Raw genomic sequence first — 55,506 nt, 5'->3', positions numbered from 1 at the left:
GTTCAGTCGGGCTTATCATGGCTATGACTCATGAGTTTGGCCATGCACTAGATATGGATCATGTCGAGAATTCAGAATCCATCATGTATTACCTTCGTGATAGCGACAACACTTTTTCCAGTCCTATTTTGACGGAGGAAGACAAGGCTGAGCTTAGAAAAGCTTGTAGATTATAATTTTTGTATTTCTTTTAGATCGTGATCAGGAATATAGAGAATAGCCAAGCCGATTATTATTCCGAACACTCCACTTAGTAAGTGGTCGCCTCCAAGGTATAAAATATCTACCGCGTCGAGCACATACCAAATCCCGCGCCAAATAAGTACCAAGCCTATAACTAAAGACAAATTTTTAGCAAAATATCCAAACAGTTTCATTGATGCTAATTATATATTATACTGCTTTTTGGCGCCACAGCCGTTGTAGCTCAGTTGGTAGAGCACGTCATTGGTAATGACGAGGTCATCGGTTCAATCCCGATCAACGGCTCCGGTTTAATTTAGAAATATTATGGGAATGAATGATGCACCACAGCCTTTAGAAAATACTGAACAAATGAAAGTTGCTCTTCTTGAGAGTCTGAAATCTACGGGTATACATAGTCCTGAAACCCAAGTCTTGCTCAATCAGTGGCTAGATAGAAGAGAGAACGAGGTGCAGGCTACATCTGCTCCCGATGCTCGAGCAGTTTTCGATCTAGAAAGAGTCGATCTATTTTTAGCTGCTGGGGATATGGAATTTGCCAAGGATGCTCTTGTTGATGCCTATCTTGTGATTGTAGGTGAAGGTCTAGATGATATGATGCAACAAGCTTGGGACAGAGCAGAAAGTTTAGGAATAGATGATCTCAACACTGAAGCCAATGATAAGATAGAGGGGGCCCGATAAATTCGCCACCTTAGCTCAGTTGGTAGAGCACGTCTTTCGTAAAGACGGGGCCCGCAGTTCGATTCTGCGAGGTGGCTCTATAAAATAAAATGGAAAAAGAAGAAATACAAAAAAAGATAGAGCAATTGGAAGCTGAGATGCAAGCGTCTGATTTTTGGGCTGATAAAGATAAGGCCCAGGGAAAAATAAAAGAATTGCAGGCACTGAAAGATGAACTCTCTGGGGTCGGTAAATATGATAAAGGCGATGCGGTGATGACTATTTTTTCTGGAGCTGGGGGAGACGATGCGGAGGATTTTTCACGCATACTTCTTGAGATGTATTTAAAATTCTTTGAAAGAAAAGGTTTTGTTTTTTCTATCGTTCATCAAAATCATAATGATCATGGGGGGTTTAGGAATGTTACTTTGGAAATAAATGCTCCCCACTCCGCATCTCCCTTCGGTCGAGCTTCGCGGGGCTTCGGTCCCTACGGGACCTTGAAAAACGAATCGGGAGTACATCGGCTCGTGCGCATCTCTCCATTCAATGCTAACGCCAAGAGGCATACCAGTTTCTCGATGGTGGAAGTTATTCCCAAATTCGAAAAAACCAGCGAGATAGAGCTCTCTCCTGATGATTTGAAAGTAGAATTATCACGCTCCTCTGGCCCTGGAGGCCAGAATGTAAACAAAAGGGAAACTGCAGTACGGGTTGTGCATGAGCCGACAGGCCTCGCCGTGCACGTCGATTCAGAGCGTAGTCAGGCGCAAAATAAAGAACAAGCTATAAATATTTTAAAAGGAAAAATTTTCAAGATGTTGGAGGAGAAGCGTATTACTAATGAAAAAGGGATGTATATTTCTAAAACAACCAAAGTAGAGTGGGGCAACCAAATACGTTCCTATGTCCTGCATCCATATAAAATGGTGAAGGATCATCGTACTCTAGTCGAAACCAGTAATGTAGAGAAGGTGCTTGAGGAGGGTGAAATAGATGAATTTATAGAGGCAGAGAAAGGATTGTAAATTTCAGCTCCACTCCTGTATAATTTATGAGTGATGATTTCCTTCAATAATGTATCTAAGAAATACACTGATAATTCGGTAGCCTTGGAAGGCGTTAGTTTTGATGTTTCCCCTAATGAGTTTGTGTCTATCGTCGGTCCTTCTGGCTCAGGTAAAACTACCCTCATCAAACTTATTCTAGCGGAAGAAAAGCCGACAAGCGGCAAGGTTTACCTGCGCGATTCTGATATCCATTCTCTTTCTGGGGAAGATTTGAATCAACTTCGGCGCAAAATCGGCGTCGTTTTTCAAGATTTCCGTTTGTTACCGAATAAAAATGTTTTCGAAAATATTGCTTTTGCTATGGAAGCTGCCGGTCGAGAGGAAGGTGAAATCGAAGCCGATGTACCTCATGTGCTTGAGCTGGTCGACCTACCTCACAAGGCTTGGAATTTTCCGCATGAGCTTTCTGGTGGGGAAAAACAGCGAGTGGCTATTGCTAGAGCTATCGTCAATCAACCTGATATAATTATTGCCGATGAGCCGACAGGCAATTTGGACCCGATGAATACCTACGATATCGTCCAAATTTTGAAAAAGATTAACGATTTAGGTACTACGGTAGTCCTCACGACTCACAACAAAGGAGTGATCGATTCGATCGGCAGGCGTGTTATTACCATGCAGGAGGGAAGGGTAGTGCGCGATGATCCGAGCGGGAAATATATATTGTAATGGAAGCAAAAACAGAATTTAAAACAAAATTAAGGCGAGTGATGAAGGCGGGGTTTGTAAACTTTTTCCGAAGCGGCTATGTTTCCTTGGCTTCAGTTTTGGTCATGATAATTACTTTGTCGACCATCGCTTCAGTTATCTTTATGGGTGCTATATTCAACACCACTCTAGAAGAGCTTCGCAATAAGGTAGATGTCAATGTGTATTTTCTGACGAGTAGCAGTGAGCAGGACATTCTTGATTTACAAAAAAGGCTCGAATCTTTGCCTGAAGTGGCGAATATTGAGTACATTTCTCGTGAACAAGCCTTGGCTAATTTCAAACTTCGACACGAGAACGACCAGATTACTCTGCAGGCTCTCGAGGAGCTAGGCGACAACCCCCTTGGGGCCGCTCTCAATATAAAGGCTAAAGAGCCTTCCCAGTATCAAGGTATCGCCGACTTTTTAGGTCAGGACAATATCCTTTCTCGCGATGGCGAATCTATTATTGATAAAGTAAATTATCTTCAAAACAAAACAGCTATTGATCGCTTGACCAAAATCATCGATTCATCGAAAACTTTGAGCTCAGTCGTGATGCTCCTTCTAGTGGTCATATCAATAGTTATCACTTTGAATACCATTCGCCTCGCTATTTATGTATCGCGTGAAGAAATAGGGGTGATGCAGCTTGTCGGCGCTTCCAAAAATTATATCCGCGGCCCATTCGTCATCACTGGTATCATGTATGGACTAGTCGCTTCTATTCTTACCCTTATTATGTTCCTGCCGATTACTTATTGGCTTGGTGGAGTTACTGAAAATTTTTTCATCGGCCTCAATATTTTTAGCTACTATTTAAGTAATATTTTCCAAATTACTTTCATCATTCTCCTCTCTGGCATTGCGATTGGCGCGGCATCGAGCCTCCTTGCAGTCCGCAGGTATTTGAAATTGTGATTCTTTATGTTCTATTCTAAAAAATATTTCCAAAATTATTTTTTTATCATTCTCGCTTTACTCTTTCTTTTGCCTATACTTTTACCTCTGCAAGCCAGAGCGGAAATTACCTACCCCTATACTTTGGACGAAAAGCCCCAAACTCTTTTTGGCGATAGCGCACAGATAGGTACTTACCTTGGGATGGAAAATTATACCGCAGGTTATTCAGGCGGCTATGCCCATATCACTTTTACCTACACTCACCACCAATGTTGTTTTGCCGGCTACCCTCCGCTTGTTTATATTACCGATGTCGATCCGCAAACTACTTCCACTCCGACAGAAAGGTCTTCCCTTGCCGCTTACAATATTCCTTCATTCAATAATATTGCTACCGATTGGTATTCGTACGATATACAATTTGACGCACTCGGTTATAGGGTCGTAGTAAAACAGCAGGCTGAAGGTAACGAAATATTCAATGAATACAGAAATATAGCAGGCCTCACCGATACCGACTTTGTAGCTATTACAAATCGCTATCCGAGGGATGCTGAAGCGACCGGTGTGTATGCGCTCTCTCTCGCTCCTTTTTCTATTAAAGAAGGGCCAGTTGAGCCGGAAGAAAAAGTTGTAAATCCACTTATTGTCATTCCCGGTATCATGGGCTCAGCTTATAAAAATGCTGAGCTTGTGATCGACCCTATTCTTCATACATATGACGACCTTCTGGCTACCTTTGATCAAAATGGTTATACTCCAGGCCTCGACCTTTTTACTTTTCCATATGAATGGAGGGATTCAAATTTACTGACTGCAAATCTACTGGACGATAAAATAACTGAGGTCAAAAATGCTTGTCTCTCTCAAACTCCCCAAAATATTGATTGTTCCAAAGTCGATATCGTAGCTCACTCCATGGGGGGCCTAGTTGCTCGCGCTTATATCCAATCTCTCGACTACGACTCCGACGTCGACCAGCTCATCTTCCTCGGTACTCCTCACAAAGGTTCACCTACTGATTATCTTCAATGGGAGGCGGGGAAATTTCCACCGGATGTAAACAACATTATGAAAGAATTGTTTTTCGAAGCGGAAGCTCTTAGAAAAGGGTACCCAACAATTTTTGATTATATTCATAACAGGCCGATACTTTCTGTTCAAGAGCTTTTGCCAATATTTGATTATTTGAAGGATGATAATACTGCTACTGTGAGAGCTTATCCAAACAATTATCCTCAAAATGTTTTTCTTGAAAGTTTAAATAATAATATTTCAGCTCTTATAAATTCAGGAGTTGAAGTTACAAACATAGTAGGCGACTCGGGTGAGAATAAAACCATAAATACTATTCGAGTTATCCCTACCGACCATGCCATTTTCTGGCAACATGGAGAGCCGGAAGGATTTGGGGGCGTGATAGGTGACAGTGGTTTAGAAAGAGGAGTGGGGGACAACACAGTTTCTCCGACAAGCTCTGCTTTAACAGGTTTTACCAGTGAAGAAATAGTAGCTTCACATAACAGGATTCCGACAAAATCAGCAAACAGTGTATTCAAAATACTTACTGGTAATGATTCGGTTACAAATATAGACAATGGTTCCGATATTGATCCGAAAGTTTTGATTCTCCAGTTACTCTCTCCGATAGATGTAGTTGTTACTGCCCCTGACGGTAAAAAAATCGGCAAAAACTTCTCCAGTGGCCAAGAATACAATGAAATATCAGGTGCGTTTTATTCTGGATTCCAAACTGATGATGAATACATAACTATCCTTAACCCTATGGATGGTCAGTATAAAGTGGAAGTAAAGGGAACAGGCAGTGGAGGAGAGTATGCAGTGCTCACTAGTTTAGTTTCTGGCAGTGTTTCGGCGACCAAAGAGGTTTCAGGTCTTACCCTACCTAGTCAGGTTACGACCCTGAATGTGCTAGTGAATAATGAAGATATTGGAGAGACAGAGTCGCAAAAAATAATAAATTCAGAAGTTTTGAAGAACGACATTATTAAGGCCTATGATTTGGGTTGGATTACTGATAAAAAATTAAAGGATCAATTGTTGAAGAAAGCCGAAGGTATTATAAAAGTGGAGAAAAGGATAGAAAAAGTTATCGAAAAGTTGCCAAATGGCCAGAGAAAGGAGAAAAGAATTGAGAGACTGGAGCAAAGAGTCGATAATAAAGCGGCTCTGGCCTTGCTGGTTGAACTGAAAGGATATCGTAAGGGTAAAATAAATGAACAGGCGTATAATATTATCAAAGAGGATTTAGAATGGTTATTAAATAATTAACATGAAAAACTTCATTAAAAATATAATTTTATTAGTTGTGGTTCTTGTCTTAAGTTATTTTACTTCAGAGTATTTTGGTAAATTGTATGATTATTTTTCTCCACTCTATGACAGCTCTTTTTTCCCCATTCCTAAGGAAGGCCTGATTACTATAACCGGTGTTCCATTCGCTTATGTATTTTTCCTCATACTTCTTTTCAAACTATTCGCATGGGGAAATAAAAAGAAGTGGATCGGTTGGCTCCTTGTGCCGCCACTTCTATTTTTCGGTTCGGGCGATATCAAACACATCTATTTGCCTATTATCCTCGGCCTCATCGCTTTCTATCTCGGAAAACTCCTTCAACGACTCTTCATCAAAAACTACACCACATAATTTCCAACACCAAGGGGGACCCTTGGTTATGATTTGACTAGAAAATACTTATTGCTAGAATTGTTCTAGAAGCAGTTATCCTGTGTTGAGGAGGCACCATGTTTCAGTTACTTAGAACCGCTCGGGCTAAGAAAACTTCCCGTCGCGGCTTGCAATATCTCGATCGTGAGCATCCTGGCTGGGAAAACAGAATTCCGGCCGATGTGGACATTAGCTCAGGTGAACACTGTGTCGTGGTCCACCTGACTGGCAAACACTACAACGAAGGTATCACAATCCTCGGCATTTCGAACCCGGCTTATCTTGGCTTCTGTGTCTATGGAAGCCCAGGGGATCAGGCCGCCATCGCCGAGTACTCAGTGCTTACCAGCGAATTTCGAGCTGGGCGGGACGATCGTCTCAAACTGAAGAAGCAACAGACTCTTCTGGCAAGTGAGCTCGATCGTCAAGATGTCGAAAACCTCGTCGAAGTCTGAAGGCATATCGTCGCATCAGATTTTGTGCCCGTGGGGAGAGTTCCTCACGGGCACATTTTGTTCTGTAGAAGATGACCATCTACACATATAAAAAGCGAGAGGCGCTGGAGCGCCTCTCTGGAATGGAGTCGGGTGAATGCGAAGAGGGTTTACTTCCGAGTCGTTACTGCAATGTGTTTGACTCGCTCTGTTCCCGTCACTAGAAGATATTCCGGGTCGAGCCACACGTGGTTGATCTCATCCAGGATGTCGGCGATTGAACTGAACTCTCCGAAGAGTGCGTTCCAGGCCGCCCGTTTCTTGGGGCTTTTTCCTCCACGGATCGAGCCTCTGAGATACCTTTTCCGAATTATCGGCTTGACATGCTCTGACCCGAAGATAGCGTAGAAGTATTGGAATCGATCGAGGATACCCAGCACCGGCAAGTTGTCGAACAGCAGATGCCACGCTTCGTGCTTGTAGCGTGCTACCTTGGAGATGTTGCTGTCTGAATTTTCTCCACCCAGGCTTCTCGGTTTCCTATGGTGATGAGTTTCCTCCAGAGGGTTTGGTTTGCGGCGTGGTAACCTTGCTCTAGCTGGTCTTTTTTCGGGAATCTTTTTCAGGATCCCTTTCCTTTTGATTTTCGTACCGCCTCCTTATCGGGACCCGTCAGGATTCCGATTCTGTAACTAGAATACTAATTTTAAATATAAAATCAATACTAAAATAATAAAATGAAATGGCCCCCCACCAGGTTGGTGGGGGGCCAGAATTTGCGGGGCGAAGCGGTAAACGCATTAAAAGAGTTGCTCGATCTCTTCCTTCAGTGTTTCGACACCCGACACGATTGCTCCGGCGATTGCCACGACGTCGAGCTCCTGTATTTTGGGGTTTTCGTCACCAAACCTTCGACAGAGTTGTTCCGGCGAGAAAGTTCTGCTCACGAGCACTCCAGCCAGTTCGTTGTGATTCGTGTCTCTCCAACTTTCTCGGTTCGCTTTTGCGAGGATACAAAACTTTCTCGCGTAAGCGACATACGTGTCTGCAGAGAACATCGACTTCAGTGGATCGATGGCGTTGAAGGCGGTGAGGACAACATCTCCGCCTCGTCCTTGTTCCGTGAGAAAACGGGCCACTACTTCTTCAGAAGTGGCGCCAGTTCTTTTTATGCTTGGGTCAAGCGGCACGGATTGCGTGCTACTACTCATGGGGTATTCTCCTTCCTGACTAGGGTCTAAGGCGGAATTATACACATTTTTTACAAAAAAGAAACACCCCTGGGGTGCTTCGCAGTCTGGACGGCGGTACAACCGGGGAGGTTCTGTACGAGCGTTTGACTTTGAAGCACCCTCTAGAGGTGCGTGTGTTCAGCTACGGGCCGGACACACAGGAGGCACAGTGCAAGGGCCACTGCACCTCTATAATAAACCCATATAAAACATTTGTCAAACCCATTTATAATTCCATTTACAAATAAAAGAGTAGAAAATTACCCCAAAATCTGATAGATTGTCTTGTATTGCTGGCTCGCCCGCCTGCAACGCTATGCAAGCATAAGCGTAGCATTGCGGGCAGGTCTAATGGTAATCTGAATCTATGTTCTTCTATACATATGTTTTGAGAAGCAATAAAGATGGCCATCTGTATATCGGCTGGACAAAAAATCTGTCCAATCGTTTTTCCATGCATTCTAAGGGCGAAGTCTTATCTACAAAAAATCGACGGCCACTAGAATTAGTATATTTTGAAGGGTGTCTATCTGAATCAGCTGCTATAGCTCGAGAAAAGCAACTCAAGACAGGATTTGGTAGACTATATTTAAAGAAAAGAGTTTTTTGATTGCTGGCTCGTCTAACGGTAGGACACATCCCTCTGGAGGATGGTATTGGGGTTCGAGTCCCTGGCCAGCAGCCGCCATTTTTTAACGAACGAGCAAAGCGAGTGACTATAAAAAATGAGCGTCCAATTGTACTCAACTGGGCTGCCAATTTTATTAAGCGTCCCGCAATGTAATATGCGGGGCAAATAGTTTTAGACTAAATATTTTATAAAACGAAACCCGCTACCTTCATGAGGTGCGGGTCGATTTTAAGTTGGGTCCCAGGCGCTCGAGAGCCTAAACAGCGAGGCGTGCAGATCTCCTCGCTAAAAAACATCTCGAGCGCCTTTCGCCCATCGCGCCACCGGGTCGGAGGGGCCGGCAACAACGATCTCGTAAAAAATCAATTAGTGCTGTACTGCTGGCATTATATACCCATCACCAAATTCTGTCAAGGCCGCACAAGTCCTTTCACATATAATCCACCTTTGGTGTTGCAAAATTGACCTGCATTCCTATACTGTTAAAGAAGTACTTAAATCAGCTTAAAGTTCCTTAAGTAAAGAACTTTTTATTAAATTAAAATTTTAACCGAATGAAAAAGACAATAATTTGGATAGTAATCCTAGCCCTCGCTATTTGGGGCATCACAGCCCTCACTGGTGATAAATCTCAAAAAGCCGTCCTCGACGGTCCAGTGAAGATTGGGGTTATATCTCCTCTTACTGGAGATGGCGCTGCCTATGGTGAACCAGGCGTGAATGTATATAAACTGGCCGTAAAAGAAATCAATGATGCTGGTGGTATAGACGGCAACATGATTGAACTTATAATCGAAGATGGTAAGTGTACTGGTGCATCTGCTTCTAGCGCAGCACAGAAACTTGTAAATGTAGATAAAGTGCAAGTGATTATTGGTGGATTTTGTAGTGGTGAATCACTGGCTGCGATTCCAATAGTCGAAACTGCAAAGGTGGCATTATTTTCAGCTGGCTCAAGCAACCCAGGACTTACAGGAAAAAGTCGCTACTTCGCTCGAAACTATCCTGGAGATTCAGCACAAGGTAAGGTTCTAGCAAATATTGCTAACGATCAAGGCGCTAAGACTGTGTATGTTCTAGCTGAACAAACTGATTACGCTAAAGGTATAGCAGATGCTTTGAAGACTTCTTTTGCTGATCTTGGTGGTACTGTGACAATAGAAGAATTTCCAAGTAGTGCTACTGATATGAGACAGTTAGTAACTAAAGCCAAAGCTGCAAATGCTGACTTCTTTATGATGAGTGTGCAAACACCTGCTATGGGTCAAAAGATTCTTAAAGCAATGCAAGATTTACAATGGAAGCCGAAATTATTGGTAAATGATGCAATCCCAGGAGATCCTGCTACCATGTCTACTTATAAAACAACTTTGGATGGAGCTTATACGGCTGAAGTTGGAACTGATGTGGACAATCCGATCTTCAAACATGCTCTTGATCTCTATAAATCTACATATGGAACAGATATGCCTTTCCAAAGTTATGGTCAGATGGAGTGGGATGCGCCATTCATAATTCGTGATGCTATAAAAGCAGTCGGTTATGATGGAGAAAAAATTGCGGATTGGCTTCATAGTGAAGTCAAGAATTGGCAAGGCGCTGCGGGTTCGGTAACTATCGGATCTGATGGTGATCCGCTCGTAGGTCACAGAGCAGAAGTTATAAAGAATGGAAAGACAGAAGTATTGAAGTAGAGTTTAAAGTGAGTTATTTACAAAAACACTTGTCCTGAATAATTGTGAAGGGCGGGTGTTTTTGTTATATTCAGACTAATGGATATTCTGCCGCAACTCATATTCAATAGCATTATTGCTGGAGCCATATATATGATGGTGGCGCTTGGGTTCAATCTTATTTACGGCACAGTAAAATTCTTTGACCTCGGGTATGGAGCGCTCACTGTCGTCGGAGGCTACATGGTTTTTCTTTTTTACAAAAAGCTCGGTTTCGATCTCTCACTTGCTGTTTCCCTTGGCATACTTATAACTGGTACGGTAGGCTACTTGATAAATAAATTTGTTTATAAAAAGTTGCGTGATCGCAAAGCTTCGAGCATGGTCCTCCTCGTGGCCTCTCTCGGTATGCTCACCGTGCTTCAAGCTATTGTGGCCATGATTTTTACCAGCCAGTTCCAAACTCTCTCTATCGGAGGTGGTACTAGTCGTGTATTTGAGCTCTTTGGCGCCATCATTACAGAGGTACAAGCCGTCATCCTCATAAGTGGCCTTATGATCGCAGTTACCCTATCTGTAATTTTGAAGAAAACTCTTTTTGGTAAAGCAGTAAACGCTGTCGCTGATGATGAAGAAGTGGCAAAAATAGTCGGCATCAATACCAATAAAATAATCGCCGCTGTTTTCTTCATCGGCTCATCAATCGCCGGCCTTGCCGGTATCCTTGTTGGCTTCGACACTGGCGTCGAGCCGACTATGGGCCTCTCTCTCCTCCTGAAAGGTATCATCGCTTCCATCATCGGCGGTATCGGAAATATTTATGGAGCGGTTTTAGGAGCTTTTCTTTTGGGCTTCGTCGAAAATTTTGGCATTTGGAAAATTTCGGGGGAGTGGAAGGACGCTATCGCTTTTGGACTTTTAATAATTTTCTTACTATTCCGTCCGCAAGGGATTCTCAGGAAGTAAAAAGTTGGTAAAGTTATAAAGTTTGTAAGGTAAAGATAGAAAAAAGATTATGAAAATAGAAAAATTTGAAGATCTGATTTCTTGGCAGAAAGCACGAGAAGTTTCTTTGCTAGTCTATAAAATCTTTAGAACCAACAAAGATTTTAGTTTTAGGGACCAGCTACAAAGAGCAGTAGTTAGTATTTCAAATAATATAGCCGAAGGGTTTGAGAGAAAGAGTAATAAAGAATTAATGCAGTTTCTATACATAGCCAAAGGCTCATGTGGAGAGTCGAGATCTATGCTTTATCTTGCTAAAGATTTAAGCTATATTTCAAAGGAAGAATTTAATATTTTAATTAATTTATTAGTCGAAATATCCAGATTACTTTCGGGGTTTATCAAAACTTTATAACTTTACACTTTCGACTTTATAACTCACGTATGGAATATTTAATACACTTAGCAATTCTCGCCGGTATTTACGCTATCCTCGGCATGTCGCTCAACCTGGTCGTCGGTTACACCGGGCTAATATCTGTCACTCAAGCCGCTTTTTATGGCATTGGCGCTTATACCACAGCTATCATGATTACTCGCTACGATACCAACTTTTTTCTGGCTCTCCTCCTAGGTATTATTATTTCTGGAATAGCTGGGCTTCTTGTCGGCTATGTTCTCTCTCGTTTCAAAGGCGATTTCTATGCCCTTGGGTCAGTCGGGTTCAACACCATCGTTTATAGCATTTTTCTCAATTATCAAGATTTGACCAGAGGTCCTCTTGGCATCCCAGGTATCGATCGGCCCAGCCTTTTTGGAATATCATTTTCCGATAATCTCCCATTTCTTATTCTTGTCGCACTCACAGCTGTAATATTATTTTACATTTCAAAATTTATTGTCGATTCTTCTTTCGGCCGAGTGCTGAAAGCGATTCGGGAGGACGAAGTGGCCATCCAAATTTTTGGTTATAAAACTCATCAATTCAAATTGGCTATATTTGTGATCGGGGCGGTCATGGCTTCGATCGCTGGCTCTTTCTTTGCCAGCTACATCACTTTTATCGATCCTTCGACCTTTACGATCCTCGAATCCATCTTCATCCTTTCAATTATTATTTTGGGTGGCCTGGCCAATTTGCGCGGTTCTGTCATTGGCGCTATTTTTCTTATCCTCCTGCCCGAAATCTTGCGCTTTGTAGGTTTTCCTTCCGATATTGCCGCCCAAATGCGGGTCTTGGTTTATGGGGCATTACTCGTTATACTCATGTTATATCGTCCGCAGGGACTGGTGGGGGAGTATAAATTATAAATTTCGCAAAATTACATGAAAAAACTAATCCTGTCGTTTGTAGTCGTCGTAGTCCTGGGTCTATTGTGGTGGAATCAGTCTAAGAATAGCGCTGTTCCGGCTACCGGTGAACCGATAAAGATTGGAGGTATTTTCATATTGAGTGGTGAGGGAGCAAGCTGGGGTGAGGCTGCGAAGAATGGTATGGAGCTTGCCATCAAAGAAATAAATGCAGAGGGTGGAATCGAGGGAAAGCCACTGCAGGGAATTTATGAAGATGATGGAAGCGATCCTTCTAAAGCCATAAGTGCTTTCAATAAACTTACTAATTCTGACGGAGTTAAATTTATTATAGGTCCAAATTGGTCTAACACAGGTCTTTCTCTCATTGAGTTAATCAAACAGCATGGTGTTGTGGCGATCTCTCCTTCCTTGGGCTTGCCTGCTTATAATGAATCGAGTGAATATATCTTTAACACTTGGCCCCATGATGAGATTTTGTCAGAAAATCTAGCCCAATATGTCTATGATAAGGGGTATAGGAATGTAGCAGTGTTTGGAGCAAATGATGTTTGGGTTAAAGCCCAAGACCAAGCCTTTATTAAAAAGTTTGTAGAATTAGGAGGAAAGATTGCTTTTTTGTATGAACCATTGGTTACTGAAACTGATGTGATGTCTGAAGTCACAAAAGTAAAGAATGATAAAAGCATTGATGCTATCGTATTAACTGTGGCTGATTACGGTCTTTCCTCTATTGTGCCAAATCGTCTTAAAGAGTTGGGTGTTTCTTTACCAATTTACTCTCTAACCGTTAGTTTTCATGTTATCAATAACTGTGGCAACGCTTGCGAAGGAATGACATTCTTAACTTTCCTTACTCCAACTTCGGATTTTGAGAAAAAGTATAAAGCAGCTTACGATAATCGTGAAGTAGAAATAGGGGCCGATTCTGCTTATGATGCAGTAATGTTGCTTGCTGATGCCTTTAAGAAAACTGGTTCTGTCGATCCTGGTGATGTTCAAGCTTACTTAAATAAAATAGAAAAGTACGAGGGTGCTTCAGGTAGCCTTGTCGCTGACGGCGAAGGTGCTTTTACAAAACCTTACCTAATCAAAAAAGTTCAGAATGGTTTACCGGTAACAATTAAAGAATAATTAATAAAATATGAAAAAAATAATTTGGATTTTAGTGGTAGTAGTTGCGGCAATAGGAATCTGGTTTGGGATTAGTAAAAGACAAGCTCCTGCTGTAGAGGGAGGAACAATTAGGATTGGAGCTGCGCTCGGTTTAAGCGGATTTTGTGCTGATTTCGGTGAAGGAGAAAAGAAAGCAATCGAATTAGCAATCGATGAAGCTAATAAAAATGGAGGAGTAAATGGAAAGACAATACAGTTGATTACGGAAGATACTTTCTGTGATGGTAAAGGTACAGCGAGTGCTGTGCAGAAGCTTATTAGTGTGAACAAAGTTGAAGTAATTCTAGGGCCAACATGGGGCGATAGTTTCCAGTCCGGTTTCCCGATTGCTCAAAAAGCGGGTATCGTTTCTATATCTCCTTCTGCCGCTATGGAGGCTTTAGAATTTACGGGAGCTTCTAATGATCGGGTATATTCCACCTGGTTCCCTCAAAGAAGTGAGATAGAATTTCTACAAAAATATGCTGTGAGGAAAGGTGTAAAAGAATTTGTCGTTCTGTATGAGAATGACCCTTTTACAGAAATGATGGCAAAACTATTTGAGTCCGAAGCAGTTAAAGTTGGTATAAAAATAAGTCATTCTGAGGAAACGACTCTTGGAGCTGATGACTATAGAACTGTTATCGCTAAAGTAAAGGCTTACCCAAATGCAGCTGTATTTATTTCTTTCATTGCTCCGGAGATTAAGGCAAAGTTTTTGAAACAGTTCAAAGAACTTGGATTAAAAAATACAGTATTCAGCTCTGCTGATATTGAAAACCAGGCTTTGCTTGATTCTTTTCCAAAGGTGCTTGAAGGGGTAGTGTTTGGATCAGCAAAAATAACAGGCAACACTGTTGATTTCGTAAATAAACACAAAGCTAAATTTGGTACAGAACCACAGGGTGCTGCGGCCGGGCAAGCATACGATGCGGCTAATATATTGATTGAAGCATTAAAGAAAGGTCCTGTATCAGACTTGAATACAAACATAACTAAAGTTTCTGTGCCCGGTACTACTGTAAAGGAAGTTAAATTCAATGATAAACATCAAGTTGTTGGGGGAGGCTACACTCTAAAAACAATCAAGGACGGTCAGTTTGTCGATCTAAAATAATATTAAAATATGAAAAAAGTAATCCTATCATTCATAGCAGTCGTCGTACTCGGTTTACTTTGGTGGAATCAATCTAGCAACAAAGCTCCAGCTACCGGTGAACCGATAAAGATAGGGCAAATGTCGGGATTATCGGGTGTGGGAGCTGATATCGGGGAAGAAGAGAGAAATGGGGCTTTGCTTGCAGTTGAGCAAATCAATAAGAATGGGGGTGTGGGTGGCAGGCCGATCGAGATGATTTCGGAAGATACACCTCCTTTTGATTTGAAAGTGGGAGTATCTGTAGCTGAAAAACTTATTACTATCGATAATGTTCTTGCTATCGTAGGGCCACAGTGGGATGGTCAAGCCGAAGTCATAGCAGGTATTGCTGTGAGTAAAAAAGTCCCTGTCATAAGTCCAAACGCTTCTACTGACATTGAGTCAAAAATTAATTCTCCCTACTTTTTTACTACTTGGCCTGATAACGAGGTGGGTATTAAAGAATTATTGAAATTTGCGCAAGGTCGAGGTTGGAAAAAAATTGCAGTTATTCAACCTGCGAACTTCAGTTTCTGGCTTTACACTACAACTCTCCTTGAAAACAATGCTCCTGATTATGGGATTGAAATTGTGTCAAAAGAAATGGGGACGGATTTTAGTGTGGTGGATTACAGGACTCTTATCACCAAAACTAAATCCAAAAAACCTGATGCAGTTTTTGGTTCCTACGCCGATTTGGAATGTGTGTTCCTAAAACAGTCGAAAGATTTGGGACTGGAAGTGCCACTGCTTTCCACTGAATCAGCGGGCACGCCTAAAGCTCTCGAAGAATGTCCTGCCCTTATGAACGAAAGGTTGTATTTTGCTACTCCTAGCCAAAGTCATGGGTATGAGGAGTTTTCGAAAGCGTATGAAGAAAGATTTGAACATAAGCCAATTTCTCCTTCCGCTGTTACTGCCCACAATGCTGTTTCTGTATTGGCAGAAGTTATGAGGAAATTAGTTGATTCTGAAGAGGAGCTTACGAGAGAAAATATTAAAAACTATTTAGAAACGGTAAAGTTTGAGGATGCCATATCGATGCCTTTCATTGAATTCGATGGAAAAGGTTTTGTGGTGACTCCTCCTGAAGCATTCGAAATGCAAACAGTAAAGGACGGTAAGTTTGTTAAGATTAATTAAAATATGAAAAAAATAATTTGGATTGTAGTCGTGGTGGTAATAATTCTGGGTTTGGTATGGATGAATAAAAAGAAAGAGCCTGTTTCCGGTGAGCCGATTAAAATAGGGGCTATTATTTCGGAGACGGGTTTTGCGTCGGCTTTTGGTGAAATGTCGAGGTATGGCATCGAAATGGCGATGAAAGAAATAAATGATAAAGGAGGTATGAATGGAAGGATGGTGGAAGTGATTTACGAAGATGATAGGACTGATCCGAAAGCGGCTGTTGGTTCATACCAAAAACTCACAAGTGTTGATAAAGTTGATGCTATTATAGGAAGTAACTTTGATTTTGTTACTCAACCGATATTTGCGATAGCGAAAGATTCGGGCACTGTTGTTATCTCTCCTTCAAATCCTCGCATAGCAGGAGTGTTCGATACCAATAGCCACAGTTTTGTAATGATGAGCGACTTCTCTAAAATTATCTATTCTCTCGAATCGTATCTTTCTAAGAGCGATTACAAAAAACTTGCTGTGGTGCATTTTGATTCTGGGTTCGGAGCGGAGATAGTTAAAAATCTTTCTGAAATAAACAAAAAATTAGGTAAGGGCGAAGTGGTGGACGAAGCTTACAAACAAATAGGCAACAATGATTTCCGTACCATCATCTTAAAATTGAAGCAGGCAAATGTGGATATTGTGTTTCTCGACATGGTAACGATTGATCCTGTTACCTTTATGACCCAATCGAAACAGCTCGGTTTTAAGCCTCAAGTGGTTACTTACGACAGTGTCAAGGACTCTTTAGCGATAGAAGGGACTGATAAAAGTTTGTTTGATGGTGTCGTAGTTTTGAATTGGAATGTTACTCCAGAGAGCTTCGATAAGAAATTTAGGGAAATATATAAAATCGAACCAGCCAATTCGGTAAACAGGGCTTATGATGCTCTTTATATCTTAGCCGAAGCTGTATCAAAAGCTAAAGATAAATCAGAAGTACCTTCTCTTCTTGAAAACACAAAATTCAAAACTCCAAATGGTACATTCCAATTCAGTGCTGAACACGCTTCTCTCAATACCCCGACTGCAATCCAAACAATCCAAGATGGTAAGTTTGTTCCTTTGAAGAAATAAAGAATTAAGAAAAGCCGACCCCTAATGGACGTCGGGTCGGCATGATTTCGCCAAATCAAATGTCAACACTTTCAACAAATAAAATTACTAAACACTTTGATGGAGTGTATGCCGTGGATGGGCTTTCGTTGTCCTTTGAGCCAGGGAAGGTGACGAGTTTGATAGGGCCGAATGGTAGTGGTAAATCGACTCTCATCAATACGATTACTGGCATACATCAAATCGATGGAGGAATGGTACTCGTGGGCAGAGATACAGTCCTTTCCAAAATCAGGCGGTACGATGTCCCGACCTACGAAATCACGCGCACCTTTCAAGATGTGAGGCTTTTCGAGCAGATGACAGTACTCGACAATATTTTAGTAGTGCTCACGGAAAGAAATACTACAGAAGCTTTGTTCGAAAAACACAAAACATTTCACTTAGAAAAGGCAGAGGAGGTGTTAAATCGTGTAGGGTTGTGGAACCCTCCTTCGCATAAAGCTTCGGGCGGGCAAGTAAAACAGAATGAGCTTGCAGCGAACCTTTCATATGGTCAGCGCAAACTGCTCGAAATCGCCCGTATTCTAGCTATGACTCATTCGCCAACAGGGGAGGCGAAAATATTTTTCTTCGACGAGCCTTTTGCCGGCCTTTTCCCCGAGATGGTAAAAATCGTCAGTTCTGTTATAAAAGAGCTAAAGGAAAAAGGTAAAACCGTGATCCTAGTCGAACACAATATGGACCTTATCCGCGAATTGTCCGACCATATTTTTGTCTTGGATGCAGGCAAGTTGTTAGCTGAAGGTAAACCAGAAGAAGTCTTGGCCAGAAAAGATGTAATTGAGGCATATTTGGGGGAGTAGATCACATCCATAAACTTCTTAAGGTTATCAACCGCTTTTCCTTGACAAAGAAGCTACTTTAGCTACAATAGCTACTATTATGAGTCAAATAGTTTTTACAGCTAAAGAAGCAAAAAATAACTTTGGACGACTTCTTGACGAAGCTCGTCGTTCTCCAGTTGCTATACAAAAAAATGGCCGTAAAGTTGCTTATGTTCTATCAAATGAAAACTATGCTGATTATGAGGATTTTGAAGCGATCATTGATGCTTATTGGGGAGAAAAAGCAAAAAAGGCAGCAAAAGGTGGTTATTTGACGGTAGCTCAAACTGAAAAATTATTAAGATCGGCTCTTAATGTTAAGCGTTAAATTTTCAAAATTAGCATCAAAGTTTTTTAAAAAGTTACCGCCAAAACAAAAAAGGTAGGTATCTGTAAAGGCTCTAAGTCTCAAAGATGATCCATTGCCTCCAGATAGTAAACCTCTAAAAGGATACTCAGGTTACTTTGCTACTGATATAGGAGAATATAGAATTATCTACACAATTTTAGAACCAGAAGTTAGAGTTGAGTTAATTGGTAAAAGAAATGACGATGAAGTATACAGAAAGTTTAAAAGACTTTTTTAAGCCTACTGTTTACATATTTTACTTTTTTGATAGTATGGAACTAATTAATCAAGATCGTAAAAATAAATATGAATAAAAAATTAGCTTGGATTTTGGTTGTGGTGATTGTTGTTATAGGGTTGGTTTATTTTTCTAAAAAACAGCCTGATTCTACAGAAAATACACAACCGATAAAGGTTGGAGTAATTCTTCCTCTTACTGGAAGTGTTGCTGTTTCTGGAGAAAAACTTTTACAGGGTGTGGAACTCGCCAAGGCTGAATTTGATCCTGCAAAAGTTACTTTTATCGTCGAGGATGATCATACTGAAACATTAGATGGAGTCACCGCTGCAAAAAAACTTCTAGATGTAGATAAAGTAGATGTGCTTTTAGGACTCTATGTGCCCGATGAAGTCGTAGCTGTTTCTCCAATGGCAAAAGAAAAGGGCGTAACAATTTTCTCTGCTTCATATTGTTCGGATGCGTTTAAAGATTTAGAGAATGTTTTCTGTGGCTATCCTGGTGCCGTTGATCAACTTAAAACTGTTTTGCCTGAAATCAAAAAGCAGAATGTGAAGACTGTCGCTTTGATAAATACCAATGATGACTTTGGTATAAATTCTCGAGATGGGATGGTCGCTCTATCTAAAGATGGAGGTTATTCTGTTGTAATAAATGAACTCGTACCTTTTGAAAGCAGAGATTTAAAAACTCAAGCAGATAAGGTAATTGCCTCGAAAGCTGATGCTGTATTTATGGCGAGTGGCGATACTTCGCAGGCCTTCACTCTCATGAAGATTTTGAAAGAAAGAGGGTATAAAGGTATGAGGATTACTTTTGTTGACCTAAATATGCAAGCAGTAAAAGATTTTGGTTCCTCAATAGAAGGCACTTTTGCGCCTGGTATTGCTCCTAATCAATTCAGTACAGAGTTTACTTCAAAATATAGCGTTAAGTATGGAAAAAACCCTGAAGATTACGTAGTAGCTCTTGGATATGATATAACAAAAGCAGTTGTCTCTATGATTCAAAAATCAGGATTTGATTCGAAGGATTTTGTATCACAGGCTAAAAAATTCAACTATGAAAATCCAGCTATAAAAGGATTTGGTTATCAGGATGATAGATCAGTAACTTTTGCTCTTGAGCTCTGGACTCTAAAAAATGGTCAGTATATAAAGGCAGAATAGTGGATGCAAAAAGAGGTACTCTTAAAAATTGAAAATGTTCATGTTCACTACGGGGGCGTCCGGGCGCTCGCGGGGGCGAGTGTGGAGGTGGATGAGGGGGAGGTAGTAGCCCTGATGGGCCCAAATGGGGCAGGGAAATCGACGGTACTGAAGGCTATATTTGGACTCGCGCCTATTGAAAGTGGCAAAGTGTTGTGGCATGAACATGAAGTAAAACCGGTATCGCATGAAATGGTGGAAAGAGGCATCTCTTTCGTCCCTCAAGGCCGAAGAGTTTTTAAACATCTGACTGTTAGAGAAAACTTGGAAGTGGGTGGATATGTAATAAAGGATCAGAAAGAGATTAAAAAAAGAATAGAAGATGTATTGGAGCTTTTTCCGATGCTCCGATCAAAGCTGAAAGAAAAGTCGAGTTCGCTTTCTGGTGGTCAACAGCAAATGCTCGCTATCGCTCGCGGGCTTATCGTTGACCCTAAAGTGCTTCTCCTCGACGAACCATCACTCGGCCTCGCTCCCAAAATTGTGAAAGAAGTTTTCCAAAAAATAAAAGAAATAAATGAAAAACGTCGAACGGCAATCGTCGTAGTCGAACACAATATAAAATCACTACTCGAAATCGCCAGTCGGGCTTATGTGCTTGATAAGGGGAAGGTGGTCGTCTCTGACACTCCCTCTACTATCATAAACAGCAACATTCTTGAAAAAGTTTTTCTGGGGAAAATGTGATAGAATCGAGCTATTAAAGATAAAAGATAAAGAATGAAATCATTAATTTGGGTTGTAGTAGTTTTTATAGTAATAGTGGGCGCTCTCGTTATTTTTAATGGAAGTTCTAGCTCTTCCTCGCAGTTTTCTCTCACCGAAGTAAGCCCCTCCGACCATGTAAAAGGCCGAACTGTAGATACAGGCGCTTCTTCGACTGTAGTTCTCATAGAATATGCCGATTTTCAGTGTCCTGCTTGTCGTTCTTACTATCCGATACTTCTAGAACTATCTCAAACTTATAGCGATAAAGTAACTTTTGTTTATCGTCATTTTCCACTAAAACAAATCCATTTCAATGCTGAACCTGCAGCTTGGGCTTCGGAAGCGGCAAGTAAACAAGGCAAGTTTTGGGAAATGCATAACCTACTTTTTGAAAAACAAAATGAATGGTCAAGTGCTTCAGATTTGAAAAAAGTTTTTGGCGACTATGCTGTCCTTATCGGTATCGACAAAGAACAGTTCCTTGCCGACCTTGATTCTGGTGAGGTGAAGGATATCGTCAAATCTCAAAGGGAAAGCGCAGTCAAAAATGGTTTCAATGCTACTCCTACCTTTGTCTTGAATGGAGAAAAATTGGACAGCCCTCAGAGTATCCAGGCTTTCAAACTATTGATCGACAAAGCTTTAAAATAGATGAAAAAGACTGTAATCCTGATTTTACTCGTTGCTTTGGCTGTTGGTGGAGCTGTTTATTACTTCAGTCCCTCTGAAGAGGAAGAGAAAGTAGGCAGTCTAGTCTACAAAGATTTGTTACAGATAGATTCTCCTTTAGCAAATCAAGAGGTCACTTCACCAGTCAGAGTATCAGGTCAGGCAAGAGGGATGTGGTATTTTGAAGCCTCTTTCCCAGCTGAAGTGTTAGATGAAGATGGTACTAGCCTCGGCATAACTCCGATACAGGCTGAAGGGGAATGGATGACGGAAGAATACGTACCTTTCTCGGCCGAAATTTCCTTCGATAAACCTAAAGGTGAAACCGGCATTATAATTTTCCATAAAGATAACCCATCAGGCCTTCCTGAAAATGAAGATTCAGTAAGAGTCCCAGTACGTTTTAAGTAGAATAAACATAATTATATGGAAGGAGTTACATCAAATAATCATGTTCCAGAAAGAATTAGCGAACCATTTTTGACTCTGTTATGGGATGAATACGAAATTCCTGGTAACCCCCCCCTCCAGGGAAGTGTCGCTGAACAACGATTGAAGAGTGTTTGTGAAAGATATGCGAACGCTCTTGATTCTGGAGTCAGGCACCATGCCAAGACTTTAGATTTTAAAAGATCAGATACTAGTCAGAGACAACTTCATAACGAACTTGCCTTGATGCTTTTAGGTAGGCAAAGATCAGGAATGGAAATAAGTACTGCCGAACACATAGCTCAATTTGCCTTTGAATATGCTAGAGGGTATAAACTGAAAGAAGGAGAAGCATTCAAAAGGGAATAGAATATAAATGGAAAACCGGCAGCCCTTTTGAACTGCCGGTTACTTCGTAACGCATGAGAACCTATAGTTTCTGAACAGGAGTGAACTAAGATACGTTCCATCACCATTCGATTCCAGGTCTTTTTCAACGCTTGATTCTGCGTGAGTCCGCAGGATCTTAAATTCATCCTCTGTCACTAGGTATACTTCTTTTTTATCTCCCCAGCTTGAGAGCTGGGAAGCTACGATCTGTTCAGGTGTCATCCTTTTGCAATTATAGCACAGAGCCTATTTAGTGTCAATTTTGGGTAGGAAGGCGAGGCCGAGAGCGGGGAGGATGGCGAGGAAGGCGAAGGAAGCGCTGTAGGAAAAGGAGGAAACGATAGGAATGGTGATGAGAGGCACTATCATATATGCGAAAGGTCGAAGCATCCGGAAAATACTGATGATGCCAGTATCATGGGCTTTCACATGTTTGAAGAAATAACTTTCGTTTGAAATTTCGACTAGGCTTGCCCCCATACGAGTTATAAAAAGCACGATAGCCCATACAACCCAATTACTGGAGTGGATAAAAGGAATGACGAAAGTGGAAAGAGCCATGACACTGAAGCCTATGGTGAGCATCTCTTTTTCTCCAAATTTTTTATCGGCCAAAAGCCCAGCTGGCAGTTCGAATAAGAGGAAAGGTAGGAGCATGATAGAAAGAATAATACCTATGGTGTGCCAACTAAAACCCATTTCATTACTTAAAACCAAAGGTAGGTAGATAACCATCCAGGCATAAAATGCGTTTAGTAAAAATTGACAGATAATAGTGCGAGTTTTATCCCCCCCTTTCAAAAGAGAATGAAAAACTAGTAGAGCATGACTAGTATGTCCGTCTCTAAATTTTGTATTTTTAAAGAAGGGTAGAATGATAAGAAAAACAGGGATGAGCGCTAAGCTTGAAAGGTAGTAGACATTCTTGAAATTACTATCGTCGACTAGTAAAGCTAAAGCGAGAGGCGCGCAAACCCAGGCTATATTTTGAGCGGTGAGGAATAATCCGCGTCGGCCACCGGTTGAGCCTTCTTTTTTTGTTTCTTCTTCCAGGGCGATATCAAGGCAAAAATAAAGTACTGATTCAAGGCTTTGATAAATAAGGAAGAGGCCGAGGATCAAAATACCGAGCTCTGTACTACCTATACCGAATACGATGAAAGCTTCAGCGATGATAAAAAAAAGGAAACTGTAAACATTACCCAGTTTTCTAAAAAGGAATGGAGTAAGGAAGAGCATCAGGATGCTACCAGCCGAGCCTATAGCATATATGATGTTTAGACTACTACCACTTACGAATTTACTTAAAAGAGAAGAGTTTAGGTACACTATCGAAGCGTAGTGGATCGAAAGTAGGAACCCGCACACATATATTAACTTCAGTCGCATGCTTATTTGATTTTAAATTCAGCAGTTTTTTTTATAAATTCACCTAGCTCTTTTATTGGTACTGTATATTGAGCCCGAGTCGATGTATGCCTTATCACCGCCACATTTTCCAAAGCCTCTTTTTGACCGATAAGGATGATGTATTCTGTGCTCGATTGTTCTACCGAATACATTTGATTTGTTAGCTTATCTTTGGCTAAAGAGTGTAAAATAGGTACTCCGGACTTGCGCAGTTCTTCCAAAGCGATAAAACTTTTTTGTTTCGCTTCAGGACCAAATTGTACCAAGAAAAAGTTATGTTTGGTATTTTTTATCGTGGATGTTTTAAGATTTTTTACAGCTTTCGCGCTTACACTTACGCTTACTGCTGGAACTTCTTTTTTCAACTGCAAACGTTTCGATAATCTGTTCATACGGCAACCTCGAGCTAAAACTTCTCCCTCGCCTCCTTCCGATACTATCTCGAACACTACTTCTGTCGATATCTTTATTTCTCCCAAAAGAGTCGAATCAAAAACATATGGTATTTCCATTGTTTCCAAAAACTCCAGTATTTCTTTCAGGTGCAAACGGCTTTGTTCGGAGAGGCAGTCGACTGACTGAGGAGCACACTCTCTCCACTCTTTATACTTTTCATCCTTTGATCGAGCTAAGTAAAAGAGATCCTTTTTTAAATTTTGTCGCAGTTCACTAGGGAAGTCGTCCATCCTTTTTCTTATAAAATTTGCCATCTTTCTTTCGAAATCAGATACACTCTCGCGGCCACCTACTGAATTGATGCGAAGGGCTAGATTTTTCCAACCATTTGCTTCAAGTAGAGCCTTGGCTGTCTGGATGATTAGGCTTTCACATACACTTCTGTTTGAGCCCAGGATTGATATCTCATATTCCAGCCTTCCAGCCTTCCTTCTTTCGCTGCTCCCCGGAAAAGGGTGTTCCATAAAAAGACAAAGTGGTTGTGGTAAAAACTTTCCAGATGCGTTTGTCTTTACTTCAGAAAATTCACGCATTATCGAAGCTTTCTCAACACATCGCCAATTACTGTCCAAATCTTTTCCCGCGCTACTATCTTCTTTAGTTATCTGAGGGCTCTCTATAGGTAGGAAGCCGTAGAATGTCGCTATTCTTCCCGACTCATCCACTTTTAGAAGTTCTTTAAGAGTGCTACCTTTGTTGTGATTATTTTTGGTCATTTTATTGTCCGGGCAGGAATTTAATATGTTGTAACGGTAGCAATCTTAATATTGGCCTGCCTACAATGTTTTCAGAAGGCAGTGGTCCCCATACTCTAGAATCGGAAGAACCCGCTCTGTTGTCGCCCATGACAAAATATTCACTTTTTTTTAAAGTAGCTTCAAAATCTTCTTCTCTTTCAAAGACTATATATTTTTCATCCAGAGCTACCCTTTCTGTACCCTCACTGTTTTTTATATAAACTTTTCCTTTGGAAATAGAAACGGTTTCCTCCGGTAGGCCGATCACTCTTTTTATAAAAAATTTTGAAGGATCGTTCGGATACCTCATGATGACGACATCACCTCTTTTTAATTCTTGGAAATGAGTCGATATCTGATCCACGATGAGGTAATCGCCGTCTTTGAATGTTGGATCCATTGATGCTCCTTCTACAATATAGGGTTGGGCTATAAAAAGACGAAATGGGATTACTATTATGGCCACGATCAGAACGAATTTCAGTATTTCTCCAACTCCTTCCTTTTTGCCTTCTCCTGTGGCCTTTTCTAGCTCTTTCTCTTTTCTATCTGAATTTTCCTGCATAATTGGGTTCCATTATACATGATTTTGGCCTATAATCTATTTTCTATGATATATGTTGTCGGACTAGGGAACCCGGGAGAAGAATATACAAAAAGTAGGCATAATACTGGCAAAATGGCAGTAGAATGTTTTGAAGCTAAAAGCTCAAAGTCTGAATTCCGAAATAAAATCAAAATTATTGAGAGTGGCGAATTCATGAACCACTCTGGTAAAGCGGTAGTTAAATATATTAAGTCAAAAAAAACCGCCAAAGATTTGATCGTGGTTTATGACGATATGGATTTACCTCTCGGTACTATAAAAATTTCTTATGATAAAAGTAGCGGTGGCCACAAAGGTTTAGAATCGATCATCAAATCTATTAAGACTAAAGAGTTTACTCGAGTTAGAATTGGAGTTTCTCCTGCTACTCCCTCAGGTAAAATTAAAAAACCTCAGGGTGAAAAAGAAGTTATTGATTTTATTTTGAGTAACTTTACTCCGAAGCAGAACGAAACACTGAAGAAAACTTTTAAGTTGGTTTCAGAGGCGATAGAAACTATTGTAGAAGAAGGCAGGGAAATAGCGATGAACAGATTCAATTAACCTCACCCGGACTATCGTCTCGACCTCTCCTTAGCAGGAGAGGTAAATCGGGAACAAAATATCATCATAGTATGCAAAGGCTGAACAATTTACCAAAATTGAGAGATTGGCGCAGAGATTTGAGAAAAAGGGAAACCGCGCAAGAAAGAGTTTTGTGGTGGCATCTAAAAGATAGAAATTTAGATTTTAAATTCAAAAGACAGCATAGTGTCGGAGGCTACATTCTAGATTTTTATTGTGCTGAGAAGAAATTGGTTTTAGAAATAGACGGGGAAGTTCACCACACACAAGAGGCTCGAGAATATGATCATGTCAGGAATAAATTCTTTACTGATCTCGACTATAAAGTCTTGAGATTTTCAAACGCAGAGGTTGATACTGATGTTTACAAAGTTCTAACAAGAATCAAGAAGAGCCTAAATAGTATCTAGGTCTTTGGATTTCCTTCCCCTGCTAAGGGGAAGGTGGCCCGAGGCTTTGCGAGGTGCCGGATGAGGTTTATTAACCTCACCTATTTATTCTCCAAGAATGCAAGAGCCATCTTTTGTTCTTTTGGATCGAAGACTGTGATCTTGAAGTTGTAAGTCTTGCCGAGCTCGAGTTTTTCGCGCAACTTTTCTTCGGAACCAAATTCGGAGATATGTACAAGACCAGCGATACCTTCTTCAATCGAAGCTAAGGCTCCGTGTTTGTTGAATTTGATGACTACTCCTGTTACCGTGTCATCCTTTTTATATTTCTTGGCTGCTTCTGTCCAAGGATTATCTTTCAAGGCTTTGATCGAGAGCGATACTTTCCCATCTTTGATTTCTATTATCTTTACTCTTACAGTGTCGCCCACTTTAGCAAATTTTCTAGGATCATCGACTAGGCCCCAATCGATTTCAGAAATATGCACCAAGCCTTCCAGGCCTTCTTCCAGTTTTACGAATATTCCGAAGTCAACTATACCAGTGACTTCTCCAAGAGTTTCATCACCCAACACATATTTGTCGATGATGGCTGTCTTCTCTTTACTCTCGATATTTTTCTCAGAAAATATAAGTTTTCCTTCTTTTGGAACAGCGGTAATGATAGATACCGCGATTTTCTGGCCCACTAGTTTACGCAGTTCGTCTAAGATTCTGTCTTTATCGCCATCGGCTACTCGTGGATAGTGTTCCGTTTTTAGTTGGGAAGCAGGCAAGAAACCAGTGATCCCTTGCCACGAAATCATGAGACCACCTTTGTTTGCTTCTAGGATTGGTAATTCAAATACTGTTTTATCCCTGATTGCTTCTTCAGCTTGGTTCCAGATAAGAGCTTGGCGAGCTTCTTTCAGTGAAATTTCGACATAACCTTCTTTGTTGTCTTGCCCGACGATTTTACCGGCTACATTGTCGCCAATGTTTATTTTCTTGATCAAATCTCTAGCATTTATATACTCACGCCCGAAAATGATGCCTGTGCCCCAAGGAGCGAGGTCGACATACACTGCGTTTTTTTCAATCCCGATGACTGGGCCTTCCACCAGTTCGCCCACTTCAGGCAGGAGGGATGAATTGGACATAATCTTGCCCATTGCTGATTCCTTTTTTGATTTTACCGCATCCTCTGTTTCTTCCTCTATCTTTTCTATATCTTCCTTTTCTTTCATATAAAATACCGATAGCTTTCACAGTCTCATGTACAGATTTGCCGATTGGCAAAGCCAGTTGGCAAAGTCGCGCTGTGAGGTTAGCTATTCGGTCGGTTTCTTTTAATGAAAAGATACTACCATAAAGCTGTAAAATATGCTACATTCTATTCATGATTATTACCTATGGCGGAGTGGAGCAGGTGCGAGTACAATTTGGCGATACTACTATTGCTTTTAATCCTGTTTCCAAAGATTCTAAACACAAAGCAGGCAGTTTTGGTTCTGACATAGTATTGGTTTCTTTGAGCCATCCTGATATGAATGGGGTAGAGCAGGCTAGTAGGGCACGTCCGAACGGCTCATCCGGGCGGAACGACAAACAATCTTTTTCTGTTACTGGCCCAGGTGAGTATGAAATCGACGGAGTTTTTATAAAAGGTATTGCAAGTAAATCGCAGTATGCTGGCGAGGAGAGGATCAATACTGTATATAGTGTCAACCTAGAAAATATGAATCTGTGTTTTTTGGGCGCTCTTAGTGAGAATCTTAGTTCTGAAGCTATTTCAGCAATCGACGGGGTAGATATACTTTTTGTTCCTGTCGGTGGGGAGGGAGTTCTCGATGCCGCTTCTGCAAACAAAGTCGCTGTTTCTTTAGAGCCAGGAATAATTATCCCTATTCATTATGGTAGTGTAGGTGAAAAAGATGCTTTAAAAAAATTCTTGAAAGAAAGTGGTTCTGAAGAGGTGAAGCCTGTTGATAAGCTTACAATAAAGAAAAAAGATTTGGAGGGCAAAGAAGGGGAGATTGTAGTGTTGGAAGCACAATAAATTGTTCTAAGAAATGCGAAACACTATTCACAAATTAAAACAGAAATCAGAATCTTACAGACATAAAGTGGCTTTTTTTACTGCTTCGGCCCTGACTCTCGCTGTTTTGGTTGGTTGGGCTGGATATAGGGGTTTTATAAATATGCCAAGTGGTACTGTTGCCTATGAAGAGACTCTCGAAATAGAGGTAGTTCCTTCTCCCATCCAAAATTCTAGAAATGCTTTTGGCGCTGCGTTTGAAAAATTCATAGAACAGTTCGACTCTTTCAAGGAATCTATTGCTAATGTCCTTGTCCCTTTTATGTCTGGTATTGAAGTCTACGAAAGTAAGTAGCTTTTAGCTTAAAAATCTGCTATAATACAGGGCACAAATGGCTAAAAATGTAGAAGAAAATGTGGAGAATGCTGTTCCTAATAAAGGCGTAATTTCGCGTTCGATTGTGACGGAAATGAAAGAGTCTTTCATCGATTATGCCATGTCAGTTATTACTGACAGGGCCTTACCTGATGTGCGTGATGGTTTGAAACCTGTTCATCGTCGCATACTTTACGCCATGAATACTTTGAATTTGACTGCGACCGCTAAAACTCGTAAATCAGCAACTGTGGTGGGAGAAGTGCTTGGTAATTATCATCCGCACGGCGATGTAGCTGTCTACGATTCTATGGTGAAGATGGCCCAAGATTTTACGATGCGTTACCCGCTTATTATCGGCCAGGGTAACTTCGGCTCTATCGATGGGGATAGCGCTGCTGCGATGCGTTACACCGAAGCTAAAATGTCACGTCTTTCCGGTGAACTTCTGCGCGATATAAATAAAGATACTGTCGATTGGAGGCCAAATTATGATGCGACAAAAAAAGAGCCAGCAGTCCTTCCAGCGGCAGTACCACAATTACTATTAAACGGTACTCTCGGTATCGCAGTCGGTATGGCCACAAACATTCCTCCTCACAATTTGCGAGAAGTGGCTGACGCTTGTGCCTATTTTATTGAAAATCCTGATGCCACTACTGAAGATTTATTGCAATTTGTCAAAGGTCCTGATTTCCCAATCGGTGGAGTAATTTTTAACGAAAAGGATATTCATCACGCATATTCTACTGGTCGTGGAGGTATGGTTTGTCGCGGAGTAGCTGATATCGTCGAGGAAAAGGGTATGAGTCAAATTATTATTACCTCTATTCCATTCAGAGTAAACAAACAAACTCTGGTAGAAAAAATCGCGGAATTGGTGCGAGAGAAGAAATTGGAGGGTATCAAAGGCTTGCGCGATGAGTCGACTAAAGACATAAGAGTGGTGATCGACTTGAAGAATGGTAGCTATCCGCAAAAAGTTTTAAATTTCCTCTACAAACACACTCAGCTGGAAGAAACTTTCCACATGAACCTGGTGGCTCTAGTCGACGGTGTGCCGCAGACTCTTTCACTCAAAAGTGTAATCGAAGAATTTATTGGTCACAGGAAAATCGTCATAAAAAGGCGGACGGAGTTTGAACTACGCGAAGCGGAAGACAGAGAGCATATTCTACTTGGTTTGAAGAAAGCTCTCGACCATATCGATGAAATCATAAAATTGATCAAGAAGTCGAAGGATGTTGATACTGCTAGGGCTAATTTGATGAAAGAGTTCAAATTCTCAGAACGTCAGGCGAATGCTATTCTCGAAATGCGTTTGCAAAAATTGGCTGGGCTCGAGAGACAAAAAATAGAAGATGAATTAAGCTCAGTACAAGCTCTGATAAAAGATTTGAAGAGTATTTTGGAAAACCCAAAGAAGATTTTGACTATTATCAAAAAAGAACTTTCAGAAATAGCAGAAAAATATGGTGATGAGAGGCGTACTAAAGTGGTAAAAGGGGGAGTGAAGGCTCTTTCAATGGAGGATCTCATCGCTGATGAGGAAAACACTCTTATGCTCACTCAAGGAGGTTATGTGAAGCGCACTCATCCAAGCGAATTTAAGCAGCAAAAGCGGGGAGGAGTAGGTGTCGTCGACCTTGATACTAAGGAAGAGGATTTTGTCTCCCATTTCTTGACCGCTAGTACTCATTCCGATCTCCTGTTCTTTACTGACAAAGGTAAGGCTTATCAAATAAAGATGTATGAGTTGCCGGAAGGTAGGCGAGCCACTCGAGGTAAATCAATTATGAATTTCCTTTCTCTTACCGAAGGGGAGAAGGTCACTTCAATTTTGCCGATGCCGAAAAACTTGAAGGACAACAAAAATCTATCTCTTATAATGATAACTGAACAAGGTACTGGTAAAAAAGTTTCAGCTTCGAGTTTCCACGATGTGCGTACAAGCGGCATCATCGCTATCAAGTTGGGAGCGGGTGATAAGTTGATTTCTGTTTCCCAGGTTGATAAAGGTGATTCTTGCGCAGTGGTAACTGCTAAAGGTCAATCGATCAGGTTTGCCGAATCCCAAGTACGAGAGATGGGTCGCCAAGCCGCTGGTGTAAGAGTGATGAAGCTCGGCAAAGGCGATAAAATCATAGGCGCGCACAATGTACCCAAGGCGTTTGAAAAAACTGCTGAACTTGTAGTCATGGGCGAAAAAGGTTATGGCAAGAAAACTCCGATTGATGAATACAAAATACAAGGTCGCGGTGGCTCGGGAATAAAAACAAGTAACGTCACAAGTAAAACTGGCGACATCATTGCTTCTCAAGTGGTAACAGGTGAGGAAGAGGAGGCCGTGGCCATGTCGAAGAAAAGTCAGGTCATCCGCCTCGAACTGAAAGAGATACCTACTCTCGGTCGCTCCACTCAAGGCGTTCGTATCATGAAGCTCCGCGACGGCGACTCCATTGCCTCTTTCATTTGTTTGTAAAACAGTCTCCACTGTTTGGTGTGCTTCTTCCCTCATTTTCATTTAGAATAATTAAGTCATGTTTAGTAATCCTAAATCTAATTTAGAACAACTCGGGCTTTCTAAAGGGATGCGTGTGGCTGATCTTGGAGTCGGCAGCGGTTTTTATGCTTTGGAAGCAGCTAAAATTGTAGGTGAAGAAGGTAGGGTTTTTGGAGTAGATGTGCAGAAAGAATTGGTAGAGACAGTCAAGAAGTTAGCTGAAAAAAATGAACTTTCAAATGTGGAAGTGATTTGGGGCGATATAGAAAAGGATGGAGGTACAAAAATAAAAGAGGGAATCATCGATGTGGTTATAGCTTCGAACATTCTTTTTCAGGTCGAGAACAAAGAAAGTTTTGCAAAAGAGATAGAAAGGATATTAAAGTCTGGCGGCAGAGTGCTGGTGGTCGATTGGCTTGATTCTTTTGCTGGCCTTGGCCCACATAAGGATGAAGTGGTGACGGAAGAGAGAGCCAAGTCCCTTTTTTGTGGAGCGGGCTTTTCGATCGAGAAATCAATCGACGCTGGCGATCATCACTATGGTTTCGTAGCGCTAAAAGCGTGATAAAATAAAGTTATGGGAAATATGTCTAAGTTTCAGGTTATTATTCTAGGAGTTTTTGGTATCCTTATTATAGTAAGCGTCATAATATTTTCTAAATATCAAGGTGGTGGAGTAGAGCAGGCAGAAGTGAGTATCTGGGGCAATGTGAATCCAGAAGTTTTTCAAAGTATTATTTCAAAAACTTCTCTCTATAATAACGAAGCATATAAAATAAGTTATTCTTATAAAGAAGAAGCTCTTTTTGACGATGAGTACGTGGAGGCTCTTGCTTCAGGAAATGGCCCTGATCTATTTCTTCTGCCTCACGATAAAATAGTGAAGCAGAAAAATAAGATTACTCTAATTCCATACGACGCTTTCTCTGAGAGGATGTTCAAGGACTCTTTTATAGAAGGATCCGAAATTTATCTTGACCCGACGGGGATAGTAGCTCTTCCCGTGATTGTCGATCCACTTGTTATGTATTGGAGTAGAAAAGTTTTCACCGATGCTAAGCTGACTAGCCCTCCTAAATATTGGGATGAATTCTATTCTCTCGCTGGGCTTATATCCAAAAAAGATGGAGCACTGAATATTCAAAAGTCCTTAGTTTCTTTTGGTGAGTATAATAATGTATCAAACGCCAAAGCTATCATTTCGAATTTGATGATGCAGGCTGGTACACCTATCGTCCAGAGATTTGGTGATGATACTCGTTCTGTTATGGCAGATTCATTTGAAAAACCAGTCATCCCTGGAGAAGCCGCTGTCAATTTCTACACTGAATTTTCAAATCCGGTTAAACCTTATTATTCTTGGAATAGATCGATGCCTCTTTCCCAAACTTATTTTCTTTCTGGGGATATGGCTCTCTATTTCGGTTTTGCAAGTGAGATAGCTCTGATCCAGCTGAAAAATCCTAATTTAAATTTCGATGTTTCTTCAGTGCCCACCTCTAAAGATTCTGGTAACAACGTTTCCTACGGCAAGTTTTATGGTTTTGCTATTTCCCGTGGCTCTAAGAATGCAAATGCCGCCTTTGGCGTCGCTTCTATCCTTTCAAGTCGTGAAGGAGCACTGGCTATAAGCGAAGCTCTCGGTGTCCCCCCTGCTCGGCGCGACTTACTCGGAACTAAAGCTCTTGACGCATACCAGGCAGTTTTCTACGAAAGTGCACTCCGGTCCAAGGCTTGGCTTGATCCTGAGCCTACTGCTACAGCAAAAATATTTGCTAACATGATAGAGAGTATTACAAGCGGTCGCGAGCGCACTTCGGCGGCAGTAGTGAAGGCTAGTAGGGAAATAACAGAGCTCTTCAAATAATCTGATACGAAAATCATGCGAAAAATTAGAAATTTTACAAAAATTATATTACTGATTATGCTCGTTGGTACTTTTTGTATTCCTCTTGGTGTTCTGGCTCAAGGGGAAGAAGGGGATACGGGCCGATTCATACCGTGCGGTTTTGATAATGATGGTGACGGCATAGTTTCTGGGAAAGATGAGGAGTGTAATTTCGACGACCTGCTCTATTTAGTTCAAAATTTACTCAATTGGCTTGTTATTATTTCCTTTCCAATTTCCGTCATTACCTTCTCCTGGGCCGGCTTCATCCTGATGACTACGGCTGTAGTGGATAAAAAGTCGGAAGCAAAAAAAATGTTGGGCAAAGTTTTGCTCGGCTTTATTATCATTCTCTCTGCGTGGCTCATAGTGAGGACCATCGTCAATGTATTCCTAGAGGATGGATATGGCGACCAATTTATAGAACTAAACAACAGGTAGTTGTAGCAAGTAACTATGATGTATAATCAGGGCATGAACTCTTCATCTTTTAAAAAATTTCTAATATACTCCTTCTTGCCGACAGTATTTTTATTTCCTGTATTATTTGTTTCTGCTCAATCTGGTGCTGGCGGCACAGGCAATCCTGGTGGAGTGGGTGGTACAGGCAACCCACCTCAGCAGGTGAATTATAGGATACAGATACCAAACCCTCTAAAAAACAATACCAATGATATCCCAGCCCTGATAGAACTCATCATAAAAGATGTTGTGGTACCTATAGGGGCTACGGTGGTCGTTGTCATGATCATCTACTCAGGTTTCCTTTACGTCACCGCTCAAGGTAAGCCTGATAAAATAAAAACTGCTCATCAAGCCATTCTTTATGCGGTGATAGGAGCGGCGGTACTTCTCGGAGCTCGGGTCTTGGCTACCGTTATCAGAGGTACCGTGACCCAACTTGGGGGTTAACGCAAGTTAACGCAGTTCTAGTATATGACAAATTTCACTCAACTAGTAAATAAATTTATAGATTTAGGCGGAGCCGCCATCCCTCTTATCGTGGCGATCGCATTTCTGTTATTTGTTTGGGGTGTCGCAGGTTTTATCCGTTCTACCGGAAGCGATACCGATATGCAGAAGAAGAAAGGCATTTTGATTTGGGGAGTGGTCGGTCTTTTCGTCATCTTTACTATCTGGGGCATAATTTCTTTCTTGCGAACTGAATTTGAATTTGGAGGCGGAGTCATCATTCCTCAGTTACCTGAACGCCAGTAATTTTAATTAAATGGACTTAAAAGAATTGATCCAAGCTTCATACGGAATCATCACTAATCTTCTCATTCCTCTCGCTTTTGCCTTGTGCCTACTATATTTTTTCTGGGGTATGGCCAAATATATCCAAAATTCTGGTAGCGAAAAAGCGGTTGAAGAGGGTAAGAGAGTAATGGTGTGGGGAGTAGTAGCTTTGTTTGTCGTTACTTCAGTGTGGGGTATAATTAAATTTATAAGAAGCGAGATAGATCTATCGCCGACAAGTATGGTAAGGCCCCAAGTAAGGTAATTATTATAAGTACTTACAAAATTATGAAAAAAATATTTATTAGCCTCTCTCTTTTATTACCTCTTTTTGCAAGTGCTCAACTTACTCAGACCACTGGTATCGTACGACAAGGTTCGACTCTCGTGAACCTCCTTATTCCTATAGTTTTTGCGTTAGCCCTCCTTTTCTTCTTCTGGGGTCTTGCCCAGTATATTCTAGCATCAGGTGATGCTAGTAAATTGGAAGAGGGAAGGAATAAGATGGTGTGGGGAGTAGTAGCTTTATTTGTGATGGCATCGGTTTGGGGATTGGTGAGGTTTATACAAACGGAATTTAAGATAACAGATAATAGCGCAATACCTGTACCTGGATTTGGCAGTGGTGGTCAATAGATTAATCTTTAGTTACAATTCTCTCAACTATTCACATATTAAGTTACAAAAGAGTTAATATGTGCTAAAATTGAGAGCGTAAATTTGGTCATTATAAATTATTAGGTTTCAGTAAAATTAAATGAAAATTATGAAAAAAGCTTTAATCGTAGGAGTATCGTTTCTCTTGCCAATTATGGCAAGCGCTCAGCTTCAAAATATAGAAACTAACATAGTCACTCCGATCGGTAGGATTATAAACTTACTCATCCCAATAGTCTTCGCTCTTGCTTTGCTCTATTTCTTCTGGGGTCTTGCACAATACATCTTAGCTTCAGGTGACGCTGCTAAATTAGAAGAAGGAAGAAATAAAATGATATGGGGAATTGTCGCTCTCTTCGTTATGGCAGCAGTTTGGGGCCTTGTCGGATTTCTCGGTAGAGCTATAGGTATAACTCAAGATGCTGGTCCTCAGGTCGGTCCACTTATCCCTAGATAAAGTTAGATGACAGTCGGCCAGTTCCTCGCCAAGATAAATGAGTTTATCCTGAACCCTGTTATTATACTCGGGTTTGTGGTGGCGACCGCCGTATTCTTCTTCGGAGTGGCCAAATTCATCGCTTCATCTGACGATGATACTAAAAGGGAAGAGGGCAAGAAGAGTATCGTTTATGGTATAGTCGGCATGTTCATCATGTTCAGCGTCTACGGCATCGTAAACTTCGTTCTCAATACTTTCGGTATTCCAAACCAAACTGGGGGTATCATTCCGAGATAGTGTATTCATCCTGACTGAACATTCTGAATAATAGATAAACAAATCTGCCCCCTCTAAACTTTGAGGGGGCAGGTTTTTTTTCTTATACGGAGGGAAATACTACTCTCTGGAGACGTAAGGTAGGAACTCTACGATCATCTCCTTCGATTCGTCGGTCCCTGACTGGAACCAGATGATCTCTGAGTCGCCGAGGCACTGCTCCGCGTCTAGCATTGCGGTGCCTGCGGTGTCGAAACAGCTTTGCCCTTGCGGGTTGTACTGCTTCTCTTCCCCTTTCTCATTTTTGACGGAGTAATAGTTCTCCCCGTCTTTGGCTTGGAATCGTAGGCTCACTCCTTTTGGAACTTTGATTGGATCGCTCCAATCATCGTTTTCTCCCTTAGGAGGGGCCGTCACGAGCTTGGTTGAGTTCATGGCGACTTTCTTTTCTTCGTCGAGGCTGTGCGCCACGGCGAAGTTGTATAGAGCCGACGCAAACCCCACTATCGCAAGGAACATGAACACCTTGATGCCCGTGATCGCAAGCGGATGGGTTTTCTTGTTGTCGTCCTTCCCGGTGGTAACCAGGGTGAGGAGCATTGCCACAAACAGAGCGGCGTTTACTCCCCAGAAGACCTCCTCGTACTGACGGAGGACCCTCCACCATGACCAGGTCGCGAGCGCGATGTAGTTGAACACCACGAGCCCGACGAGCATCAGCACGATCTTGCCCGCGATGGGCCAGACCTTGTTTTTCTCATCTTTCTTTACGATTGTCCTTGCGATAACGATGAGAACTACCAACCCCACCACGACCAGTACTAACAACCCCAAATCCGATAAGGCGAAGTTGCTAAATGCGAGGTACACGATGGTCGCAATGATTGCTGCCGCGAATGGCAGCAACCTCAGCCTCCACTTAGGAAGATGCTTCAATTTTTTTCTCCACTTCCACTGCAGACCTTTTTCCGGTCCGAAGAAGTGAATGCCGATTGCCATGAGGCTTGCGACGATCCATATCATGGGGATCGGATGGAGGATCCAGAGTGCGATCCTGTGGAATGGCAGGAAGAAAATCATGACGATGATTGTCGCCACGATTCCAAGGTGCCACCACTTGAGGTGCCGGCGGAAGAGTAATACCCCGAAGAGCACTGCTCCTGCGCCAAGCGCGATGAGGACTCCCTTTATGGCTACCGTTGTGAACGCCGAACTCCCGTCCTTTATGCCGAGGGTCGCTAAACCCATAGCAAGAATCAGGATGGTTGTTACCACCGCCGTGTCGAGGGCGATGCCCCACCATTCCTTCTTTACCCAAGCCCGAAAGGCTCGGAAAAGCTGGAAGAGCAGTCCGATCTTGCCCCAGAAGGTTGCCCTTCGAAACATATCTCGGAATCTCTTCCACCACTCTTCGTTATTGGTTTGGGCGGGGTTTGGTGTCCCTCGACCGTATGTGAACCCCTCTCCGCGTTGTGGGGCATGGTTGCTATTGCTGCTGTTTCCAATAGGCGTCATTTTCGTCTCCGTATAAGATTTTCAATGGCACTCCTGTGCCGCACTTCTGTCTTCAATTATAGCATACTTAATATAAAAAAGCAACCCCCTCTGGTCGGCCTTGCGGCTTTCCAAAAGGGGGTTGAAGAATAAGGAGATTCCAGACTTTTGTAACCTTTACGGATTCATTGGCCGTCCGCTGTTCGGATCGACAATGATGCCGAGTCCTTGACCTCCCAAGGTTGTGAGATTCGACTGCCTGATCATGTCCCAGATCAGAGCCGCGATTGCATTTGGTCCAGCACCGCCTGCAGCCGCGATGATTGTTTGCTGAATACGAAGAGCATCGGCAGCAGCTACGTTGGTTATTGCTGTAGCTTCGCCTTGGCTTTCCTCAACTCGCGCGCGGCGTTTTCCCGTGGCGTCGACATATGCCTTTTGGGCGTCGACGTGGGCCTTGGCCAGATTGAGCAACGTTTGCTCGTATTCTCCGAGGGGTTTGATGTCGACAACTTGGATGTCGTCGAGCTGGTACCCAGTGTGATCGAGTATCTCACCCCTGATTGTTCCAGGCGCGTTGCCTGTCGCCAAGAAGTAATTCCGAAATTCCTGGGTGACCGTGACTACTGAAAACTGTCCCGAACTGCGGAACAATTCATCGTAACTTCTCTGGGCCGCGTAGGCTTTGAGGAAGGCGCGGATTTTTGGAATCAGCACGTTGCCCAAGGCGTCTGTGTTTTCCATGAGCGCCATCCGAGGGCGTATCATCTTCAGCCGAATTGTCAACGTGAAGGTGACTGGTATGAGCGGCCTCTGCGATGTTGGGTCCGTTTCGGCTCCTGCCGCTTTGTCGGCCGCTGGGGCAACCGCGCTACCGATCACTTCGACCCCAGGAAATACCAGGGGGTACTGTGAGATGAATGGCGCGAACGTCAGAGTCTGCCGTTCGTGGGCTTGCACCTCGTATACCGGTGCCCCATCCGCGTCCAATTTCGGCCAGAACCGGCTCCACTGATGATTGAACCGGTGGAGGCCGGTTAGGCGTAGGAACGGAAATCCAATGAACTCGCGTCCTGTGAGGTTCCGCAAGCTCAATACATCGTCTCCTTCTTCGGCGGTGGTATCATCAGGGATGAATTCGAAATCGTCATTGACGATGTGTTTGGGAACCGAGTGGAGCACCCTGATCAGGTCTTCTCCACGTACGACTAGCGCGAGCCAGCCGGTGGGGCAAGTCGAGAGTAGAGTATAGCGTGGTCTTGGTTTCGGACTGTCGACTACGGTTGTTTGGGGCGGCGTCTGTGAGGAGGCCGTCCGTTGATCGTTACTTTGGGCAGTAGTAGCAGCAGGCATTGTCTTAATTCTCCTTATTCTGTTGTGGTGAACTTTCTCTGTTTCGATCTGTCGAGACAGAAGTCTCTGGGTGTATTATATCACATTTTATATATAAAAGTCAAGCGAAAGCCGCCCGTGAGGGCGGCTTTCGCACTAAGGTACTCATTTTCATTCTTATAAGCCGAATTCTGTTCCACCTACCTCGTTGGTAAGCGTAACGATAATTTATCTAGGCCCTTGATTACTCAAGGACTCAAGCGGCACTCACGAAATTTTAACGATCCGCCGTGAGGCGGGGACTATAAAATTTCGTGTACGGCCTTGCACTCAAGTAAGAATTTTGCCGTTTCACTCTCCTTTTTTTGTACCTTGCGATGCAAGCTACTTTGGAGACTCGTCTCTGTTCGCATCTCTATCCTCGCGGACGACGGGCGTTACCCGCTACTCTTCTCTAGTAAAAGAGTGAGTGTTCGGACTTTCCTCTCCGCATATAAAATGCAGAGCTATCGTTTGGAATGAAAACCTGTGACATTATACCAAATGCGGATTATTTTTCAAACTTTTGTGGGCAGGAGAGGACTTGAACCTCCATGCCTTGCGGCACCAGTTCCTAAAACTGGCGTGTATACCATTTCACCACCTGCCCAATATCCGCAGTCCGCTCACCAGGAATCGAACCTGGGACCGTCTCCTTAAGAGGGAGCTGCTCTACCAGCTGAGCTATGAGCGGATTTCCAATATTTAATTGTGTGCTGGGAGCCGGGGTCGAACCGGCGACCCTTCCCTCTTCAGGGGAATGCTCTACCAACTGAGCTATCCCAGCAATTTTACTGAAATAAATTATTTATACTCCCCTTGACTCCTCCATATACCTCGAGCATTTGATCAACATATGGTTCGATAAAATAATATGCTCCCACAGCGGCGCCGAGCAATATGGCCCAGTAGACATAACGCATCACTCTGCCCCAGAACATGCTTTTTTTTATCGACTCCAGAATCTTACTATTTTTCTGGCTCAATTCAAATGTCCTTCTTAAAAGATCTCTGTCTTCTGGTTCCATAAGAACAATATAGCATAATATGAAAAAATGGTATAATAGCTTTTCTTACAAATTTTAAATAAAAGCGATGAAAACCGTAAAAATATATTCCACTCCGACCTGCCATTTTTGCGCTATGGCCAAGGAGTTCCTTACTGCGAGCAATATCCCGTTTGAAAATATAGATGTAGCGAGTGATATTGAGGCTCGTAAAGATATGGTCCAAAAAAGTGGTCAGCTTGGCGTACCTGTCATTCAAATCGATAACGATATAATTATCGGTTTTCAGAAAGAAAAGGTAGCTAGCTTACTGGGTATTCCCGCATAACCAAGGGTCCCCCTTGGTTATTGGTTACTTGGTTAACTTCCTTTTACTCTTACTTTAGTTTGCCTATTTTTATTGAGCTTGGGTAATTTAAGTATAAGCAAACCATGTTTCTCCACCGCTTCCGCTGAGTCGACGTCGATTTCTTGAGGTAGTACTACTGAGCGAGAGAAAGAGCCCCAATACAATTCTTTATGAAAATAATCACCCTCACTTATGGTACGCTCCTCTTCTCTCCTGCCTTTTACTGTCACCATTTCGCGAGTTATTGATACATCCAAATCTTCAGGTTTTACTCCTGCTACCATTGTCTTCACTATTATCTCGTTTGGAGTTTGATATACGTCAACCGAAAGCTCACCTTCATCTGGGCTTTCCTCACTCCATATACCAGCCGATTTTACAGGTGCTTCCAGAGCTTCTTCTTGTTCTTCCTCTATCCTCACTGCTCCAGTTATTTTTTCGAAGAATGAACGATTATCTTTTGCCATCCGATTAGAAAGTTAATAATAAATTTATACAAACATTATAGCACATGTATTTTAGACCGATCCTGGTTTTACACTTTTTACCTTCTCAAACATTAAAATCATAAGTATGATGGCTACCCATACACCAGTAAAAACGAAGAACACTCTTTCTCCCATCTCAATTATAAAAAAATTGAACAAGGTGTGCAATGCGATAGCGAGCATGATGCCTATGGCGAGCGACATTTTTTTAACCTCTTTATTTTTATAGAAAGCCAGTGCTATAAAAGTACCTATGGTCGCTGAAGTGACGGTGTGAAGCAATGTTGCTCCTAGGAAGCGCATATTGCCACTTATGATTCCTTGAGTAACGAAACCTTCGCCTATCATATTGAAAAGAAAGAGGGAATTTTCCAGAGCTGAGAAGCCTAAGGCAGTCGACACCATATATATAAGAAAGTCGACTGGCTCGTCGGCTACTCTGCTACGGAAAGCAGCGAAGTAAGCCGCTACTATTTTCATCACTTCTTCGGCTGCGGCCCATGCGAGCAGAGTCCATATGTGGATTTCGTTTCCGAATATATTATAAAAGAAGCGTTCTACCGGTAACACGAGGAGGACGGCGAGCATGCCGAATCCAAAAGAAAGGATAATGCGTAGTTTTGGTTCGGGATGTTTTTTGTCCTCATGCAGCCAAAACCACAGCCAAAAAATTGCCGGTAACAAACCTCCCACAAACGCCCATAAAAAATTCGATCCTATAATCACCCCCAAATTATACAACAAATATTGTCCTTGATTTTTACTCAGGCCACTTTTCTATCATGAGAAGGGAATCGTGACCGAGGAGGGACCAAACTTCTTCGGTGATGAAAGGCATGAAGGGGTGGAGGAGTTTGAGCTGTTGTTCGAGAAGAGGGCGGAGGAGGGGTTTTAAAGAAGCATCTTTTTTTGATTTTTCAATAATAACGTCAGCGAAAGTGTGCCAGAAGTAGTGGTAAATTTTTTCGGACGCCATATAGAAACGGTAGTTTTCCATATCTAAAGTGATGTCTTTTTTCAGGGCGTTGAATTCTTCCATTATTTTTTGGTTTTCATCACCAAGGGTCACCCTTGGTTCTGTATTTTCGATGACAAAACGAGAAGCGTTCCATATTTTGTTGGCGAATTTTTTGTAAGCGTTGACTTTTTCTTCTGATAAAGAGAGGTCGGTGCCAGGAGTATTGCCCACAATGAGCGACATTCTTAATGCATCGGTGCCATATTTTTCGGTTAGAGTGAGAGGGCTGATAACATTGCCTTTGCTCTTGCTCATCTTCTGGCCTTTGGCGTCGTTTACTAAGCCATGCATATAAACAGTGTGGAAGGGAACTTGGCCTGTGCGATAAAGGCCGAAGAAGACCATCCTTGGAACCCATTTAAATATTAAATCTCGCCCAGTTTCCATCACATCAGTAGAATAGAAATTTTTAAAATCAGAAGAATCAGGATAACCAAGTACGAGATAAGGCCATTGGCCTGAAGAAAACCAGGTATCGAAGGTGTCAGTGTCTTGCCTCATCTCTTGGCCGCATTTTTCGCATTTGTCTGTTTTATTTTCCAAGTCAGGCACTCCTGTGTGGCACGCGTCACAAACTTTGGCTGGTATCGGTATACCCCAAACAATCTGACGAGAGATGTTCCAGTCGATCGGGTTATTCATCCAGTAAAGGAAAATCTTGCGAGAATTATCTGGGATAAAAGTTATTTTGCCAGCTTCGACTGCTTTTACCGCTTCTTTGGCTAAGGGCTCCATCTTCACAAACCATTGGTCTTTTATTTGTGGCTCAATGGGGGTTTCGCATTTGTAGCAAACTTTTACATTGTGCTTATAGTTCTCCTCCACTTTTATTAGTAAGCCTAGTTCTTTCAGTTTTTCTACTATCTTTGGCCTGGCCTCTTTTATTTTCATGCCAGCAAATTCTCCGGCTATCGGTAATAGTTTGCCTTGCCAGTCTATGATCTGCTCTTTTTCCAGGTTGTATTTTTCGGCAAGTTTGTAATCAACCTCATCGTGCCAAGGGGTAATAGTCATTACTCCGGTACCGAATTCCATATCTATAGCCTCATCTTTGATGACAGTAGCTTCTATTTTGCCATTTATCCAATCCACTTCTAGTTTGTCGCCATTTGCATACTCCTTGTAGCGGGGATCTTCCGGGTGCATCACTACATACTTATCGCCAAACTTAGTTTCTGGTCTAGCGGTAGCAATAGTAAAAGGTCCGTATTTAATATAGTAGAGAGCATCTAGCTTCTCTATAAATTCAGTTTCAACTTCTGATAGGGAAGTCTGATGTTTGGTGCACCAATTAATAATTCTTGAACCTCTATATACCAATCCATCACCAAACATCTTTTTGAATGTTTTTTGAGTTTCTAGCACCACATCTTCGTCGAGGGTAAACTTTTCTCTTGACCAGTCGCAGGAAGCCCCCAAGCTCCGTACATCATTTTCCATCACCGATTTATTTTTGAGAGTAAAATCAAGGATCTCTGTATATAGATCTTTTGGGTCCATATTAAACCTAGACCTTCCTTCTTTTTCTAACTCTTTTTCATAAACAATCTGAGTTTCGAAACCGGCATGGTCAGCTCCTGGAGCCCAAAGAGTTTTAAAGCCGCACATTCTTTTGTAGCGGATCATGATATCTTCCAAAGTAATGAAAAGAGCATGACCAGCATGAAGTCTGCCATTGGCGTTTGGGGGAGGCATTATGATAGTGAACGGCTTCCCGCTATTGGGAAGATTGTCAGGATTAAAAAAACCAGAATTCTCCCAGATTTTGTATATCTTATTTTCTATTTCCTTCGGGTTATATGGCCTACTAAGTTTTTCTGTAACTTCTTTATTCATAGCAATATATTTACTTGTTAATAATAAGCTTTAAGACTAAAAACGCAAAAATAGACTCTTTTGTACCTAAAAGACATAGTTTGTCTTTTAGGTAAGTTGTCCTTTATATCTGATAGGACCTAGTAAGTAAGTCTTTTTTAGGATTATATGGATTTATAAAAGACAAAATTTTAATATTTTTTCTCCTTTTTAAAAAACGTTGATAAATAAGGCTTTAATAGCATTTGGTCGCTTGACACTTCCTAGTATGTTTATTGACATATTCTATCAATTATGTTAATACATGAGATAAGTTAATAGATTAAATTGTGGGGTATTAAATTATTTAGAGATATTAATAACATGAATATATTCAAAAACATTGTAGCCGCTTTTGTAGTAGTGACACTTATCGGGAGCCCTATTTCTATCTTCGCTGAAGAAGGTGCTTCCGAAGCACTTGCTATTTGTAATCTAGAAATAGTGAGTGATACTAGCACTCTTCTTTCTGATAATTCTAATGCTGTAGCAACATATTCTGCAAACCCTCGTTGGACAGCAAGCATCCCTGGGGCTACTTGGATTTGGAAGACTGTTCTTGTTGAAAACCCTACTATCGATGAAGAAACATCTTTTTCTCGCACCTTTAATATAGTCGGCACTCCGACTGTAGCTTCCCTTATCGTGGCCGCTGACAATGGCTACGAAATATCTGTCAATGGAAACCCATTTGCTCAAGATAATTCTGAGTTAAATTATTTTGATGAGGAGAAAGATAGTTATGACCTCAGTTCAGTTTTGACTACAGGCTCAAACAACATTTCTTTTAAGGTTAAAAATTTTGGTTGGGACGGGGCTACTCCACAATCAAATCCAGCCGGGCTACTCTTTAAATTGAACGTACAGTCCGAGGCTGTGACCTGTAATACGAATCCTGGCGGTGGTCCTGAAGTACCTGTGAACAATCCTCCGGTGCTCACTCTTTTGGGAGCCAATCCTTTTACTGTGATTGCTGGTAATACCTTCACTGATCCAGGTGCTACTGCAAATGATACTGAGGATGGTAATTTGACCTCTTCCATCACTGTTTCTGGTTCGGTCAACACTTCTCTTCCTGGAAATTACGTTCTTAGTTATTCTGTCACTGATTCTGATGGGGCGTCAGCCTCTGCTAATAGAACTGTAGTTGTGGAACCTGCCACGACATTCCGCGTTATCGCTACAAAAATAGTTTGTAATAATGAAATCGATTTACCGAACTGGGGAGTGGGAGGCCCTGATGTAACTGCTTCTACTGCTTCCGATTTCCTCGCTTCTCATCCTTCTTGCCACTTGCAGCCTGGATGGGAATTCGAGTGGGGCTACCAGTCAGTGACTGATCCTGGTTCATCTTTTGTCGGACCAGCGGGTAGCGGCTGGACTACTTTTGGATTGACTGATAGTCAGGGTAAAACTCAAGTCGATATTCCTGCGGCTCTAGGTTCTGACAAGGTATGGATTCGTGAAGTATTAAAGAATGGCTATATTCCTTTCTATGGTCCATATGCAAATAATGACGCACAGACTAATGTTGTAAGTGCTGAACTGTTTTGTAATCAGGATGTTTTGTATTTTGACAACTATGATTACGTTTTGAATCCACAGAATGGTAATACATATTATTGTATTGCCTTGAATGTTGCTAATAGTGTTAATCCTCCAGTCAACACTCCACCAATTATCACTTTGATTGGTGCCAATCCTTTGAATTTGACAATAGGTGATACCTTCACTGATCCAGGTGCTACTGCAAATGATACTGAGGATGGTAATTTGACCGATGAAATTGCTACTACGACTACTGTAAATACAGCTGTTGCCGGTACGTATGAAGTAACCTATTCCGTTACTGACTCTGGAAACCTTTCTACTTCTGTAACTAGGTCTGTCATCGTGTCTCCTGTTTCTACTCCTCCTACGAATCCTCCTACTGATAATTCTGGGGGTAATGGCGGTGGCGGAGGAGGTGGGGGCGGCGGCCTTGGTGGTCATAGGCGTGACATTACTACCATAGGCGGCGGTGCTGTTCTAGGAGCTACTACCTGTTCATACTTGCGTGATTATTTGAGAAAGGATTTGCAAAATGATCCTCTTGAAGTATTAAAACTCCAATCTTTCCTCAATGCTTTTGAAGGAGAAAATCTTTCCTTCACAGCTAACTTTGACGATGCTACTTTCGATGCTGTGTCGAGATTCCAGAATAAATACTCTGACGATATCCTTGCTCCGTGGGGCCACACAGCTCCGACTGGATATGTGTATATCCTTACCAAGAAAAAAATAAATGAAATATTCTGTAAAACTATCTACCCCCTTTCTGCTTCAGATCAGAGTGAAATCGATTCTTTCAGAAGCTTCATTCAAGATATAGAAGAGAACGGAGGCGTGATACCTGATGTTTCGGGCTCTATAGGAGTCGGTACTTCTACTGAATCAGAAAACCCTACAGATTCTGATTTTATAAACGGAAGTGAAATAGCAGGAACTAATGTTTTAAGGAATGCTGCTATCTCACTTTTCTCTATTCCTGAAAGTCTTTCTGACACGTTAGAGTGTGCCATCGTTTTCCTCATCGTACTTGCTGTCATCTATATCCTTGCTTCGCTATTCTCTGGCGGTCCTGCTAGGGATGAAATGGAAAGAATGAAAATCCGCAGGAAGAAACTTATCTGGAGCGCAATCTTTCTTATTGTAGCTATAGCATTGTCGGCTATCTTCGCTCACTACTGTACTATCCTGCCATTCGTCATCGTCTTTCTCATTGTGATGGGCGTGATCCTCTTCGGTAACGGCACTGCTCATAAAGAAGCCATCAAAAATAATTCGTATGATGCCTCGCTTGAAAAAATATCTACTCTAGTCGTGGAAGAGCCGAGCTCTCTTACAGACAAAGTAACCGAAGAAGGTGAAAAGAAAGGATTCAAAGGTATTATAGGGGAGTAAAAACTTACAAATATTTTAAGTTTCCTTGAGCGCGCAATTCTGGTTGCGCGCTTTTGGTTATGAAGGAGAGGTAGCCGGCCATGGCGATCATAGTAGCATTGTCGGTCGTCAGTGATTTTTCAGGAATTTTTAGTTCCATATTCGGATATTCTTTTACTAATGCTTCAAATTTTTCTCGTATTAAATTATTCGATATTACCCCGCCGCCAATTATAAGAGTATGTGGATTATGAAGAGCAATAGCCGTCTTTGTTTTTTCTATTAGAACTTCGACTACTGCATCCTCAAATTCCCGTGCGATCTTTTGGTATTCCTTCCCCTGATCAAGGGGAAGGTGGTCAGAGGCTTTGCGAGGTGCCGGATGGGGTTTTCTCAAATAATATAAAACAGCAGTCTTCAATCCTGAAAAAGAAAAATTTAAATCTCCCGATTTTATCATCGGTCTTGGAAACTTAGTTTCCAAGTGGAAGTTCTGTTCCCTGGCTTCTGAGGCAAGTTTAGATATTTCTGGTCCACCAGGATAGGGGAGGCCGAGCATTCTTGCCACCTTATCGAAAGCCTCGCCCACAGCATCATCTTTGGTTTCCCCAATTATTTCTTTCTCAGTCCAACTCTTAAGTAAGACTAGTTCTGTGTGGCCTCCAGATATGAGTAGGCCGAGGGCGGGAAATTTTATGTGCACAGTTTCAAAAGGGTGTGCTTTTGAAACTGTATCACTTGGCATCAGCTTAATAAAATTCTTTGAATTCATTAAGACTGATGCCAAGTGACCTTCCATGTGGTTAGTTGGGATAAGAGGTTTTTTCCATTTCTCTGCCAATTCTTTTGCAAAAGTAATTCCCGTCCAAAGCGCTGGTTCCAACCCAGGACCTACCGTTACTGCTATCGCATCAATTTTGCTTATTTCCCCGCCCGCAACGCTCTCGCTTGCGAGGCGGGCGGGCATCTTTGCTTTTTCCAATGCTGTTTCAAGTACGGCTGGCAGGTTTTTCGTGTGTTCTCTCTTTGCCAAGTTTGGATACACGCCACCATACAAAGAATGCATATCTGCTTGACTGTGAATAGCTGACCCAAGCACTTTAAAACTAGGATTTTTTTCATTTCCTTCAGCTTCCACCACACTTATAGCCGTCTCATCACAACTTGTTTCGATTCCAAGGATTATCATTATTAGTACATAAAATTTATCTTCCCGCCTTCGCTCATCTTCTGCGGACTGTGTCCCGCCGAAGCCGAGCTACTGCGAGGCGAAGGCGGATGGGGTGAGATTTGAACTCACGATACCCTTTCGAGTATGCCGGTTTTCGAAACCGGTGCCTTCAACCACTCAGCCACCCATCCATCGGTCCGCCGAAGCCGAGCTACCGCGAGGCAAAGGCGACCATATAGACCAGCCTAACATTTTTTGCCATTTTTTCAAAAAATGTTACTATGTCAGTTCAATTTGTTTCTAGTTTTTATTTGAAAATTAGAAATTATAAATTGAAAATTGTGATTGCAAAGCAATCATTTGGCCCCATCGTCTATCGGTTAGGACACCGCCTTTTCAAGGCGGGAAGCGGAGTCCGACTCTCCGTGGGGTCACATAAAGGGATGATACTACTTTTTTCAGAACAAAGATTAATTTTATCTTTGTTTTTAAACGTATTTTAGAAATATAAAAGTTCTGAAACCATATTCCTAAAATTTATCTAAAATAAACGAAAACCACTAAATAACCTTAAATAAGTAGGGTTTATTCATAGTTCTGAAAAACTTGTTGACAAATAATATATAATATGCTACACTATCTGCGTAAGATCTTTCGTTTCCCCACCCCTCAATCTAGACACTTTGATTAATTAATAATACCTCTTTTGCTGTTTTGAATCCAAGACATTGGCGTGGAATTTCGTTTAAAAACTCTTCGGTTGAATGAAGCTCCAAGTCTGTGACTTCTCTCAAATCTTTCCTTTTGGGCACAAAACATCTAATCCACCTGTTGGTGTTTTCAACCAATCCCTTTTCCCAAGAGTGATACGGGTGGCAAAAATACACAGAACACTTAAGTATTTGTTCCAGTTTCTTCCAACAGTTAAATGATATATCATTGTCTAATGTCAGTGTCTTGATCGGCATATGACGCAAGGAATCTTGGAAAGCACGCATTACAACTGCGTGTTTTCTGTTTGGTATTTTCTTGATGATGGTATTTCTGGAATATCGATCAACCAAGACCAAAAGAGAACAAGTATTGTGAGAAGAGACAATGAAGTCTCCCTCCCAGTGACCAGAACAGAGTGTCGCTGGTCTTTCTTCAATATATTTTCTGCCATCACTGGCTTTGCCATATCTCTTTTTCTTCCAACCACTTTTCTTGTGATGTTTTCTCCAGAACAGAAATCTTTCTAAACAACGACTGTACACAAACTTGTATACAGCTTTGGTTGATACGGTTTTCCCTTGAAGCTTGAGGTACCCCGATATTCTTTCGGGTGACCAACCTTCCTTGAGCTTTTCCGGAATGAATTTGGACAGCTCTCTGTCCAGAGCCACTTTCATACACTGTTTCTTGCTCAAATATCTTCTCCAATATGACTTGTAGTGAGCTTTTTTGGCTACATACAAGCCTTTAACTTTCTTTTTCAATTCGTACGCAATGCAGGAATGATGACGACCAAGTTTTTCACCAATATCTCTTGTGCTCCAACCTTCCGCTTGAAGAAAAGAGATTGCTACTCTTTCCTCATAGCTTAAATGTTTAAATTTTTTCATTCTCCAATTATGGAGTGTCTAAATTCAAAGGTTAATTAACTTTTGAAAAAGCGGTCTGTCTTGCCCGCTATAAAAAAGGCACGCGAAGCTACCGCGTAAAAAGCCTTCTGTAAATCCTGACTCCAAAAATTAGAACAGGCTTAACTTTACATAAGACTCCCAGGAGGAGACCATGCGCTACATCGCCAATGCTTTCTCGGTGAATATGATCGGAACCTTTCCGGTCGACATCCACATTGATGAGATTGATGTGGACCAGGCAGCATCCTACGCGGAAGATGCAACGAGCATCGTCGGTCATACCGATACCGCTAACGTGTTCTCTTCGACTTTGGGAGTTCCGGTGACTTGCAACCGCACAACGGTTGCAGTCAGGATCGGAGACGAGGTCATTGTCGGACAGTACAGGGGTCCAAGGTTGCCTGAGGGAGCACGAGTGCTCCCGGCTGGAGCCACTATCCAGTGGTTCTCAGTTCAGGTGGGATGGAATTCATCTCAGCTCAAATGAGCTCTTTTTTGCCAACCGTTTTTTGTAACAAAACGAGGCGTGAAGTTCACACGTAAAAATGACAAATTAAGGCGCCGTTTGGTCTTCAAACCTGCGGTGCCTTTTCTATTTCATAATTATTTCCAAACTTTCAATACTCAATTTTACTAAATCTCTATACGAAAAAAGTTCTGAAAGCCAGACATTTGGGTCACAAATTAAAATTACACCACATAATTTTATGTAAAGAGGGTGCCTCTCTACACACCATGACACACAATAATTTAGGTAAATTAAATGAAAGACCGCTTGCTTTTACCGATTTGGAGACGAGTGGGGATGTGTTTGGGGAACATGAAATAATTGAGATTGGGCTGGTTATGGTGGACCAAAAAAGCCTACAAATTTTGGATACTTTAAATGTGAAAGTAAAACCGGAGCATATCGCGAATGCGATTCCTGCAGCGATTGAAAGGAATGGGTATATGGAGGAAAATTGGAAGGATGCCATTTCTCTCAAAGAGGCTATGGAAATGTATGCGGAAAAATCGGAGGAAGCTATATTTATCGCTTACAATGCTACATTTGATTGGGGTTTTATGAACGAAGCTTTTAGGAAAAGTTGTATAAAAGACTCATCTTTTGAACGATGTTGATAACTAAAATTAATCTGAACTACTGATGATATCATTTATACATGAGGTCAAAGTGGTTCGGATTAAAGCAGAAAGTTGTCAGTTTGCGTTACAAAGGGCTTTCTATAAGAGACATAGAAAATAAGCTTGGAGTCGCGCGTTCTACTTTAAGCGGATGGTTGAAAAATGTTTCCATAAGCATTAAACATAGACGAGCTCTAAAAATTCGTCAGGACGAGTCTCTCATAAAAGCAAGGAAAAAAGCTTTAATTTGGCATCATGAACAAAAAAGACTGAGAGTTAAGAATGCTAAAGATCAGGCGTTGGTCACTCTAGCTGGAGTAGACATCAAAGATAGAAAATTAATCGATATTGCTCTTTCGATGTTATACCTTGGTGAGGGTTTCAAAACTTCAAAAACAGGTATGGGAAATTCAGACCCGCTTATTCTCAAGTTTTTTCTTAAGAATATGATTGAGGTTTATAATTTAGACATCAATAAAATTAGATTTGAATTACATTTGAGGTATGACCAAAATTCTATGCAGATGAAAAAATATTGGTCCCAGCAACTCAAGGTACCAATTGCAAGATTTAGTTATGTTTCCTTTGATAAAAGAACCAAAGGTCAAAAAACATACCCTCATTATAAAGGGGTGTGTTTAATAGATTGTGCTAATATTGCTATTCAGAGAAAATTGATATATCTTAGTAGGAAGTTTTGTGAGTTATATATAAAAAAGGGCGGTTAGCTCAGTTGGTAGAGCGTCCGATTGACGTTCGGAAGGTTCAGGGGTTCGAGCCCTCTACCGCCCACATTTACATTTTTTGAAGCTCTAAGTAAATATCCTCAAGAGCTTTGACGGCGTCGCCAGCGGCGATGTTGTTTTGATGGAATAGGCCATCCGTACAGTCGCCCGCCGCCCACAAGCCATGGACCGAGGTGCGTTGATTCCTAGGATCCACTTTTATTTGTTTTATTTCATTCATTTCTGCTCCCGATCCTTCTGCAAACCAAGTAGTAGGCAAGAGCCCGATTTCTACAAATATACCTGTAGCTGGTACCAGTATTTTTTCTCTAGTTACTGAATCCTCGTACATAATGCCAGTCACAAAACCATCGCCTTTTATTTCTACTGGGATAGCATTTTTAATAATTTTAAATTTAACGTTTTTAGAGAGTGTATCTATAGTGACAGGATCAGCTTTTAGCTTATCTCCACGATTAAGCAGAGTTACTGATTTGCAGTAGGCGAGTAGCTGGGCGGCTGATTCAAAAGCGGCGTTGCCCCCTCCTATCACTACCACATCTTGATCGCTGAAAAGAGGCCCGTCGCAACTGGCACAATATACGATACCTTTGCCCTCATATTCTTTAGCCCCCGGTATCTCTAGTTTCCTACGAGTGCTTCCGGTTGCGATAAGTACTGTCTTTGTATCGTATGTATCTCTGTCAGTTTTAATCTTAAATCTTTCCTTATTTTCTTCTTTCCATCTTTCTATATTCTCCACTTTCTCACCTTCCTTCATTAAAACTGAATTAGAAGCATAAGCCGCAACATGATTTTTCAAGATTTGCCCAAATTCCACTCCAGGGATTTTTACAGTACCTATCCAGTTTTCGATACCTACTGAATCGGTCGATTGGCCTCCCCAGCTTTCAGTAATGAGGAGAGTTTTTATTTTCTTTCTCGCGGCATATACTCCCGCAGCTGCTCCTGCTGGTCCACCGCCTATGATGATGAGGTCGTAATTCATGAGAAAAATATTGTATCACAAAAAACCAAGGGGGACCTTTGGACTACTGTACCAAGGGTCCCCCTTGGTTTTTTTATTTCAACTTCGAGCGTCGCAAAAAAGCTGGAACCGCACTCCAATCATCTTCATCATCTGCTTGTATCGTCTTCTTCTCCTCTTTTTTTGGTTCTACTGCAGGGGAAATCATTTCTTCTTCCTCTTTTTTATTTCTATTCAAAATTGGAATAGCATTGAATATTTTATCCTTAGTCATCTCTTCTTTATCACTGAAGAGAGCTTTTTTCATGTAGTTTTCAGGAAAACCTGAAGCGATAACAGTAATTTTTATTTCACCTTTACGTAGCTTGTCGTCGTGAGCAGTACCGAAAATAATTTTAGCATTTGGATCAACTGATTCGGTGATAATCTTTGCCGCTTCTTGTATTTCAAACATAGTAAGGTCGTCCTGCCCAGCGATGGAAAAAAGTACTCCTTTGGCCCCAGTAATCGAAACTTCTAGAAGAGGGGAGTTGATGGCCATTTTGGCAGCCTCTTCCGCTCTGCGTTCACCTGAAGCTTTGCCTATGCCCATGAGTGCTGCTCCCGCTCCTTCCATAACACTACGGATATCAGCAAAGTCTATATTGATGATGCCGGGAGTGGTGATAATATCGGAAATTCCTTCCACTGCTTGTTTCAAAATATCATCACAGATTGAGAATGCATTTTTGGCCGTAGTGTCCTTGTCGACGGTCGCGAGCAACCTGTCGTTTGGGATGACGATGATGGCATCGACTGCTCCACGCAATTCATCGAGGCCTTGCTCAGCGAGTTGCATCCTCTGTTTTCCTTCGAACGAAAATGGTTTGGTCACTACTGCTACGGTCAGGGCGTCGAGTTCCTTCGCTGTACGAGCGACGATGGGAGCGGCTCCTGTGCCGGTGCCGCCTCCCAGTCCACAAGTGATGAATACCATGTCGGAACCTTTGATCGCTTCCTGTATTTCTTCTTTAGTTTCTTCCACCGCTCTTTTGCCAAGATCGGGGTTACCTCCAGCTCCGAGGCCTCGAGTGAGATTTTTGCCAATATGAATTTTCTTTTTGGCGAGAGAATGATGAAGGTCCTGCGCGTCACTATTTATAGCTACGAATTCAATTCCTTTTACTTTGGAATTGATCATGTGATTTACAGCGTTCTTTCCAGAACCACCGACACCGATGACTTTTATTCGTGCAAATGTTTCTACCTCTGGCTTGATTTGTGGCATATTGCCTGGATTCTAACAGAGCCCTTCCTGAATGCAAAGTTGAAAAACTCCCCAAAAATGTCCTGGTTTAGAAAATATTAAGGTAAAAATTGTTTGAACCAGTCGAAGATTTTGGAGAAGAATTCGCCGCCGTGGCGGCTAAGGCCGAGGCGCTCCTCTTCTTCAGGGATTGTGCCCATGATACATAGGCCGTAAGCCACTGACCAAGATGAATCTTTCAGTTGAATTTTGCCTTCGCCCACTTTGAGCGAAGCTACGCGGGATGGTAAGTGTAGGGTGGCCCTCGCGACATCTTCGACAGAATTAATATAAGAGCCTCCACCAGTAATAATTATTCCGGCCGGCAAAAGGCCATTCTTGCCGATTTTTTTCAAATGAGTTTCTACTAGCTCAAACATATCGGAGAGCCTAGCTCCCACTATTTCTTCCAGCCTTTTTTGGGGATATGAAGAATGAGTAAGTCCTCCGATTTTTATGACCTCAGCTTCTTCCAAGGCTACTTTTAATCCAAGAGCAATATCGTTGGTTATATCTGAACCGCCGATAGGGAAAACTTCAAGCGAGATGGGTATGTTGTTTTCAAATACTACGATCGAAAGAGTCTCAGCTCCTATATTGGCGAGGACACAACCGGCCATTTTTTGTGGTTTAGAAAGAGTGACGAAACTTGCGGCGATAGGGGAAGCAACGACATCGATCACATCTATACCAGCTTCTTCCACTGCTTCTAGAAGGTCATTCAAGTGGGGCTCAAGGCAGGTGATGAAAAGCACTTTCACTTCTATTTTTACTCCTTTCATGCCAAGCACTCTTCCTAATACTGGTTTACCATCGATTTTCCATTGTACTGGTATGGTATAAATTATTTTCCTGTTTTGGATTACAGCTTGAGGTATGGCTTCTTCAGCGCTTGTAGTTGCGGCATCGATATCGAGCTCTGTTACTATTTGGTCGCCACGCGATACGATGCTATGTCCTACGGCTACAGTGCTTGATAGGCCTATACCACCGACTGAAATATAGGCTCTACGTATTCTCTGGCCCGAAGTTTTTTCAGCTTGGGCAATAGCCGCTTGCACACTTTTTACTACATCTCCAGAATTTATAATATAGCCATGGCGTAATCCTTTCGATTCAGCACTACCGCCCCCTAGTATTTTAGGAAATTCTCGCGCTTTTTCGTGCGACGATACCACTACCCTTACTTGGTATGTTCCTATGTCTATTCCTGCTGTTATTTTTTGGCTCATTCTGATGATCTTTCTCGATTTTATTGTGGGGGTGTCGTATATTAAAAATATTACAAAACTTTTTTTCCAGTCTATCCATTTTACTACCATGATCGAGCCCTTTCAAATGAACAACTGCGTGGATAAGGAGATAGGATAGGTACTCAGAGGCTTCCATTCCAAACTCCCTAGACTTTTTCCTCATGTTTGGGAGAGAAAATAAAATTTCTCCTTCCTCCTTCAAATTAAAGGCGAGCACGTCGGTCGATTCGTCCTTATTCCTATACTCTTTATTTATTTTCCTCATCTTCTTCTCTCGGACGAAAGCGATCGAAGCAAAGTATTTCTTGCCCAATATTTCGGGAATGATTTTATTGAAAGCTAAGTCCAAAAAGCCCCCTGGTATGCGGGGCTCGTGACATTCTGAGGTGATAGAGTAATTCTTGCCTTCAGCGATGAGTATCATTTTTTTGATTACCAAGGGTCACCTTTGGCCAAAGGGGTTCGGGCCAAGGGTGACCCTTGGTAAACTCTTAGTTCATTTTATCGGGCATTTTGCCCATTTTGATTGCTTCGCGCACTACCTCACGACGCTTGATGCGCTTCAGCGCCTTCTTCTTTTTCACATAATCAGAGAGAGTTCTCTGGGAGTAGCGGATAGAACGTAGACGTGAAAGTACTCCCGATCCTTGCACCTTTTTAGTGAATTTCCTTATGATGGAAAGGTTGTTCTCCAATCCGCTTTTTACTATTTCGACATTCGTTGCCATGTCGGGCTATTCTAACATAGCTCAAGATAGTAGACAACAGTATTTATAAGGTAGATAAAAACTGCTTGTATATTGGGTTTAAATATGGTTGGATAGGAAACAGGAGGTGTAAAAGCACTATGGAAGTTCCCAAGTATATGCAGCAAGGGTCATCAGGGCCTTGCGTCCAGATTCTGGCCGCATTTCTCGTCAAGCAGCAAACTGTCCCTTGCGACTTTATTCCTAATCAGCATTTTGGCCAGAATTTGACCAAGATGTTGCGGGAATACCAAGGAGATGAAGGGCTTCAAGTTGATGGAGGTTGTGGTCCGGAGACTCGGAGGAACATGAAGAATTACGACTTTCACTTCGACGACTTCTGCCGGCATACCACTGGCGTAACGAAGTTCGTCCAGCCAGACGGCAGTGTCATCGAGTACGATCCCGCGGCTCCCTGATCCGGAGGCCCGCCAGAGCAACAACCAACAGGTTTCGCTCTGGCGGGCCTTGTTGTTAATAAACCCCACCCGGGCTTCGCTTCGACCTCCCCTTAGCAGGGGAGGTAATACGCTACGGATTCGAGGATTTTGTTTTCCCTCCCCTGCTAAGGGGAGGGAAGGGTGGGGTTAAACCCCCAATATCACCGGAATCACAATCGGTCTTTTGGCGGTTTTTTGGAAGAGAAAGCGAGCCACGGCGTCGGTCACATT

The 55,506-nt window shown here is 41.9% G+C and carries 63 protein-coding genes, 8 tRNA genes and 1 other RNA gene (2 of these 72 running past the window's edge); 46 read left to right on the top strand and 26 right to left on the bottom strand.

Annotated features, from left to right (window positions below; translation table 11 throughout):
• Positions 1-176, top strand: partial view of a matrixin family metalloprotease gene (locus tag VJH67_01020; GenBank protein ID HEY4515751.1) — the final stretch only. Its footprint begins 721 nt before the window's first position; 176 of the gene's 897 nt are visible here — the last part of the coding sequence; the start codon falls outside the window, past its left edge; it ends in the stop codon at positions 174-176.
• Here the strand turns inward: VJH67_01020 and VJH67_01015 are convergent.
• Positions 171-377, bottom strand: coding sequence for a hypothetical protein (locus tag VJH67_01015; GenBank protein HEY4515750.1), 207 nt, complete (start codon positions 375-377; stop codon positions 171-173). The two genes, VJH67_01020 and VJH67_01015, sit on opposite strands and share 6 nt — an antisense overlap.
• Positions 378-416: 39 nt before the next feature.
• On the opposite strand from VJH67_01015, the gene VJH67_01010 reads away from it, so the two are divergent.
• From VJH67_01010 to VJH67_00970, 9 genes are all read left to right on the top strand, one after another.
• A tRNA-Thr gene (locus tag VJH67_01010) sits at positions 417-489 on the top strand.
• Between the two features lie 27 nt (positions 490-516).
• The gene (locus tag VJH67_01005; GenBank protein ID HEY4515749.1) at positions 517-888 is read left to right on the top strand and encodes a hypothetical protein; all 372 of its coding nucleotides are present in this window, start codon (positions 517-519) and stop codon (positions 886-888) included.
• 4 nt (positions 889-892) lie between these two features.
• Positions 893-965, top strand: a tRNA-Thr gene (locus VJH67_01000).
• Between the two features lie 12 nt (positions 966-977).
• Positions 978-1,895: a peptide chain release factor-like protein gene (locus tag VJH67_00995; protein HEY4515748.1), complete on the top strand. Its 918-nt coding sequence runs from the start codon at positions 978-980 to the stop codon at positions 1,893-1,895.
• Positions 1,896-1,928: 33 nt separating this feature from the next.
• Positions 1,929-2,609 carry a cell division ATP-binding protein FtsE gene (gene ftsE / locus VJH67_00990; protein HEY4515747.1) on the top strand — a complete coding sequence of 227 codons (681 nt, stop codon included), beginning with the start codon at positions 1,929-1,931 and terminating at the stop codon, positions 2,607-2,609.
• Positions 2,609-3,550, top strand: coding sequence for a permease-like cell division protein FtsX (locus VJH67_00985; GenBank protein HEY4515746.1), 942 nt, complete (start codon positions 2,609-2,611; stop codon positions 3,548-3,550). Before ftsE ends, VJH67_00985 begins: the two co-directional genes overlap by 1 nt.
• A gap of 6 nt (positions 3,551-3,556) precedes the next feature.
• A complete protein-coding gene (locus tag VJH67_00980; protein ID HEY4515745.1) occupies positions 3,557-5,824 on the top strand; it encodes a hypothetical protein in 2,268 nt (755 codons plus the stop codon).
• Position 5,825: 1 nt separating this feature from the next.
• Positions 5,826-6,200, top strand: coding sequence for a hypothetical protein (locus VJH67_00975; GenBank protein HEY4515744.1), 375 nt, complete (start codon positions 5,826-5,828; stop codon positions 6,198-6,200).
• Between the two features lie 98 nt (positions 6,201-6,298).
• Positions 6,299-6,676, top strand: coding sequence for a hypothetical protein (locus VJH67_00970; GenBank protein HEY4515743.1), 378 nt, complete (start codon positions 6,299-6,301; stop codon positions 6,674-6,676).
• Between the two features lie 779 nt (positions 6,677-7,455).
• On the opposite strand, the gene VJH67_00965 is transcribed toward VJH67_00970, so the two are convergent.
• Entirely contained in the window at positions 7,456-7,866 is a 411-nt protein-coding gene (locus tag VJH67_00965) for a hypothetical protein (GenBank protein HEY4515742.1), read from the bottom strand.
• Positions 7,867-8,254: 388 nt separating this feature from the next.
• On the opposite strand from VJH67_00965, the gene VJH67_00960 reads away from it, so the two are divergent.
• The 16 genes from VJH67_00960 (at position 8,255) to VJH67_00885 (ending at position 21,835) form a co-directional block, all read left to right on the top strand.
• Complete coding sequence (locus VJH67_00960) at positions 8,255-8,497, top strand: GIY-YIG nuclease family protein (GenBank protein HEY4515741.1); 243 nt, start codon at positions 8,255-8,257, stop codon at positions 8,495-8,497.
• Positions 8,498-9,072: 575 nt separating this feature from the next.
• On the top strand, positions 9,073-10,212 hold the full coding sequence (locus VJH67_00955) for an ABC transporter substrate-binding protein (protein ID HEY4515740.1): 1,140 nt from the start codon (positions 9,073-9,075) through the stop codon (positions 10,210-10,212).
• Between the two features lie 78 nt (positions 10,213-10,290).
• A complete protein-coding gene (locus tag VJH67_00950; GenBank protein HEY4515739.1) occupies positions 10,291-11,157 on the top strand; it encodes a branched-chain amino acid ABC transporter permease in 867 nt (288 codons plus the stop codon).
• 49 nt (positions 11,158-11,206) lie between these two features.
• Entirely contained in the window at positions 11,207-11,551 is a 345-nt protein-coding gene (locus VJH67_00945) for a four helix bundle protein (GenBank protein ID HEY4515738.1), read from the top strand.
• 29 nt (positions 11,552-11,580) lie between these two features.
• Positions 11,581-12,447 (top strand): branched-chain amino acid ABC transporter permease, encoded by an 867-nt coding sequence (locus VJH67_00940; protein ID HEY4515737.1) that lies wholly within the window; start codon positions 11,581-11,583, stop codon positions 12,445-12,447.
• Positions 12,448-12,462: 15 nt separating this feature from the next.
• The gene (locus VJH67_00935; GenBank protein ID HEY4515736.1) at positions 12,463-13,581 is read left to right on the top strand and encodes an ABC transporter substrate-binding protein; all 1,119 of its coding nucleotides are present in this window, start codon (positions 12,463-12,465) and stop codon (positions 13,579-13,581) included.
• A 10-nt stretch (positions 13,582-13,591) separates the two neighbouring features.
• Positions 13,592-14,719 (top strand): ABC transporter substrate-binding protein, encoded by a 1,128-nt coding sequence (locus VJH67_00930; GenBank protein ID HEY4515735.1) that lies wholly within the window; start codon positions 13,592-13,594, stop codon positions 14,717-14,719.
• Between the two features lie 9 nt (positions 14,720-14,728).
• A complete protein-coding gene (locus VJH67_00925; protein ID HEY4515734.1) occupies positions 14,729-15,883 on the top strand; it encodes an ABC transporter substrate-binding protein in 1,155 nt (384 codons plus the stop codon).
• Positions 15,884-15,886: 3 nt separating this feature from the next.
• Entirely contained in the window at positions 15,887-16,999 is a 1,113-nt protein-coding gene (locus VJH67_00920) for an ABC transporter substrate-binding protein (GenBank protein HEY4515733.1), read from the top strand.
• Positions 17,000-17,058: 59 nt separating this feature from the next.
• A complete protein-coding gene (locus tag VJH67_00915; GenBank protein HEY4515732.1) occupies positions 17,059-17,844 on the top strand; it encodes an ATP-binding cassette domain-containing protein in 786 nt (261 codons plus the stop codon).
• Between the two features lie 79 nt (positions 17,845-17,923).
• Complete coding sequence (locus tag VJH67_00910) at positions 17,924-18,193, top strand: type II toxin-antitoxin system Phd/YefM family antitoxin (protein HEY4515731.1); 270 nt, start codon at positions 17,924-17,926, stop codon at positions 18,191-18,193.
• Between the two features lie 327 nt (positions 18,194-18,520).
• Complete coding sequence (locus VJH67_00905; GenBank protein ID HEY4515730.1) at positions 18,521-19,621, top strand: ABC transporter substrate-binding protein; 1,101 nt, start codon at positions 18,521-18,523, stop codon at positions 19,619-19,621.
• Positions 19,622-19,624: 3 nt separating this feature from the next.
• The gene (locus VJH67_00900; protein ID HEY4515729.1) at positions 19,625-20,347 is read left to right on the top strand and encodes an ABC transporter ATP-binding protein; all 723 of its coding nucleotides are present in this window, start codon (positions 19,625-19,627) and stop codon (positions 20,345-20,347) included.
• Between the two features lie 33 nt (positions 20,348-20,380).
• The gene (locus VJH67_00895; protein ID HEY4515728.1) at positions 20,381-21,019 is read left to right on the top strand and encodes a thioredoxin domain-containing protein; all 639 of its coding nucleotides are present in this window, start codon (positions 20,381-20,383) and stop codon (positions 21,017-21,019) included.
• On the top strand, positions 21,020-21,448 hold the full coding sequence (locus tag VJH67_00890) for a Gmad2 immunoglobulin-like domain-containing protein (protein ID HEY4515727.1): 429 nt from the start codon (positions 21,020-21,022) through the stop codon (positions 21,446-21,448).
• A gap of 15 nt (positions 21,449-21,463) precedes the next feature.
• Positions 21,464-21,835, top strand: a complete 372-nt coding sequence (locus VJH67_00885; protein ID HEY4515726.1) for a hypothetical protein — start codon at positions 21,464-21,466, stop codon at positions 21,833-21,835.
• A 39-nt stretch (positions 21,836-21,874) separates the two neighbouring features.
• Here VJH67_00885 and VJH67_00880 read toward each other — a convergent pair whose 3' ends face one another.
• From VJH67_00880 to lepB, 4 genes are read right to left on the bottom strand one after another with little or no spacing between them, the layout of a single operon-like run.
• Positions 21,875-22,078, bottom strand: a complete 204-nt coding sequence (locus VJH67_00880; GenBank protein HEY4515725.1) for a hypothetical protein — start codon at positions 22,076-22,078, stop codon at positions 21,875-21,877.
• Positions 22,079-22,102: 24 nt separating this feature from the next.
• Positions 22,103-23,245, bottom strand: a complete 1,143-nt coding sequence (locus VJH67_00875; protein ID HEY4515724.1) for an MFS transporter — start codon at positions 23,243-23,245, stop codon at positions 22,103-22,105.
• A 2-nt stretch (positions 23,246-23,247) separates the two neighbouring features.
• Positions 23,248-24,438 (bottom strand): His/Gly/Thr/Pro-type tRNA ligase C-terminal domain-containing protein, encoded by a 1,191-nt coding sequence (locus VJH67_00870; GenBank protein HEY4515723.1) that lies wholly within the window; start codon positions 24,436-24,438, stop codon positions 23,248-23,250.
• A gap of 1 nt (position 24,439) precedes the next feature.
• The gene (lepB, locus tag VJH67_00865) at positions 24,440-25,024 is read right to left on the bottom strand and encodes a signal peptidase I (GenBank protein ID HEY4515722.1); all 585 of its coding nucleotides are present in this window, start codon (positions 25,022-25,024) and stop codon (positions 24,440-24,442) included.
• Between the two features lie 45 nt (positions 25,025-25,069).
• Here lepB and pth point away from each other — a divergent pair, with 45 nt between their 5' ends.
• Together pth and VJH67_00855 are read left to right on the top strand one after the other, a co-directional pair.
• The gene (pth, locus tag VJH67_00860) at positions 25,070-25,609 is read left to right on the top strand and encodes an aminoacyl-tRNA hydrolase (GenBank protein ID HEY4515721.1); all 540 of its coding nucleotides are present in this window, start codon (positions 25,070-25,072) and stop codon (positions 25,607-25,609) included.
• 71 nt (positions 25,610-25,680) lie between these two features.
• On the top strand, positions 25,681-26,040 hold the full coding sequence (locus tag VJH67_00855) for an endonuclease domain-containing protein (protein HEY4515720.1): 360 nt from the start codon (positions 25,681-25,683) through the stop codon (positions 26,038-26,040).
• An 80-nt stretch (positions 26,041-26,120) separates the two neighbouring features.
• Here the strand turns inward: VJH67_00855 and VJH67_00850 are convergent, their stop codons facing one another.
• A complete protein-coding gene (locus tag VJH67_00850; GenBank protein HEY4515719.1) occupies positions 26,121-27,245 on the bottom strand; it encodes a S1 RNA-binding domain-containing protein in 1,125 nt (374 codons plus the stop codon).
• Between the two features lie 152 nt (positions 27,246-27,397).
• Between VJH67_00850 and VJH67_00845 the strand changes: the two genes are divergently transcribed.
• The 12 genes from VJH67_00845 to VJH67_00790 all read left to right on the top strand — a co-directional run bounded on the left by VJH67_00845 (position 27,398) and on the right by VJH67_00790 (position 35,435).
• Complete coding sequence (locus tag VJH67_00845; GenBank protein ID HEY4515718.1) at positions 27,398-28,057, top strand: MBL fold metallo-hydrolase; 660 nt, start codon at positions 27,398-27,400, stop codon at positions 28,055-28,057.
• 13 nt (positions 28,058-28,070) lie between these two features.
• Positions 28,071-28,391, top strand: a complete 321-nt coding sequence (locus tag VJH67_00840; GenBank protein ID HEY4515717.1) for a hypothetical protein — start codon at positions 28,071-28,073, stop codon at positions 28,389-28,391.
• Positions 28,392-28,428: 37 nt separating this feature from the next.
• On the top strand, positions 28,429-30,894 hold the full coding sequence (gene gyrA / locus VJH67_00835; protein ID HEY4515716.1) for a DNA gyrase subunit A: 2,466 nt from the start codon (positions 28,429-28,431) through the stop codon (positions 30,892-30,894).
• Positions 30,895-30,952: 58 nt separating this feature from the next.
• On the top strand, positions 30,953-31,480 hold the full coding sequence (locus VJH67_00830; GenBank protein HEY4515715.1) for a class I SAM-dependent methyltransferase: 528 nt from the start codon (positions 30,953-30,955) through the stop codon (positions 31,478-31,480).
• A gap of 21 nt (positions 31,481-31,501) precedes the next feature.
• A complete protein-coding gene (locus VJH67_00825; protein ID HEY4515714.1) occupies positions 31,502-32,782 on the top strand; it encodes an extracellular solute-binding protein in 1,281 nt (426 codons plus the stop codon).
• Between the two features lie 15 nt (positions 32,783-32,797).
• Positions 32,798-33,244: a pilin gene (locus tag VJH67_00820; GenBank protein ID HEY4515713.1), complete on the top strand. Its 447-nt coding sequence runs from the start codon at positions 32,798-32,800 to the stop codon at positions 33,242-33,244.
• A 33-nt stretch (positions 33,245-33,277) separates the two neighbouring features.
• Positions 33,278-33,715 (top strand): hypothetical protein, encoded by a 438-nt coding sequence (locus tag VJH67_00815; protein ID HEY4515712.1) that lies wholly within the window; start codon positions 33,278-33,280, stop codon positions 33,713-33,715.
• 24 nt (positions 33,716-33,739) lie between these two features.
• On the top strand, positions 33,740-34,021 hold the full coding sequence (locus VJH67_00810; GenBank protein ID HEY4515711.1) for a hypothetical protein: 282 nt from the start codon (positions 33,740-33,742) through the stop codon (positions 34,019-34,021).
• 10 nt (positions 34,022-34,031) lie between these two features.
• The gene (locus VJH67_00805) at positions 34,032-34,307 is read left to right on the top strand and encodes a pilin (protein ID HEY4515710.1); all 276 of its coding nucleotides are present in this window, start codon (positions 34,032-34,034) and stop codon (positions 34,305-34,307) included.
• A 23-nt stretch (positions 34,308-34,330) separates the two neighbouring features.
• Complete coding sequence (locus tag VJH67_00800) at positions 34,331-34,678, top strand: hypothetical protein (GenBank protein HEY4515709.1); 348 nt, start codon at positions 34,331-34,333, stop codon at positions 34,676-34,678.
• A gap of 130 nt (positions 34,679-34,808) precedes the next feature.
• Complete coding sequence (locus VJH67_00795) at positions 34,809-35,156, top strand: hypothetical protein (GenBank protein HEY4515708.1); 348 nt, start codon at positions 34,809-34,811, stop codon at positions 35,154-35,156.
• Between the two features lie 6 nt (positions 35,157-35,162).
• The gene (locus VJH67_00790; GenBank protein ID HEY4515707.1) at positions 35,163-35,435 is read left to right on the top strand and encodes a hypothetical protein; all 273 of its coding nucleotides are present in this window, start codon (positions 35,163-35,165) and stop codon (positions 35,433-35,435) included.
• A 99-nt stretch (positions 35,436-35,534) separates the two neighbouring features.
• Here the strand turns inward: VJH67_00790 and VJH67_00785 are convergent, their stop codons facing one another.
• The 7 genes from VJH67_00785 to VJH67_00755 form a co-directional block, all read right to left on the bottom strand.
• Positions 35,535-36,800, bottom strand: a complete 1,266-nt coding sequence (locus VJH67_00785; GenBank protein ID HEY4515706.1) for a hypothetical protein — start codon at positions 36,798-36,800, stop codon at positions 35,535-35,537.
• Positions 36,801-37,085: 285 nt separating this feature from the next.
• Entirely contained in the window at positions 37,086-37,652 is a 567-nt protein-coding gene (locus VJH67_00780; protein HEY4515705.1) for a hypothetical protein, read from the bottom strand.
• A gap of 752 nt (positions 37,653-38,404) precedes the next feature.
• Positions 38,405-38,765: RNase P RNA component class A (gene rnpB / locus VJH67_00775), an RNA gene on the bottom strand.
• Between the two features lie 43 nt (positions 38,766-38,808).
• Positions 38,809-38,889 (bottom strand) — tRNA-Leu (locus tag VJH67_00770).
• A gap of 11 nt (positions 38,890-38,900) precedes the next feature.
• Positions 38,901-38,973: transfer RNA gene (locus tag VJH67_00765), tRNA-Lys, on the bottom strand.
• Between the two features lie 20 nt (positions 38,974-38,993).
• Positions 38,994-39,066, bottom strand: a tRNA-Phe gene (locus tag VJH67_00760).
• 4 nt (positions 39,067-39,070) lie between these two features.
• Positions 39,071-39,307 (bottom strand): hypothetical protein, encoded by a 237-nt coding sequence (locus tag VJH67_00755; protein ID HEY4515704.1) that lies wholly within the window; start codon positions 39,305-39,307, stop codon positions 39,071-39,073.
• 67 nt (positions 39,308-39,374) lie between these two features.
• On the opposite strand from VJH67_00755, the gene VJH67_00750 reads away from it, so the two are divergent.
• The gene (locus VJH67_00750; GenBank protein ID HEY4515703.1) at positions 39,375-39,614 is read left to right on the top strand and encodes a glutaredoxin domain-containing protein; all 240 of its coding nucleotides are present in this window, start codon (positions 39,375-39,377) and stop codon (positions 39,612-39,614) included.
• 32 nt (positions 39,615-39,646) lie between these two features.
• On the opposite strand, the gene VJH67_00745 is transcribed toward VJH67_00750, so the two are convergent.
• From VJH67_00745 to VJH67_00735, 3 genes are read right to left on the bottom strand one after another with little or no spacing between them, the layout of a single operon-like run.
• Positions 39,647-40,102, bottom strand: coding sequence for an Hsp20/alpha crystallin family protein (locus VJH67_00745; GenBank protein ID HEY4515702.1), 456 nt, complete (start codon positions 40,100-40,102; stop codon positions 39,647-39,649).
• Positions 40,103-40,153: 51 nt separating this feature from the next.
• Positions 40,154-40,849, bottom strand: a complete 696-nt coding sequence (locus tag VJH67_00740) for a PrsW family glutamic-type intramembrane protease (GenBank protein HEY4515701.1) — start codon at positions 40,847-40,849, stop codon at positions 40,154-40,156.
• 34 nt (positions 40,850-40,883) lie between these two features.
• Positions 40,884-42,977, bottom strand: coding sequence for a valine--tRNA ligase (locus tag VJH67_00735; GenBank protein HEY4515700.1), 2,094 nt, complete (start codon positions 42,975-42,977; stop codon positions 40,884-40,886).
• Positions 42,978-43,319: 342 nt separating this feature from the next.
• On the opposite strand from VJH67_00735, the gene VJH67_00730 reads away from it, so the two are divergent.
• Positions 43,320-45,938 carry an immunoglobulin-like domain-containing protein gene (locus VJH67_00730; GenBank protein ID HEY4515699.1) on the top strand — a complete coding sequence of 873 codons (2,619 nt, stop codon included), beginning with the start codon at positions 43,320-43,322 and terminating at the stop codon, positions 45,936-45,938.
• Positions 45,939-45,942: 4 nt separating this feature from the next.
• Here the strand turns inward: VJH67_00730 and tsaD are convergent, their stop codons facing one another.
• Both tsaD and VJH67_00720 read right to left on the bottom strand, forming a co-directional pair.
• A complete protein-coding gene (gene tsaD / locus VJH67_00725; protein ID HEY4515698.1) occupies positions 45,943-47,106 on the bottom strand; it encodes a tRNA (adenosine(37)-N6)-threonylcarbamoyltransferase complex transferase subunit TsaD in 1,164 nt (387 codons plus the stop codon).
• Between the two features lie 86 nt (positions 47,107-47,192).
• Positions 47,193-47,279, bottom strand: a tRNA-Ser gene (locus tag VJH67_00720).
• Between the two features lie 171 nt (positions 47,280-47,450).
• Here VJH67_00720 and VJH67_00715 point away from each other — a divergent pair.
• Positions 47,451-47,522, top strand: a tRNA-Glu gene (locus tag VJH67_00715).
• Positions 47,523-47,762: 240 nt separating this feature from the next.
• Here VJH67_00715 and VJH67_00710 read toward each other — a convergent pair.
• Positions 47,763-48,692 (bottom strand): IS30 family transposase, encoded by a 930-nt coding sequence (locus VJH67_00710; protein HEY4515697.1) that lies wholly within the window; start codon positions 48,690-48,692, stop codon positions 47,763-47,765.
• A gap of 756 nt (positions 48,693-49,448) precedes the next feature.
• Between VJH67_00710 and VJH67_00705 the strand changes: the two genes are divergently transcribed.
• The 3 genes from VJH67_00705 (at position 49,449) to VJH67_00695 (ending at position 50,630) form a co-directional block, all read left to right on the top strand.
• A complete protein-coding gene (locus VJH67_00705; protein HEY4515696.1) occupies positions 49,449-49,835 on the top strand; it encodes a 3'-5' exonuclease in 387 nt (128 codons plus the stop codon).
• 41 nt (positions 49,836-49,876) lie between these two features.
• The gene (locus tag VJH67_00700) at positions 49,877-50,566 is read left to right on the top strand and encodes a hypothetical protein (protein ID HEY4515695.1); all 690 of its coding nucleotides are present in this window, start codon (positions 49,877-49,879) and stop codon (positions 50,564-50,566) included.
• A tRNA-Val gene (locus VJH67_00695) sits at positions 50,557-50,630 on the top strand. Before VJH67_00700 ends, VJH67_00695 begins: the two co-directional genes overlap by 10 nt.
• Positions 50,631-50,633: 3 nt before the next feature.
• Here the strand turns inward: VJH67_00695 and VJH67_00690 are convergent.
• The 6 genes from VJH67_00690 to VJH67_00665 all read right to left on the bottom strand — a co-directional run.
• The gene (locus VJH67_00690; GenBank protein ID HEY4515694.1) at positions 50,634-51,572 is read right to left on the bottom strand and encodes an FAD-dependent oxidoreductase; all 939 of its coding nucleotides are present in this window, start codon (positions 51,570-51,572) and stop codon (positions 50,634-50,636) included.
• Between the two features lie 73 nt (positions 51,573-51,645).
• Entirely contained in the window at positions 51,646-52,818 is a 1,173-nt protein-coding gene (gene ftsZ / locus VJH67_00685; GenBank protein ID HEY4515693.1) for a cell division protein FtsZ, read from the bottom strand.
• Positions 52,819-52,895: 77 nt separating this feature from the next.
• Positions 52,896-54,068, bottom strand: a complete 1,173-nt coding sequence (locus VJH67_00680) for a cell division protein FtsA (protein ID HEY4515692.1) — start codon at positions 54,066-54,068, stop codon at positions 52,896-52,898.
• The gene (gene ybeY, locus VJH67_00675) at positions 53,977-54,513 is read right to left on the bottom strand and encodes an rRNA maturation RNase YbeY (GenBank protein HEY4515691.1); all 537 of its coding nucleotides are present in this window, start codon (positions 54,511-54,513) and stop codon (positions 53,977-53,979) included. Before ybeY ends, VJH67_00680 begins: the two co-directional genes overlap by 92 nt.
• Before the next feature lie 67 nt (positions 54,514-54,580).
• Positions 54,581-54,817 (bottom strand): 30S ribosomal protein S21, encoded by a 237-nt coding sequence (locus VJH67_00670; GenBank protein HEY4515690.1) that lies wholly within the window; start codon positions 54,815-54,817, stop codon positions 54,581-54,583.
• Between the two features lie 605 nt (positions 54,818-55,422).
• Positions 55,423-55,506, bottom strand: partial view of a ribonuclease J gene (locus VJH67_00665; GenBank protein HEY4515689.1) — the final stretch only. Its footprint extends 1,914 nt past the window's final position; the window shows 84 of its 1,998 coding nt (coding positions 1,915-1,998); its start codon lies beyond the right edge, outside the window — the gene reads right to left on this strand; it ends in the stop codon at positions 55,423-55,425.

It is taken from the genome of Candidatus Paceibacterota bacterium, from assembly GCA_036517255.1.
In the GTDB taxonomy this organism is placed as follows: domain Bacteria; phylum Patescibacteriota; class Minisyncoccia; order Phycocordibacterales; family WO2-35-19; genus DATDXE01.
The sequence above is the reverse complement of the archived record's forward strand: the minus strand, read 5'-3'. Positions and strand labels throughout refer to the sequence as shown.

Bases quoted from the DNA above. Each gene is read 5' to 3' on its own strand.
- VJH67_01015 (HEY4515750.1), bottom strand. From the start codon at position 377: ATGAAACTGTTTGGATATTTTGCTAAAAATTTGTCTTTAGTTATAGGC.
- VJH67_01005 (HEY4515749.1), top strand. From the start codon at position 517: ATGAATGATGCACCACAGCCTTTAGAAAATACTGAACAAATGAAAGTT.
- VJH67_00995 (HEY4515748.1), top strand. From the start codon at position 978: ATGGAAAAAGAAGAAATACAAAAAAAGATAGAGCAATTGGAAGCTGAG.
- ftsE (HEY4515747.1), top strand. From the start codon at position 1,929: ATGATTTCCTTCAATAATGTATCTAAGAAATACACTGATAATTCGGTA.
- VJH67_00985 (HEY4515746.1), top strand. From the start codon at position 2,609: ATGGAAGCAAAAACAGAATTTAAAACAAAATTAAGGCGAGTGATGAAG.
- VJH67_00980 (HEY4515745.1), top strand. From the start codon at position 3,557: ATGTTCTATTCTAAAAAATATTTCCAAAATTATTTTTTTATCATTCTC.
- VJH67_00975 (HEY4515744.1), top strand. From the start codon at position 5,826: ATGAAAAACTTCATTAAAAATATAATTTTATTAGTTGTGGTTCTTGTC.
- VJH67_00970 (HEY4515743.1), top strand. From the start codon at position 6,299: ATGTTTCAGTTACTTAGAACCGCTCGGGCTAAGAAAACTTCCCGTCGC.
- VJH67_00965 (HEY4515742.1), bottom strand. From the start codon at position 7,866: ATGAGTAGTAGCACGCAATCCGTGCCGCTTGACCCAAGCATAAAAAGA.
- VJH67_00960 (HEY4515741.1), top strand. From the start codon at position 8,255: ATGTTCTTCTATACATATGTTTTGAGAAGCAATAAAGATGGCCATCTG.
- VJH67_00955 (HEY4515740.1), top strand. From the start codon at position 9,073: ATGAAAAAGACAATAATTTGGATAGTAATCCTAGCCCTCGCTATTTGG.
- VJH67_00950 (HEY4515739.1), top strand. From the start codon at position 10,291: ATGGATATTCTGCCGCAACTCATATTCAATAGCATTATTGCTGGAGCC.
- VJH67_00945 (HEY4515738.1), top strand. From the start codon at position 11,207: ATGAAAATAGAAAAATTTGAAGATCTGATTTCTTGGCAGAAAGCACGA.
- VJH67_00940 (HEY4515737.1), top strand. From the start codon at position 11,581: ATGGAATATTTAATACACTTAGCAATTCTCGCCGGTATTTACGCTATC.
- VJH67_00935 (HEY4515736.1), top strand. From the start codon at position 12,463: ATGAAAAAACTAATCCTGTCGTTTGTAGTCGTCGTAGTCCTGGGTCTA.
- VJH67_00930 (HEY4515735.1), top strand. From the start codon at position 13,592: ATGAAAAAAATAATTTGGATTTTAGTGGTAGTAGTTGCGGCAATAGGA.
- VJH67_00925 (HEY4515734.1), top strand. From the start codon at position 14,729: ATGAAAAAAGTAATCCTATCATTCATAGCAGTCGTCGTACTCGGTTTA.
- VJH67_00920 (HEY4515733.1), top strand. From the start codon at position 15,887: ATGAAAAAAATAATTTGGATTGTAGTCGTGGTGGTAATAATTCTGGGT.
- VJH67_00915 (HEY4515732.1), top strand. From the start codon at position 17,059: ATGTCAACACTTTCAACAAATAAAATTACTAAACACTTTGATGGAGTG.
- VJH67_00910 (HEY4515731.1), top strand. From the start codon at position 17,924: ATGAGTCAAATAGTTTTTACAGCTAAAGAAGCAAAAAATAACTTTGGA.
- VJH67_00905 (HEY4515730.1), top strand. From the start codon at position 18,521: ATGAATAAAAAATTAGCTTGGATTTTGGTTGTGGTGATTGTTGTTATA.
- VJH67_00900 (HEY4515729.1), top strand. From the start codon at position 19,625: ATGCAAAAAGAGGTACTCTTAAAAATTGAAAATGTTCATGTTCACTAC.
- VJH67_00895 (HEY4515728.1), top strand. From the start codon at position 20,381: ATGAAATCATTAATTTGGGTTGTAGTAGTTTTTATAGTAATAGTGGGC.
- VJH67_00890 (HEY4515727.1), top strand. From the start codon at position 21,020: ATGAAAAAGACTGTAATCCTGATTTTACTCGTTGCTTTGGCTGTTGGT.
- VJH67_00885 (HEY4515726.1), top strand. From the start codon at position 21,464: ATGGAAGGAGTTACATCAAATAATCATGTTCCAGAAAGAATTAGCGAA.
- VJH67_00880 (HEY4515725.1), bottom strand. From the start codon at position 22,078: ATGACACCTGAACAGATCGTAGCTTCCCAGCTCTCAAGCTGGGGAGAT.
- VJH67_00875 (HEY4515724.1), bottom strand. From the start codon at position 23,245: ATGCGACTGAAGTTAATATATGTGTGCGGGTTCCTACTTTCGATCCAC.
- VJH67_00870 (HEY4515723.1), bottom strand. From the start codon at position 24,438: ATGACCAAAAATAATCACAACAAAGGTAGCACTCTTAAAGAACTTCTA.
- lepB (HEY4515722.1), bottom strand. From the start codon at position 25,024: ATGCAGGAAAATTCAGATAGAAAAGAGAAAGAGCTAGAAAAGGCCACA.
- pth (HEY4515721.1), top strand. From the start codon at position 25,070: ATGATATATGTTGTCGGACTAGGGAACCCGGGAGAAGAATATACAAAA.
- VJH67_00855 (HEY4515720.1), top strand. From the start codon at position 25,681: ATGCAAAGGCTGAACAATTTACCAAAATTGAGAGATTGGCGCAGAGAT.
- VJH67_00850 (HEY4515719.1), bottom strand. From the start codon at position 27,245: ATGAAAGAAAAGGAAGATATAGAAAAGATAGAGGAAGAAACAGAGGAT.
- VJH67_00845 (HEY4515718.1), top strand. From the start codon at position 27,398: ATGATTATTACCTATGGCGGAGTGGAGCAGGTGCGAGTACAATTTGGC.
- VJH67_00840 (HEY4515717.1), top strand. From the start codon at position 28,071: ATGCGAAACACTATTCACAAATTAAAACAGAAATCAGAATCTTACAGA.
- gyrA (HEY4515716.1), top strand. From the start codon at position 28,429: ATGGCTAAAAATGTAGAAGAAAATGTGGAGAATGCTGTTCCTAATAAA.
- VJH67_00830 (HEY4515715.1), top strand. From the start codon at position 30,953: ATGTTTAGTAATCCTAAATCTAATTTAGAACAACTCGGGCTTTCTAAA.
- VJH67_00825 (HEY4515714.1), top strand. From the start codon at position 31,502: ATGTCTAAGTTTCAGGTTATTATTCTAGGAGTTTTTGGTATCCTTATT.
- VJH67_00820 (HEY4515713.1), top strand. From the start codon at position 32,798: ATGCGAAAAATTAGAAATTTTACAAAAATTATATTACTGATTATGCTC.
- VJH67_00815 (HEY4515712.1), top strand. From the start codon at position 33,278: ATGAACTCTTCATCTTTTAAAAAATTTCTAATATACTCCTTCTTGCCG.
- VJH67_00810 (HEY4515711.1), top strand. From the start codon at position 33,740: ATGACAAATTTCACTCAACTAGTAAATAAATTTATAGATTTAGGCGGA.
- VJH67_00805 (HEY4515710.1), top strand. From the start codon at position 34,032: ATGGACTTAAAAGAATTGATCCAAGCTTCATACGGAATCATCACTAAT.
- VJH67_00800 (HEY4515709.1), top strand. From the start codon at position 34,331: ATGAAAAAAATATTTATTAGCCTCTCTCTTTTATTACCTCTTTTTGCA.
- VJH67_00795 (HEY4515708.1), top strand. From the start codon at position 34,809: ATGAAAAAAGCTTTAATCGTAGGAGTATCGTTTCTCTTGCCAATTATG.
- VJH67_00790 (HEY4515707.1), top strand. From the start codon at position 35,163: ATGACAGTCGGCCAGTTCCTCGCCAAGATAAATGAGTTTATCCTGAAC.
- VJH67_00785 (HEY4515706.1), bottom strand. From the start codon at position 36,800: ATGTTTCGAAGGGCAACCTTCTGGGGCAAGATCGGACTGCTCTTCCAG.
- VJH67_00780 (HEY4515705.1), bottom strand. From the start codon at position 37,652: ATGGAAAACACAGACGCCTTGGGCAACGTGCTGATTCCAAAAATCCGC.
- VJH67_00755 (HEY4515704.1), bottom strand. From the start codon at position 39,307: ATGGAACCAGAAGACAGAGATCTTTTAAGAAGGACATTTGAATTGAGC.
- VJH67_00750 (HEY4515703.1), top strand. From the start codon at position 39,375: ATGAAAACCGTAAAAATATATTCCACTCCGACCTGCCATTTTTGCGCT.
- VJH67_00745 (HEY4515702.1), bottom strand. From the start codon at position 40,102: ATGGCAAAAGATAATCGTTCATTCTTCGAAAAAATAACTGGAGCAGTG.
- VJH67_00735 (HEY4515700.1), bottom strand. From the start codon at position 42,977: ATGAATAAAGAAGTTACAGAAAAACTTAGTAGGCCATATAACCCGAAG.
- VJH67_00730 (HEY4515699.1), top strand. From the start codon at position 43,320: ATGAATATATTCAAAAACATTGTAGCCGCTTTTGTAGTAGTGACACTT.
- tsaD (HEY4515698.1), bottom strand. From the start codon at position 47,106: ATGATAATCCTTGGAATCGAAACAAGTTGTGATGAGACGGCTATAAGT.
- VJH67_00710 (HEY4515697.1), bottom strand. From the start codon at position 48,692: ATGAAAAAATTTAAACATTTAAGCTATGAGGAAAGAGTAGCAATCTCT.
- VJH67_00705 (HEY4515696.1), top strand. From the start codon at position 49,449: ATGACACACAATAATTTAGGTAAATTAAATGAAAGACCGCTTGCTTTT.
- VJH67_00700 (HEY4515695.1), top strand. From the start codon at position 49,877: ATGAGGTCAAAGTGGTTCGGATTAAAGCAGAAAGTTGTCAGTTTGCGT.
- VJH67_00690 (HEY4515694.1), bottom strand. From the start codon at position 51,572: ATGAATTACGACCTCATCATCATAGGCGGTGGACCAGCAGGAGCAGCT.
- ftsZ (HEY4515693.1), bottom strand. From the start codon at position 52,818: ATGCCACAAATCAAGCCAGAGGTAGAAACATTTGCACGAATAAAAGTC.
- VJH67_00680 (HEY4515692.1), bottom strand. From the start codon at position 54,068: ATGAGCCAAAAAATAACAGCAGGAATAGACATAGGAACATACCAAGTA.
- ybeY (HEY4515691.1), bottom strand. From the start codon at position 54,513: ATGATACTCATCGCTGAAGGCAAGAATTACTCTATCACCTCAGAATGT.
- VJH67_00670 (HEY4515690.1), bottom strand. From the start codon at position 54,817: ATGGCAACGAATGTCGAAATAGTAAAAAGCGGATTGGAGAACAACCTT.